This is a genomic window from Chryseobacterium sp. KBW03, assembly GCF_003852415.1.
Classification (GTDB): domain Bacteria; phylum Bacteroidota; class Bacteroidia; order Flavobacteriales; family Weeksellaceae; genus Chryseobacterium; species Chryseobacterium viscerum.
Map to the genome: position 1 here is coordinate 349 of NZ_QAJO01000001.1, position 57671 is coordinate 58019.

The 57671-nt window shown below is 35.8% G+C and carries 44 protein-coding genes and 1 pseudogene (1 of these 45 running past the window's edge); 11 read left to right on the plus strand and 34 right to left on the minus strand.

Going from position 1 to position 57671, the window contains the following annotated elements:
• Positions 1 to 93: 93 nt before the first annotated feature.
• Entirely contained in the window at positions 94 to 747 is a 654-nt protein-coding gene (locus DBR39_RS00005; RefSeq protein ID WP_124530302.1) for a CoA transferase subunit B, read from the minus strand.
• Between the two features lie 122 nt (positions 748 to 869).
• Between DBR39_RS00005 and DBR39_RS00010 the strand changes: the two genes are divergently transcribed.
• A complete protein-coding gene (locus DBR39_RS00010) occupies positions 870 to 2672 on the plus strand; it encodes an ABC transporter ATP-binding protein (protein ID WP_124530303.1) in 1803 nt (600 codons plus the stop codon).
• Positions 2673 to 2718: 46 nt separating this feature from the next.
• Here DBR39_RS00010 and DBR39_RS00015 read toward each other — a convergent pair whose 3' ends face one another.
• On the minus strand, positions 2719 to 3420 hold the full coding sequence (locus DBR39_RS00015; RefSeq protein ID WP_109738099.1) for a CoA transferase subunit A: 702 nt from the start codon (positions 3418 to 3420) through the stop codon (positions 2719 to 2721).
• Positions 3421 to 3814: 394 nt separating this feature from the next.
• Here DBR39_RS00015 and DBR39_RS00020 point away from each other — a divergent pair, with 394 nt between their 5' ends.
• Entirely contained in the window at positions 3815 to 5347 is a 1533-nt protein-coding gene (locus tag DBR39_RS00020; protein ID WP_124530304.1) for a membrane-binding protein, read from the plus strand.
• A 138-nt stretch (positions 5348 to 5485) separates the two neighbouring features.
• Here the strand turns inward: DBR39_RS00020 and DBR39_RS00025 are convergent, their stop codons facing one another.
• On the minus strand, positions 5486 to 8224 hold the full coding sequence (locus DBR39_RS00025; protein WP_124530305.1) for a fibronectin type III domain-containing protein: 2739 nt from the start codon (positions 8222 to 8224) through the stop codon (positions 5486 to 5488).
• Between the two features lie 295 nt (positions 8225 to 8519).
• On the opposite strand from DBR39_RS00025, the gene rplS reads away from it, so the two are divergent.
• On the plus strand, positions 8520 to 8876 hold the full coding sequence (gene rplS, locus DBR39_RS00030) for a 50S ribosomal protein L19 (RefSeq protein WP_068942389.1): 357 nt from the start codon (positions 8520 to 8522) through the stop codon (positions 8874 to 8876).
• 72 nt (positions 8877 to 8948) lie between these two features.
• On the opposite strand, the gene DBR39_RS00035 is transcribed toward rplS, so the two are convergent.
• Together DBR39_RS00035 and DBR39_RS00040 are read right to left on the minus strand one after the other, a co-directional pair.
• The gene (locus tag DBR39_RS00035) at positions 8949 to 9392 is read right to left on the minus strand and encodes an SRPBCC family protein (RefSeq protein ID WP_124530306.1); all 444 of its coding nucleotides are present in this window, start codon (positions 9390 to 9392) and stop codon (positions 8949 to 8951) included.
• A 329-nt stretch (positions 9393 to 9721) separates the two neighbouring features.
• Entirely contained in the window at positions 9722 to 10504 is a 783-nt protein-coding gene (locus DBR39_RS00040) for an AraC family transcriptional regulator (RefSeq protein WP_124530307.1), read from the minus strand.
• A 76-nt stretch (positions 10505 to 10580) separates the two neighbouring features.
• Here DBR39_RS00040 and DBR39_RS00045 point away from each other — a divergent pair, with 76 nt between their 5' ends.
• Positions 10581 to 11723 carry an MFS transporter gene (locus tag DBR39_RS00045; RefSeq protein WP_124530308.1) on the plus strand — a complete coding sequence of 381 codons (1143 nt, stop codon included), beginning with the start codon at positions 10581 to 10583 and terminating at the stop codon, positions 11721 to 11723.
• A 122-nt stretch (positions 11724 to 11845) separates the two neighbouring features.
• Here the strand turns inward: DBR39_RS00045 and DBR39_RS00050 are convergent, their stop codons facing one another.
• The 4 genes from DBR39_RS00050 to rpsA all read right to left on the minus strand — a co-directional run bounded on the left by DBR39_RS00050 (position 11846) and on the right by rpsA (position 19023).
• Positions 11846 to 12838, minus strand: a complete 993-nt coding sequence (locus DBR39_RS00050; protein ID WP_185147102.1) for an alpha/beta fold hydrolase — start codon at positions 12836 to 12838, stop codon at positions 11846 to 11848.
• Positions 12839 to 12921: 83 nt separating this feature from the next.
• The gene (locus tag DBR39_RS00055; RefSeq protein WP_124530309.1) at positions 12922 to 13908 is read right to left on the minus strand and encodes an EamA family transporter; all 987 of its coding nucleotides are present in this window, start codon (positions 13906 to 13908) and stop codon (positions 12922 to 12924) included.
• A 124-nt stretch (positions 13909 to 14032) separates the two neighbouring features.
• On the minus strand, positions 14033 to 16657 hold the full coding sequence (locus tag DBR39_RS00060) for a T9SS-dependent M36 family metallopeptidase (protein ID WP_228447727.1): 2625 nt from the start codon (positions 16655 to 16657) through the stop codon (positions 14033 to 14035).
• Positions 16658 to 17235: 578 nt separating this feature from the next.
• Positions 17236 to 19023, minus strand: coding sequence for a 30S ribosomal protein S1 (gene rpsA / locus DBR39_RS00065; protein ID WP_109738095.1), 1788 nt, complete (start codon positions 19021 to 19023; stop codon positions 17236 to 17238).
• 403 nt (positions 19024 to 19426) lie between these two features.
• On the opposite strand from rpsA, the gene DBR39_RS00070 reads away from it, so the two are divergent.
• Complete coding sequence (locus DBR39_RS00070; RefSeq protein WP_124530311.1) at positions 19427 to 20692, plus strand: carcinine hydrolase/isopenicillin-N N-acyltransferase family protein; 1266 nt, start codon at positions 19427 to 19429, stop codon at positions 20690 to 20692.
• A 40-nt stretch (positions 20693 to 20732) separates the two neighbouring features.
• Positions 20733 to 22040, plus strand: coding sequence for a DEAD/DEAH box helicase (locus DBR39_RS00075; protein WP_124530312.1), 1308 nt, complete (start codon positions 20733 to 20735; stop codon positions 22038 to 22040).
• A 177-nt stretch (positions 22041 to 22217) separates the two neighbouring features.
• Here the strand turns inward: DBR39_RS00075 and DBR39_RS00080 are convergent, their stop codons facing one another.
• Positions 22218 to 23111 carry an SMP-30/gluconolactonase/LRE family protein gene (locus DBR39_RS00080; protein ID WP_124530313.1) on the minus strand — a complete coding sequence of 298 codons (894 nt, stop codon included), beginning with the start codon at positions 23109 to 23111 and terminating at the stop codon, positions 22218 to 22220.
• Positions 23112 to 23368: 257 nt separating this feature from the next.
• Between DBR39_RS00080 and ccoG the strand changes: the two genes are divergently transcribed.
• Positions 23369 to 24811: a cytochrome c oxidase accessory protein CcoG gene (gene ccoG, locus DBR39_RS00085; RefSeq protein ID WP_124530314.1), complete on the plus strand. Its 1443-nt coding sequence runs from the start codon at positions 23369 to 23371 to the stop codon at positions 24809 to 24811.
• 193 nt (positions 24812 to 25004) lie between these two features.
• Here the strand turns inward: ccoG and DBR39_RS00090 are convergent, their stop codons facing one another.
• Both DBR39_RS00090 and DBR39_RS00095 read right to left on the minus strand, forming a co-directional pair.
• Entirely contained in the window at positions 25005 to 25886 is an 882-nt protein-coding gene (locus DBR39_RS00090) for an AraC family transcriptional regulator (protein WP_124530315.1), read from the minus strand.
• A 95-nt stretch (positions 25887 to 25981) separates the two neighbouring features.
• A complete protein-coding gene (locus tag DBR39_RS00095) occupies positions 25982 to 28663 on the minus strand; it encodes a reprolysin-like metallopeptidase (RefSeq protein ID WP_124530316.1) in 2682 nt (893 codons plus the stop codon).
• Between the two features lie 182 nt (positions 28664 to 28845).
• Between DBR39_RS00095 and DBR39_RS00100 the strand changes: the two genes are divergently transcribed.
• Together DBR39_RS00100 and DBR39_RS00105 are read left to right on the plus strand one after the other, a co-directional pair.
• Positions 28846 to 29190, plus strand: a complete 345-nt coding sequence (locus DBR39_RS00100; protein ID WP_105703076.1) for a MerR family transcriptional regulator — start codon at positions 28846 to 28848, stop codon at positions 29188 to 29190.
• 397 nt (positions 29191 to 29587) lie between these two features.
• Positions 29588 to 29998 carry a hypothetical protein gene (locus DBR39_RS00105; RefSeq protein ID WP_124530317.1) on the plus strand — a complete coding sequence of 137 codons (411 nt, stop codon included), beginning with the start codon at positions 29588 to 29590 and terminating at the stop codon, positions 29996 to 29998.
• Positions 29999 to 31143: 1145 nt separating this feature from the next.
• Here DBR39_RS00105 and DBR39_RS24425 read toward each other — a convergent pair.
• The 14 genes and pseudogenes from DBR39_RS24425 to DBR39_RS00180 all read right to left on the minus strand — a co-directional run.
• Positions 31144 to 31673 (minus strand): annotated as a pseudogene (locus DBR39_RS24425) (RHS repeat-associated core domain-containing protein); the annotation flags it as partial.
• 320 nt (positions 31674 to 31993) lie between these two features.
• On the minus strand, positions 31994 to 32398 hold the full coding sequence (locus tag DBR39_RS00120) for a hypothetical protein (protein ID WP_124530319.1): 405 nt from the start codon (positions 32396 to 32398) through the stop codon (positions 31994 to 31996).
• Complete coding sequence (locus DBR39_RS00125) at positions 32398 to 33444, minus strand: RHS repeat-associated core domain-containing protein (RefSeq protein ID WP_124530320.1); 1047 nt, start codon at positions 33442 to 33444, stop codon at positions 32398 to 32400. The genes DBR39_RS00120 and DBR39_RS00125 overlap by 1 nt, the downstream gene beginning before the upstream one ends.
• 109 nt (positions 33445 to 33553) lie before the next feature.
• Positions 33554 to 33928 carry a hypothetical protein gene (locus DBR39_RS00130; protein ID WP_124530321.1) on the minus strand — a complete coding sequence of 125 codons (375 nt, stop codon included), beginning with the start codon at positions 33926 to 33928 and terminating at the stop codon, positions 33554 to 33556.
• Positions 33925 to 34911: an RHS repeat domain-containing protein gene (locus DBR39_RS24540; protein ID WP_124530322.1), complete on the minus strand. Its 987-nt coding sequence runs from the start codon at positions 34909 to 34911 to the stop codon at positions 33925 to 33927. The genes DBR39_RS00130 and DBR39_RS24540 overlap by 4 nt, the downstream gene beginning before the upstream one ends.
• An 80-nt stretch (positions 34912 to 34991) precedes the next feature.
• On the minus strand, positions 34992 to 35468 hold the full coding sequence (locus DBR39_RS00140) for a hypothetical protein (RefSeq protein WP_124530323.1): 477 nt from the start codon (positions 35466 to 35468) through the stop codon (positions 34992 to 34994).
• On the minus strand, positions 35446 to 36024 hold the full coding sequence (locus DBR39_RS00145) for a glycoside hydrolase family protein (RefSeq protein ID WP_124530324.1): 579 nt from the start codon (positions 36022 to 36024) through the stop codon (positions 35446 to 35448). Before DBR39_RS00145 ends, DBR39_RS00140 begins: the two co-directional genes overlap by 23 nt.
• Positions 36021 to 36506 carry an RHS repeat domain-containing protein gene (locus tag DBR39_RS00150; protein WP_124530325.1) on the minus strand — a complete coding sequence of 162 codons (486 nt, stop codon included), beginning with the start codon at positions 36504 to 36506 and terminating at the stop codon, positions 36021 to 36023. Before DBR39_RS00150 ends, DBR39_RS00145 begins: the two co-directional genes overlap by 4 nt.
• Positions 36507 to 36533: 27 nt before the next feature.
• Positions 36534 to 37094 carry a hypothetical protein gene (locus DBR39_RS00155; protein WP_124530326.1) on the minus strand — a complete coding sequence of 187 codons (561 nt, stop codon included), beginning with the start codon at positions 37092 to 37094 and terminating at the stop codon, positions 36534 to 36536.
• A gap of 15 nt (positions 37095 to 37109) precedes the next feature.
• Positions 37110 to 38090 (minus strand): RHS repeat domain-containing protein, encoded by a 981-nt coding sequence (locus DBR39_RS00160; protein WP_228447729.1) that lies wholly within the window; start codon positions 38088 to 38090, stop codon positions 37110 to 37112.
• 68 nt (positions 38091 to 38158) lie between these two features.
• Positions 38159 to 38416 (minus strand): hypothetical protein, encoded by a 258-nt coding sequence (locus DBR39_RS00165; RefSeq protein ID WP_124530328.1) that lies wholly within the window; start codon positions 38414 to 38416, stop codon positions 38159 to 38161.
• Positions 38417 to 38420: 4 nt separating this feature from the next.
• Positions 38421 to 42116, minus strand: coding sequence for a DUF6443 domain-containing protein (locus DBR39_RS00170; RefSeq protein WP_228447730.1), 3696 nt, complete (start codon positions 42114 to 42116; stop codon positions 38421 to 38423).
• Positions 42117 to 42120: 4 nt separating this feature from the next.
• On the minus strand, positions 42121 to 45654 hold the full coding sequence (locus tag DBR39_RS00175; protein ID WP_124530329.1) for a hypothetical protein: 3534 nt from the start codon (positions 45652 to 45654) through the stop codon (positions 42121 to 42123).
• Between the two features lie 6 nt (positions 45655 to 45660).
• Complete coding sequence (locus DBR39_RS00180) at positions 45661 to 47268, minus strand: T9SS type A sorting domain-containing protein (RefSeq protein WP_124530330.1); 1608 nt, start codon at positions 47266 to 47268, stop codon at positions 45661 to 45663.
• A gap of 361 nt (positions 47269 to 47629) precedes the next feature.
• On the opposite strand from DBR39_RS00180, the gene DBR39_RS00185 reads away from it, so the two are divergent.
• Positions 47630 to 48892, plus strand: coding sequence for a helix-hairpin-helix domain-containing protein (locus DBR39_RS00185; protein ID WP_185147103.1), 1263 nt, complete (start codon positions 47630 to 47632; stop codon positions 48890 to 48892).
• A 138-nt stretch (positions 48893 to 49030) separates the two neighbouring features.
• On the opposite strand, the gene DBR39_RS00190 is transcribed toward DBR39_RS00185, so the two are convergent.
• The 7 genes from DBR39_RS00190 to DBR39_RS00220 all read right to left on the minus strand — a co-directional run bounded on the left by DBR39_RS00190 (position 49031) and on the right by DBR39_RS00220 (position 54636).
• A complete protein-coding gene (locus DBR39_RS00190; protein ID WP_124530332.1) occupies positions 49031 to 50254 on the minus strand; it encodes a YncE family protein in 1224 nt (407 codons plus the stop codon).
• A 165-nt stretch (positions 50255 to 50419) separates the two neighbouring features.
• Complete coding sequence (rluF, locus tag DBR39_RS00195; RefSeq protein WP_124530333.1) at positions 50420 to 51142, minus strand: 23S rRNA pseudouridine(2604) synthase RluF; 723 nt, start codon at positions 51140 to 51142, stop codon at positions 50420 to 50422.
• On the minus strand, positions 51142 to 51636 hold the full coding sequence (locus DBR39_RS00200; RefSeq protein ID WP_124530334.1) for a hypothetical protein: 495 nt from the start codon (positions 51634 to 51636) through the stop codon (positions 51142 to 51144). Before DBR39_RS00200 ends, rluF begins: the two co-directional genes overlap by 1 nt.
• Positions 51637 to 51716: 80 nt before the next feature.
• Positions 51717 to 52415, minus strand: a complete 699-nt coding sequence (gene truB, locus DBR39_RS00205) for a tRNA pseudouridine(55) synthase TruB (RefSeq protein WP_124530335.1) — start codon at positions 52413 to 52415, stop codon at positions 51717 to 51719.
• A gap of 26 nt (positions 52416 to 52441) precedes the next feature.
• A complete protein-coding gene (locus DBR39_RS00210) occupies positions 52442 to 53260 on the minus strand; it encodes an undecaprenyl-diphosphate phosphatase (protein ID WP_124530336.1) in 819 nt (272 codons plus the stop codon).
• A 177-nt stretch (positions 53261 to 53437) separates the two neighbouring features.
• The gene (locus DBR39_RS00215) at positions 53438 to 53734 is read right to left on the minus strand and encodes a DUF3098 domain-containing protein (RefSeq protein ID WP_109738872.1); all 297 of its coding nucleotides are present in this window, start codon (positions 53732 to 53734) and stop codon (positions 53438 to 53440) included.
• A gap of 2 nt (positions 53735 to 53736) precedes the next feature.
• A complete protein-coding gene (locus DBR39_RS00220) occupies positions 53737 to 54636 on the minus strand; it encodes a cell division protein FtsX (RefSeq protein WP_109738871.1) in 900 nt (299 codons plus the stop codon).
• A gap of 91 nt (positions 54637 to 54727) precedes the next feature.
• On the opposite strand from DBR39_RS00220, the gene rsmA reads away from it, so the two are divergent.
• Positions 54728 to 55498 carry a 16S rRNA (adenine(1518)-N(6)/adenine(1519)-N(6))-dimethyltransferase RsmA gene (gene rsmA, locus DBR39_RS00225; RefSeq protein WP_103234746.1) on the plus strand — a complete coding sequence of 257 codons (771 nt, stop codon included), beginning with the start codon at positions 54728 to 54730 and terminating at the stop codon, positions 55496 to 55498.
• Between the two features lie 120 nt (positions 55499 to 55618).
• Here rsmA and DBR39_RS00230 read toward each other — a convergent pair whose 3' ends face one another.
• A protein-coding gene (locus DBR39_RS00230) for a choice-of-anchor L domain-containing protein (protein ID WP_124530337.1) crosses the window boundary here: on the minus strand, positions 55619 to 57671 show its 3' portion. It continues 305 nt past the right edge of the window; the window shows 2053 of its 2358 coding nt (coding positions 306–2358); its start codon lies off the right edge, out of view; the stop codon is at positions 55619 to 55621.

The following is a 57671-nucleotide window of genomic DNA, read 5'->3' on the forward strand; positions in this document are numbered from 1 at the left end:
ACAATAGAATTTTCTTAACGCTCCGATTTCCTATGTCATATAAAATATTCGGCCTCACTTTGTGAGGCCGAATATTTATTTATTATAGTCTGATTAGAATTGCATTTCAGGAATGTCTCCTTCAATGATCAGATCTGCTTCTGTAGCTTTGATAATGTCTTCTACTGAAACTCCCGGTGCTCTTTCAACCAGTTTAAATCCAGCCGGAGTTACATCCAGAACGGCAAGTTCAGTAACCACTTTTTTCACACAGTTTACTCCTGTTAGAGGAAGTGTACATTTTTTTAGGATTTTGCTTTCTCCTGCTTTGTTTACGTGCATCATCGCAACAATAATATTTTCAGCAGAAGCTACCAGATCCATAGCACCTCCCATTCCTTTCACCATTTTCCCTGGAATTTTCCAGTTGGCAATATCCCCGTTTTCTGAAACTTCCATCGCTCCAAGGATAGTAAGGTCTACTTTCTGACCGCGGATCATCCCGAAACTGAATGCAGAATCGAAGAATGAACCTCCTTCCAGAATAGTAATAGTTTGTTTTCCGGCATTGATGACATCGGCATCTTCTTCTCCTTCAAAAGGGAAAGGTCCCATCCCCAAAACTCCATTCTCACTCTGGAATTCTACGGAAATACCTTCCGGAACATAGTTGGCAACCAAAGTAGGAATTCCAATTCCCAGGTTTACATAATAACGATCTTTCAGTTCTTTTGAAATTCTTTTGGCAATTTGTTCTTTTGTAAGCATAATAAAAACTTAGACTGCAATTTAATTATTTTCACTTGAATACAAAAGGGCTTTGTTGTATTCAACAATTAACACTGTTAGTTAAAATAATATCTGTAATTTTGCTCCATTATTTTAATCGAATGAAAATACTTTTTAAATATCTTAAACCTTATCAGTGGCTGATTCTCATTTCATTATTTTTGGCTACTATTAATCAGGTTTTTTCTTTATTTGCTCCTGCTATTACAGGGAATATTCTTGACCAGCTGGTTACTCATCCTAATTTTTTTGATAAAGAAAAATTACTTCCCAGAAATCTGAATGAATATTTATATGGAAGCACAATATACCATGGCGCTTTTTATTTTCTGGGTTTGCTGATCGGGACTGCAATGATAAGTAGAATTGCCAAGGCTTTTCAGGATTACGTAGTCAGTGTGATTACACAGAAGTTTGGAGCTAAAATATTTACAGATGGTTTAAAGCATTCTATGGCCCTTCCTTATCAGGAATTTGAGGATCAGAGAAGTGGTGAAACTTTATCTATTTTAACAAAAGTAAGAGAAGATACTGTAAAATTCATCACCAATTTCATCAATATTTTCTTTGGAATTTTAGTCAGCATTATTTTCGTTTCAGTGTATGCTATCCGTTTACATTGGTCCATCATGCCGGTTTATATATGTGGAATTTTTCTGATTGCTTTTGTCACCAATCTATTGAGCAAGAGAATAAAAGGGATCCAGAAAAGTATTGTTACCGAAACCACTGCTTTAGCCGGAAGTACTACAGAAAGCTTAAGAAATATTGAAATTGTTAAGAGTTTAGGATTAACCAACCAGGAAGTAATCCGTTTAAATAACAACACTTATAAGATCCTTGGTCTCGAGCTGAGAAAGGTGAAAAGCATCCGTTCTTTAAGTTTTATCCAGGGAACGATGGTCAATTTTCTTCAGCAGATGATTACCCTGACTTTATTGTATTTAATTTTTAAAAACATTGTAACTCCGGGGCAGTATCTGTCTCTTATGTTTTATGGTTTCTTTATTTTCGGGCCGATGCAGGAAATCGGGAACATCATTATTTCTTACCGTGAAGCTGAGGCTTCTCTTCAGAATTTTGACCGTTTGATGAAAAAGGAGGTAGAAGAAAAACCTCTTCATCCTAAGCAAATTGGTGCCATTGAAGAACTGGAATTCAAACACGTTTCTTTCAAACATCAGTCTGCCCAATATAAAGCTTTAAATAATATCTCTTTTGACCTGAAAAACGGTGAAACGATTGCTTTTGTAGGGCCAAGCGGTTCTGGGAAAAGTACATTGGTAAAATTGCTGGTTGGGCTGTACAGACCTCAGGAAGGAAATATTTTCTACAATGGCATCAACGGAAAAGAATTCGATTTTGATGAATTGAGAAACCAGATTGGTTTTGTAACCCAGGACACCCAATTATTTGCAGGGACTATTAAAGAAAATCTTCTTTTTGTAAATCCTGCAGCTACTGAACAGGAAATTGCCATTGCTTTGCAGAAGTCAAGCTGTACTGGTTTGCTTGAAAGAGCAGAAAAAGGCATTGAAACGGTTATCGGTGAAGGTGGTCTGAAGCTGAGTGGTGGTGAAAAACAAAGAATTGCCATTGCACGAGCTCTTTTAAGAAAACCTCACCTTTTGATCTTTGACGAAGCTACTTCTGCGCTGGATAGCATTACTGAAGAGGAAATTACGACCACTATAAAGGACATTTCAAAAGAAAAGGAACAGATCACCGTGCTTATTGCTCACCGTTTAAGTACGATTATGCATGCAGATAAAATATATGTTCTTGAACGCGGACAAGTAGTTGAAACAGGTTCCCACAGCAATCTGATTGCAGAAAAAGGATTATACTACGCCATGTGGAGACAACAAATCGGAGAAAGAAAGACACTTACTCCTCAATCATAAAAAAAGCGCTGAATGTATTTTCAGCGCTTTTTTTTATTATGTGAGCTTATTCTTTAGTTCTCACTGTTCTCTGCTCTATTCTTTTTTCAAATTTTTCTCCCTGGAAAATTCTTTGAATCATGATTCCCGGAATATGGATTTCGTTCGGGTCTAATTGTCCCGGTTCTACCAATTCTTCTACTTCAGCAATCGTAATCTTTGCAGCGCCTGCCATCGGATGGTTGAAATTTCTCGCAGATCCTTTAAAAATAAGATTTCCGGCGTGATCTCCTTTCCATGCTTTTACAATAGAATAATCTGCTTCGTAAGCGTGTTCCAGAATATGAGGCTTTCCTTTGAATTCTTTTATTTCTTTTCCTTCTGCTACTTCAGTTCCGTAGCCTGCAGGGGTATAAAAAGCAGGAATTCCTGCCTGAGCAGCTCTGCATTTTTCCGCTAAAGTTCCCTGTGGAGTAAGTTCTACGTCTAGTTCACCTGAAAGCATCTGTCTTTCAAACTCGGCATTTTCTCCTACATAAGAAGAGATCATTTTCTTGATCTGTCTTTTATGAAGCAGCAATCCTAATCCGAAATCATCTACTCCTGCATTGTTTGAAATACAAGTCAGATCTTTCACATCACTTTCTACCAAAGCATTAATTGAGTTTTCAGGGATTCCGCAAAGTCCAAATCCGCCAAGCATCAGTGTCATTCCATCATTAATTCCTTCGATGGCCTCCTTTGCATTTTTTACTCTTTTATCTATCATGAAATATTAGATTTTTCTGTTGGCTAAATTTAATAAATTTTCTTGTATATCCGATGGCCGGAAAAGATTCTGTATTTCCCACTTTTTAAAATAGCATTTATAGCCTTTAAAAACACATTACAATCAAAATTTCGCCACAAGAAACGAACAAGCCTATTCATTTTTTATCGTATTTCTCGCCAAATTGATTTATATTTGAACCTTTAAACCAGGAAATATAGGATATTTTATTGTTTCCGGATATAATTTATTTTTTAACACAATTTTCAATGTAAAAATTATTTCACAACAGACAATTACTGTCTCTTCTATTTCTTTTGACCTTCTGCAGGTTTACAATTCAACACCGATCATCATATTAATTATATATAAAAACCAAAGCTTAAATAAAATCATGAAAAAATTATTTGCCTCAGCATTACTTGCATTGATACTCAGCATCAACGTGTATGCACAGGAAAAAACTTATTTCGATGAAAACTGGGAAAAAACGACCCAGGATAAAATGGAATACTACCGTGAAACGACTCCTAAGGGAAAACTTACCCTTATCAAAGATTTCTACAAGGACGGAAAGCTCCAAATGGAAGGTCTTGCTTCTGACACCACTCCCAACAGTGAAGTTTTTGACGGAAAAGTAACCTGGTATACTCCTGAAGGGAAAATCATGAGTACAACGACATTTTCTAATGGTAAGCAGACAGGAGTTTCTCAGTCTTATGATGAAAAAGGAAGACTTACAGAGGATGTGGTTTATAAGTCTGATGGTACTTACGATGGAAAAGCATTCGTTTATAAAGATCCTGAAAATGAATATTTTTACAACAGTATTACCACTTATGAGAAATCTTTACCTGTAAAGACTATTGTTTATGATGAAGATGTTAAAGGAATAAGGTATGAGACCTATTCCAGCAAAGACGGCAGCAATGAAACCAAATATTACGGAGAAAAGGGGAAACTCATTGGTACAGCTTCTTCAGGTTCCGGGGAAAGCCTACTGGTAGACTATTATCCAAATCCGATGAGGATTTCTAAAATCGAAAAATATAAAAGTGACGGAAGTGTAAAGGAAGGTGTTGTTTATGGTAAAAACGGAAAACTTCTGCAGGAGCAGAAAAACAATAAAAAAGACGGCTATAAAACTACTTATGATGAATCCGGCAAAAAAATAGGCCACCTGGTGTATCAGTATGATAAAGAAAGTGATACTTTCAAGCCGGTGGAGGGCGAAGATTATCAGCTCAGCTATGATTATACCAAGACGTCTGGTATTGATGTATACCAAAACGGATCTATTATATTGAGTAAAGCTTTTGACGAAGAAGGGAAGTTATTGTCTGAGAAAACTTTAAAAGAGTATGTCACTCAGGAGATTAAATACTATTCTCCGGATGGAAAACTAAAATCTACGTTGACCTATAAAGATGAAATGCCTTATAATGGTACTGCTTATGAAGGTTTTAATGAAACGCTGTATAAAGACGGTATCATTGTGAGTACAAAAAGCTTCTCTGAGGATCATAAGCTGAATTATGAAAAAAAGATGAACGCTAAACAAACCGCCTATGATGCAACGATTTATGATAATAAAGGAGTTATTTTGTACACCTTTAATCAGCCTCTGAACGAAGAGGGAAATTATGATTACAGCTTCACAGCACAAGTGGTACAATACGTAAAGGGTAAGCCTGCCAGCAAATCTTCAGTAAAAGGAGGTATTCTTCAAAGCGGAAAGATTAAGCTAAGAACAGGAAATGGATCAAAGGAACTTGAACGTAATGGAAAATGGGTCCTGTTAAAAGTGTATAATACGGAAGGAAAGCTTGTTCAGGAAACCAAAACTCTTGCTGATGCACAAGGAGAATATGTTTCTGCTGAAAACCAGACGATACTCAATGAGGAAGATTTATACTATTTTGACTAATCACTATCTATATATTAAAAGACGGTTTCAATTTTTGGAACCGTTTTTTAGTTAACACAAGATCCGTAAAAAATTAAATGAAAAAGAGGCTGTCAGAAATGACAGCCTCTAAAATTATAATTGTGTGTAGTTTACTTTTTACTGAATGATCAATTTTAAAGTAAATAGTTTTCTTCCGTGTACTTTTACAAAATAAACACCTGCCGGAAGGTTCTCATTCACCAGAGAGAAACGCTGGTTATTGATATTTTTCGATACATATAATAACTCTCCTGAAGCTGAGACTAATTCAATTTTTTCAATCGGGTAATCACTTTTGATAAAGGTAGGCTGTCCCGGTTTCGTTGGGTTTGGATACAACACTACATTTTTCTCTGTGCTCCTTGTTTCTTCAGTTCCCAACGTTGGTGAAGCCACCTGGAACTGTACTCTGTTGGAAACTTCTGTATAAGAGTCATTGGTAAACATTACCATATAATAGTTTCCTGGAGTTGCAGGTACCGCCGTTCCTTGTATTGTTTTTGTTCCCTGAGTTACTCCATCAAAATAGGTATAAGAAACAAAATTATCATCCGGTGTCTGAACATTCTGTGGGTAAATTCCCAGCCAGTCTTTGATGATTCCCGGAGAATCTGTCCATGAAGCAGTGATATTTTCTCCTAAGGTATATACCGGTTTGTTGATCCATAAATCGGTAACGATATCTCCTACTTTAAAGAATACCTTCTCTCCGATTCCGTTATATCCGTCTTCCAGTAAATACTGAGCATAATAATATCCTTTCGGAAGTCCTGTGAAATTAAGGGTTCCTGATGCTGTAGTCACATAACTCCATTTAATAGAAGCTGTAGTCCCGGCAGTTTGTCCCATTTTATAAATTCCGATCCAGTCTTTCTGTAAATTTGGTCCCTCTGTAAAATTGATGACAACCGTTCCTCCCACAGGATAAGTATCAGCGGTAGCCTGCAGCTGAACTTTCGGTCCTACATAGAAATTTTTCCTTGGCGTGATTTCTGTATACCCACCGTTAGCAAAAAATCCTGCAAAATATTGACCTTTACTAGCCAATCCATTAGTGAAAGTAGCTGTACCAGCAGTCTGCCCATTGGTATAGATAAATCCTTGTGAAGTCGTTGAAGCCGGAGTTTGTCCTTTCTTATAGATCCCTACCCAATCCTGCTGATTTCCGGGACCTCCAGTATAAGTAGCGATGATCGCTTCATTCTGAGCATATTCTGCTTTGTTTAAAGTAAATGTAGGATTTGAAACCACACTTCCTGTAACTTCAAACTGCTTCACATCACTCCAGTCGCTCCACTCAAGGTTTCTGTCTCTGTAACGCGTTTTCACGTAATAGATACCGTTTGGAATAGAATTCGTAGCCAAAGTTGCTTTTGTAATATCTACCCCATCATTCAGGTTTTTGGTCTTATCCGGTGTTCCGTTTCCGTCTTTCCCGAACCAGTTTTCAAAATCACGGTAGAATTCTTTTTCAATCACAGAAAAATTGGAAGTCTTACTGATCATAAATTGTGTTGTATTCAAAAGCTCTCCATTTGAAGATGAAAAGGCACTTCCATCCAATGTCAGAGGTAAAGTAACCGGACCTGAGAAATTGTTTGTAATAGAAGGTTTCGCTGGTTTAGGCTGGTTTTTATACCTGTGGAAAGAATCTACCAGCACATTATTTTTCTTGTTGTATACTCCTCCGATAGAATAACATTCAATATCCACTTTTCCTGTCGGAATATCTACTTCTACAATCTGATAGGTCCAGTCTGTCAATGTTTTCTGAACATCATCAAAATCCTTCTCATTAGACATTCCCCAATACTGATCCCAAGCTGTTCCTCCGGAGATGATCTGATAGTTGGGTGAATCTTTAAGCTGACCTCTGTGGTACAGGTGATGGTGAGCACCTACATGCATTAAATATTTGTCAGAAGTTACCAGAAGTGGTACTGCATTTTCTCTCACCCAGGTAGAAATATCTCCTACATACTGCTCCGCCTGATAAGGTCTGTGGCTCAAAGAAATAATCCAGTCTACAGTAGCATCATTATTAGCCGCTGTTAAGACCTGCTGAAGCCAGGTCTGCTGTGCAGATCCCGTATGTTCTGAACTTAAACTTACGAATAATACATTACCAGCCTGCTGAGCATAATAATTTTCATTTCCTGAGCTTATTCCTTTATAGCTAATTTCATCAATATAAAAGTGAGCATAGTAAGAATTCATCCCCATCGTTCCATAGGTTTCATGATTTCCTACAGTGGTCTGAATAGGCAGATAAGGTGATAGCTTAATATTCTTTTTAAAGTGAACATTTTCATAATGATCCAATGTTCCCACATCTACCTGATCTCCCACCATAAAAGTAAGAGCAATATTATCAGACGGATCTGAAGTGGCACCGAATTTTTCCTTTAATTTCTTATAGGCATTCAAGGTAAGAGTGTCATATCTCGGTTCTGCTTTGATCTGGTTGTCTCCCATGATCAGGAAGCGGATCTTCCCATTGGCAGTTACAGGTTGTCCCGGTAAAGGAAGTGTTCTGAAATTATAAACGGCAGACTCACTGGTTCCCGTTTTTATCTTATAATAATACTTTGTATTCGGCTGCAGATTGGTAACCTTTGCCGTATGATAATAGTAATTGTTATTGTACCCCGTATCTGAGAAGATATTGGTGGTTCCCGTTACCGTTACACTTAGATTCGTTGGAGAATCTCCATAGATCACAGTTGTTTCATTGTTGGAAGCAGTTTTCCAATTGACGATCATAGAGTTCGGAGTCGGGTTTTGTAAATAGGGAAACAAAGCCTGCCCGAAAGCCATCTGGACCGCGAAACAAAAAAAGAAGAAATAATGTTTCATAATCGTTTTCGTTTTAAAATAACATATAGAATTTCGAATTGTAAATCAGTCATTTAAAAATCTTTACTCAGATTTTTTACTTCGGGCAAAAGTAGACTTCCCATGTAAACTCAGCCTGATGGTATTTTAAAGAAACCGTTAACTTTTTAACAAAACCAGAATGAAAAAATTATAGTTTTTAGTACATTAAATGTTTGGCATATTCAAAAACTATTTTGTACATTTGCAACCTGTTATTCAACCTCTGACGAAAAACGTGTAAGTTGCTTAGCCTTAACATTTTATTTTATTAATAATGGATTTATTAAAGTACGTACAAGACAAGTACATTGCGAAAAAAGAATTCCCTGAATTCAAAGCAGGTGATACAATTACTGTGTATTACGAAATTAAAGAAGGACAAAAGACAAGAACTCAGTTCTTCAAAGGAACAGTTATCCAATTAAGAGGTACTGGTTCTACAAAAACTTTCACGATCAGAAAAATGAGTGGTGATGTAGGTGTAGAAAGAGTATTCCCTATTAACTTACCTGCACTTCAAAAAATTGAAGTTGATAGAAGAGGTAGAGTTAGAAGAGCTAGAATTTACTACTTCAGAGACCTTAGAGGTAAAAAAGCAAGAATCAAAGACGCTGCTTACAAGAAGAAATAATTCAGACAACAATACATACAAAAAGAGGCTGTTTACTTATAAACAGTCTCTTTTTTTGTTAAAAACATTTCCTTAGTTTTTGTATGGTGCTCCGGTTCCGGTTTCCAAAAAGAGTTTCAGACTTCCGGTAAACTGGTTCCAGCCACCAGAACAAATCGTATAACATTCCACAGTTGGATTCAAACCTACATGGGTAAGCTGCAGCAAACTGCTGTTTTCCTTTTGTTCCATTTCCCAGACTACAGTTGTTCCAATCCATTCTTTCTGATTTTTTAATTCAGGAATAGCAATCAGTGAATCTTCAACAGACCAGATCACCCTTGAATGGGGTATTGCTTCTTTTATTCGTATTGTCTTGTGAATATGGTCTCCAAATCTTACTGTAAATATATCTCCCGTCTTTGCTGATTCACCAATAAACAGCTCGGACCACCAAAGAGGAATCTGATGAGCAATTGCTTCATAAGTATTCTCTGCCGTAGCCTTGAGTTCAATTGTAGTATTATAATTGTCCATATCTTTTATTTTTTATAAAACTATTCTATTGACTTATACAATTTTATGAAAATAATTATTCAATGGACTTTGCATAGGACAAGAAATATTTATGAATTTTTAAACTATTAAGAGCTTTTTAGCAGGTAAGATGAGTTAAGAAAAATCTTATATTTTTAGAATAGAAGTTATCCTGACTTTCTTTTACTATATCATACACCATTAACCGTTAACCATTAACCATGTCAAGGTTTAAAACCTTGACATGGTTAACAACTTAAAGAAATCTTTAATCTTTCTTTTGGTTTAAACACATTCTCTTCCCAACCTCTTTTTTACCTACTTAACGGTTACTCGTTTTTCATCAGGTACTGCAAAGGTGTAGAACCTGTATGTTTCTTGAAAAATTCAATAAAAGCACTGTCTGAAGAGAAGTCTAGGATATGAGACACCTCTCCTATTGAATTGCCTTCTACCAAAAGCTCAATCGATCGCTGTAACCGCCATTGCTGCCTCCATTCCTGATAGGGCAATCCTGTTTCCTTTTTAAAAATCCTGCTAATTGTTTTCTCCACCGCTCCCGTGCGCTCTGCAAGATCTTTCAGCATAGGAGGCATAGAATAGCGTTGCGTCCATTCTTCAGCTATTTTTTTTAGGCGTCTGTCATGAGGCATTTTTAGCTCCAGATTTTCTTCCGGCGCCTTGTTCATTTCGTCCCAGAATACCTTTAAAAGATGAGTCTGATCAATTTTGAGATCCGACCATTCCCAAAAACAAATTCTTTCGATAATTTCTTTTAATAAAGGATTTACATGTAAAACATTAAGACCGGAACCTATATATTTTTCGGCATAACTTGTATCAAAATAGATAGATCTATAGGCGACAATATTTCGGAAATTTACCCGGTGAATTTCATGGGCAGGAATCCAAAGCATTCTAAATGGAGGGAGAACCAGCTGCCGGTCAGAAGTGGTGACCGTCATACAGCCCGACGGTGCATACAACAACTGAGCCTTCGTTTTATGAAAATGAAAGCCGGAATCATGCATCACCATATCAGAGGCTATTCCGATTACTTTCCCCGGAACGGAATCTGCATCAAACTCTTCATTTTGTCCTAATATGGCCATGTCCTATTTATGATGTTTTTTGTTTTTATATCATTATAAATATACATTGATTTTTTGGAAACTTTGCAGAAAAAAAATGAAGAAGACAAATCCTATCTGGCTGCTGACTCTGCTCGTAATGCTTCCGCAGTTTGTAGAAACCATTTACAGCCCTGTCTTGCCAATGGTTCAGGAACAATTCGGAGTGAAGGAAGAATCGGCCACGTTGACAATCAGTTTATATTTTATAGCATTTGCTGTGGGGGTCGCATTTTGGGGAGTACAATGTGACAGGATCGGAAGAAAGAAATCACTGGAATACGGGCTTATCACTTACGGAATCGGAACTATGGCAGCCATTTTTGCACCTAATTTTATGATTCTTCTTAGTGCCAGGATTATTTCTGCATTCGGAATTTCGGTGGGTTCTATTGTAACGCAGACGATTCTAAGGGATACTTATGATAAAGACAATATCAGCAAAGTATTTTCATGGATCGGAATTGGTTTATCGATCAGCCCGGTGGTCGGAATGATTACCGGTTCGGTACTGGCTGCTTCTATAGGACACCAGGGAGTATTTATAACATTATGTCTGCTGGCACTCTTATTTTTTATTCTCTCCAGGAATAAAGTTTCCGAGACTAACTATTCAAAGAAAATAATCAACATAGGTACTTTGGCAAGCCTCTTAAAACGGATGCTTCGTGACTCTTCGATCATCAGATGCTGTCTGCTGATTATGAGTTTTAATGTACTGTTGTTTTCGTACTATTCGCTTGCTCCGTTTATCTTTAAAGAAAATCAGTATTCCTACTACGTTTTAGGATACAGCAGTATTATTCTGGCGGGTGGTACATTTGCGGGAGCACAACTTAACAGGTTTTTATTATTAAAGAATATACCATCTGAATATTTGGTTAAAACTGGGGTATTGCTAGCCTTTTTTGCCTCCATTTTTGTATGGATGCTGACAAGCTCAGGAATCTATTTTTTAATTCCTTATTTCTTCATTGTTATGGCATTCAGCATTGCGATCCCGAATATTCTGAGTACGGCGCTCGTCAATTATAAAAACGAAACCGGTAGCGCCGGGGCTTTATTGGGGTTAATTTACTATGTTATGATAGGTTTAGGGCTGATAAGCATTGGTTTTATACAAAACCTGGGAATTTCATGTGTCTTATTTTCGGGAATTGGAGTTTGTCCACTATTATTATTTGAGGGTAAAAAGAATTAATTTTGAAACATTAAGTTTAGTGAAGATGATAAGAATAATTAAGCTTCATCAAAGATGAAAAAATTAAGCAGAATCATTTATGAAAACTTAATGTTTCAAATATTTTATAGTTTAAAATTAATTTATTGTATAAAATTATACAGGGCTTCAATGAATTTTGGGTATACTTCTATATGCGGGAGATGCCCTACATTTTCAATCTCTACAAGCTTTGAACCGGCAATTTCATGCTGGGTTTTCTTTCCCAATTCCTGATACTGTCCCATTTTCGGCTGCAGCTCTTTAGGTGCCCTATCCTTTCCTATTGCAGTTCTGTCTCTTGTTCCAATGATCAGCAGTGTAGGAACTTTGATGTTTTTAAATTCATAACAAACCGGCTGGTTGTAGATCATATCCGTGGTAAGGGCTGCATCCCAGGCTACCTGAGGATAATCTTTATGGAGTGTCCATCCTGCTATCAGGTCAAGCCAGGGCTGATATTCCTGTTTCCATTTGTTGTCATAATAGAATTTCAGCTGATAATTTTTATAGGTTTCCGCTGTATTTTTAAGTTCGGACTGATACGCCTGATCGATGGTCTGATACGAAGCAAAAGTTTTATAGTCTTCAAGTCCGATCGGGTTTTCAAGAATCAATTTTTGTACTTTCTCCGGATACAGCAATGTAAATCTAGTGGCTACCATTCCTCCCATCGAGTGTCCCAGGACTATAGCTTTATCAATCTTCAGTTCATCCAAAACGGCTTTTGTATTTTCTGCCAGCTGTGAAAAAGAAAACTGGTAGGCATGAGGCTTGGAAGATTTTCCGAATCCGATCTGATCAGGAATCACCACTCTGAATCCTTTTGCAGACAAGTCTTTTGCAGTTCTCTCCCAATACGCTCCATTGAAATTTTTCCCATGAAGAAGCATTATTGTTTTTCCATTGGATTTTTGTGGCTGTACATCCATATAGGCCATTTTCAAATCTTCGCCCTGAGATTGTAAAGTAAGGAAATGAACTTCGTAAGGATATTGATAATCAGACAGCATTGCATCCAGAGGTTTTACCTGTGAGAACATAAAACCGGACACCGTCAATGTAAAAGCGGCCATTATATTTCTGAAACGTTTCATGAAACTTTTATTTTAAGGATTAAAATTAAAAAAACCGCTCCAAAAGGAACGGTTTTAAACTGTTATTTTTATTTAAATATTTTTTAAGACAATTCTGCCATCGAAACTTCTTTTTCTTTTTTTGAAGGTAAATTCATCAAAACAATAGCAAAAAGAATCAGTACAATTCCTGCCCATTGGATGAAAAATACCTTCTCTCCCAATAAAACAAAAGCCATCGTTACGGAAACCGGAAGCTCCAGCGATGAAACGATACTTCCCAATCCTAATCCAGCATTCGGGAACCCAATATTAAATAAAACCGGAGGAATGATGGTTCCAAAAAGAGCCAGTATAAATCCGTAAGTCAGGAATATTGAATAGTTAAATGGATGAATATGTTCTGTATTTTCCGTAAAATTTAAGTATAATGATTTTAAACCATCAAAATACATCGGTCCTATCTGGGCAAAGAATAAAAATGCAAAAACTATTACAGATCCACCCGCCAGCATAATGATACTCTTCCTGAAAACCGGAAGATGGGTAGCCAGTGTATTGGAGGTAAACATCGTTAAGGTATACGAAGCCGCCGCCATCAGCCCCCAAAAGACTCCATGCCAGTCCAGTTCTATCTCCATATTGATAAGATTAGTTGCCAGAACAGTTCCCAGCAGTACAATAACCACAGAGACTACTTTTCTTGCATTGGGCAGTTTTTTTGTGAGAATACTTTCTACCACCACACTGAACCATACGGACTGCATCAACAGGACAATGGCAATTGAAACATTGATATATTGTACAGCGATATAATAAAATAAGCTGGTTCCTCCCAAAGAAGTTCCTGCAAGCAGCAGCATTCTCACTTCTTTAGAACTTGGTCTCGATAATTTCTGCTTTGAGGTTAGGGTCTGAATAAAATTAAGGATCAAAAGTCCTATCAAACCTAATACGAATTGTGAGGTCGTCACTTCAGAAGTTGTGAAGCCATCATGATAAGCCATTTTCACAAAAGTGGCTAACATACCGTATATACTAGCTCCAATCCCTACAAATAAAACACCTTTTAGTATATTTTTCTTCTTCATAATTTTTTTAACAGCCTGCAAAGGTACAATATATAAATTAAATCAGTCGGAAGCGTTATGGTGATAGATAAATATAATCGCCACAAGCAAGCTTGTGGCGATTATAAAATTGATTATAAGTAAATTATTTTTTAACCATTACTTTTGAAGCCGTTTCGAAACCAAGTCCTTTTATTTTAACCATATAAGTTCCGTTTACCAGGTTGCTTGTAGAAATTGCTTTCTGAGCATCCGGTGAAATTTTATTTTCAGAAGAAACCAGCTTACCAGACATATCATAAAGCTCTACACTTACTTTTCCAAGGGTATTGCTCGGGAATTTGATATAAAACTCATCTTTAGCCGGGTTTGGATAGATAGAGATATTTTTGTTTTTATCAGAATTCACTTCATTGGTAGCCAGCACACATTCTTCCGGTACATTAAAGTCCTGAACCTGATCATTAATGTTATTCTTAACTCCTGCTGATGCATTCAATCCTAAACCTCTTCTTGCAAAAACACCCCAGATCATACATTTATCCTGTCCCCCAGTAGTAGCTAACTCAGCCGCTAATATTGCATTTCTTCCATCAATAAAACTAGGATTACATCCCTGAAGTTTCAGAGCATCTGTTACCAGTTGTAATACTTTTCTGCTTCCGTTCGGAGTCGTAGATAATACATCTGAAGAATATCCGTATTTTTCAACATATTTCCAGTGAAGATCCCATAACATGGTTGCCCAAACAAAACCAATGGAGTGTACATCCGGAACCACTGCTGTCCCGTTATTATATTCCATTCCGTTGGTATTTCCGTATGTATATCCATTTATAGTAAGATCTGTTGTATATCTTTTAGGTCTGATACCAGCTCCTGTGATCGCCTGACCTAATGCATAAGTACCTGTACCTCTCGCAACAGTAGCGTTATCCCCAGCTTTATTCGTAAGCATTAAAGCGAAGAAATCAGACCATCCCTCACCCATTTGCTCTTTACTTACATTGGCATTCAGACATGCACCGGATCCTGAACCTGTCATTCTGTTTGATATTCCGTGGCCATATTCATGGATTACAATTCCGTTATCAAAACTTCCGTCCGGTGTCATGTTTCCTTTCAGAGTAACATTTACGTTTGTACTTGCAGCAAGCTGAGTTTTTATGTATTCTCCTTCAGAATTAATAATAAGCACTGAAGGAATAGTAATTGTAGCATCTGAACCCGCCATATTCCCTAAAGTAGAGCCATTCGCTGCATTGTTATAAACTATAGCTGCTTTAGCTCCTGCATCCTGAAGATTTTTTACTTTAACAGCAAAACCACATGTTCCTCTTTCAACCAAACCAATTTTATCTGTCAACGAACCTGCCGGTAAAGCAGTACATCCATCTAAAACTGGAGATAATGCTATATCTCCGGTTATCCCATTCATTGGCACCGGCATACCAAATTGCGCAGTTCCAGCGGTTGGTGTACGGGAAACAGCAGCGGTTGGTGCATTATAGAAAAATATTCTCCCTATAGATGACCAAAGGTACATCTGCATTCTAGGGTTATTACCATCTGATGGCGAAGAGAAGTTTGCATTATTCAGTCCACTCCCATCCTGTGCTTCTGCATATACAGAGTCATCATTTACACCACCGTTTCCAAAGTTATTCTGCTGGAAGTTTTTTGCAGATTCTGTAAATCCAAACTGATAGAAAACATCATGAATTCTGTTGTTCAGATAAAATAAATTGGTGATGGCTGCATTTCTGTTGTTTACAGGAGCTTCATTGATATTAAAAGGAAAATTAAAATTTCTTGTTGCTCCTCCTTCCGCCGGAGTTCCTGTAAGATAGTCAGGAGCCGTTAAAGCTGTTCCTGCCACGTCTTCATAAGCGAAAACATTGTTTCCTCGGGTAACGGTATAATGATTAGTCCCATCAGAATGCCATCCTTCAGGAGAGGCATTCAGAAGCCAAGGATTGGTAAGAATTGATCTTGAACCAAAAGTAGGCGCTTCGATTGGCAGCGGAAATACATTATAGGTTGCATTATCCGGTACAAGCAAAGGAATATTGTTTTGTACTATATTATTTTGAGGTCCAACTAATGTATTTTCAAAATGGTCAGCATGGCTATAATCAGCGTCTGAACTATAGGCATCATGATTGAAGTTACAGGATAGTGTCAGATTATTTTTTACCAGAATATTTCCGTTATTGGCATCTACTAAAATATTCCAGTAATTTGGAGATTTTGGCTCCATTAAGGTATATTCATAGGCCAAACGCAGATTCCCATTATCATCATTGGTATATACCAGTCTTTGATTGGCGGATGTAGCTTTTTTCTGAGTTTTTTCAAGATATTCAAGAATTGTAAAATTTGCAATATCAGAATTTTTCAGATCTTCAGCTATCTTTTGAAGAGCGAAAGTCTTGTTGATTGCAGCTGTACCTGATGTAGATGCAGTATAATCTTTTACAAAATTATCTGTATAGTAAACAATTTTATTGTCCTTAATCAATGCTGTTCCTACAGAGCTGTATATGGGTAGGCCATTATATGTCTGTAAAAATTTAACAACATTACCATTCAATGAGTTTGACGGATCTACATTATCAATGATGATATTATTAAGATCAGATTTTTTATACTCCCTTGTTTTGTTTTGAGAAATATAATCTTTAATCAGTTTTTCATTATCCTGGCCAAACAATATTGTTGGAAACGCAGAAAATACCGCAAATAAAATAGGTAGAGCTTTATTTTTCATATCCATTATTAAAGTCGCTAATCTACAAATAATTCACAAATATTTACTATTTTTTTTAATCAAAATTTAATAATAATTAAATACAAATAGAAAACAAAACTTAAAATTATTTTACATATTTCTCAATACAGAGAAACTCATAATGGATTTATGTTTATCACATTATATTTAAGGCACTTTTAGCTATTTTTTATTTAAATATTTCACCAAACGAATCATTTATTATTAAATATTTTTAGTGAATATAAACCTCATTTTTTTCCGCTTTTACCTGCCCTATTATCATTTAGGTGACTATATACAATTTTATACCATTGTCATTGACTACGTCGAATTTTGGATTTCTGATGAAGGAAGAATCTCATATATGGCTTAGCTTCTTCATTTCACTTCCTGAACTACGTTCGCAGACCTTCAGTCTGTATTCAAAATGACAGAGTCATAATAATTAAGATATCAGGATTAGTGTAAAATCGTATATAATTAACATTATTTATTTATAAAATTGTATGCTCACATCTAGGCACAAAAAAAAGCCGCTCAAACGAGCGGCTCCTTATTTATGAATGGTTCAAAGATTATTTACCTTCTTCCATTTTTCTTTTCAACTCTGCTAATGCATCGATGTCTCCAAGTGTAGATCTTTCTTCGTTGTTAGAAGAACTTACGTTTCTAGAAGAAGCTTCTTTTACGTTTTTCTTTTCTTCGTCTCTGAAAGTACCTGTGTGAGATACTACTACTCTCTTGAATTCTTTGTTGAATTCGATTACTTTGAATTGAGCATCTTCACCTTTTTTGATTTTAGATCCATCTTCTTTCTCTAATAATCTTGAAGGACAGAATGCTTCTACTTCAGCATCTTCGAATTGAACAGAAGCTCCTTTATCGTGAACTTCTACTGCTTTACCAGCGTGGATAGTTCCTTCAGCATATTTAGTTTCGAATTTATCCCATGGGTTTTCAGTCAATTGCTTGTGACCTAGAGATAATCTTCTAGCTTGGATATCTAATTCAAGAACTACAACATTTAATTTATCACCTACTGCACAGAACTCAGATGGGTGCTTGATTTTCTTAGTCCAAGAAAGATCAGAGATGTAGATTAATCCGTCGATACCTTCTTCTAACTCTACGAATACACCAAAGTTAGTGAAGTTTCTTACAGTTCCTACATGCTGAGATCCTACAGGATACTTAGTTTCGATGTTTTCCCATGGATCTTTAGACAATTGCTTGATACCAAGAGAAATTTTTCTTTCTTCTCTATCTAAAGTTAATACTTCAGCTTCTACTTCATCACCTACTTTCACAAAGTCACCAGCAGATCTTAAGTGAGTAGACCAAGACATTTCAGAAACGTGGATTAATCCTTCTACACCTGGAGCGATCTCAACGAATGCACCATAGTCAGCAAGAACTACTACTTTTCCTTTTACTTTATCTCCAACTTTCATGTCAGCAGAAAGAGCATCCCAAGGATGAGCTTCTAATTGCTTCATACCTAACTGGATTCTTGTTTTCTCATCATCAAAATCAAGGATTACAACTTTTACAGTTTGTCCGTCCTCAAGGATTTCAGATGGGTGGTTCACTCTAGACCAAGAAAGGTCTGTAATGTGGATCAATCCATCAACACCTCCTAAGTCAATGAATACACCGTAAGAAGTAATATTCTTAACAGTACCTTCAAGAACCTGACCTTTTTCAAGTTGAGCGATGATTTCTTTTTTCTGACCTTCGATATCTGCTTCGATCAATGCTTTGTGAGATACAACTACGTTTTTGAACTCAGGGTTGATTTTCACAACTTTGAACTCCATAGTTTTTCCTACGAACTGATCGTAATCTTTAATTGGCTTAACGTCAATTTGAGAACCAGGTAAGAATGCTTCGATTCCGTGAACGTCAACGATCATACCACCTTTAGTTCTAGATTTAACAAAACCGTTAACGATTTCTCCAGTTTCGTGAAGTTCGTTTACTTTATCCCAAGCTTTAAGCGTTCTAGCTTTTCTGTGAGATAATTGTAACTGACCAGTTTTGTCTTCTCTTTTGTCAACCATTACTTCTACCTCATCACCTACTTTTAGGCCTTGGTTGTAACGGAATTCGTTAAGAGAAATAACACCTTCAGATTTGAAGTTGATGTCTACGATAGCTTCTTTGTCAGTTAATCTTACTACTCTACCAACTAAAACGTCATTGTCGTTTAGGCTGTTAAGAGATCCGTTATAGATTTCTTCTAAGTCACTTTTTTCTTTTCTCGCATCTGCATCAAGACCTGATTCGAATGAATCCCAATCAAATTGTTCTGGTGCTACGTTTTGGTTTAAAATAACCTCTGCTGAATTTGTCTCTTTTGACATTTTCTAATAAAAATTTGTATTCCTTCTTTTTTAACGGTTTGAATAAATGCGGATTAAAAAATACGGAAGTAATTAATTGTAAGTAATTTACCCATCAAACCTTTTCGCCACAAAAGTGGGTGCAAAGATATGAATTTTATTTAAAACAAACAATAGGTTTTCTTTCACAAATACATCCATTAAATAACTGATTGTCAATATATATTTACTAGAAGAAGCAGGAACCGGGAATCAAGGGCTAAGATACTGAACAACCGGCATCAGGTTTTGGGCTTTAATTTAGAGATCTATGCCCCACTTATTTAAATGATCCATCTTTTAACGGAATATAAATTCATCAGCATATGATTTAACAAAAATACCTTTCGCCAATCAAAAGATCAATATCTATGAAAACTTTATTATGCAAAAATATTTCCTTTTAATTTTAATCAGCTTGTCAGGGTGTATAGCTACCATGAAAGCCTGTACCATATTCTCATGCTCCAGAGGAGGTGAAGTATTTGCAGCAGCCAATGAGGATGACACGACACCTTTCACCAGAATCTGGTATAATCCTAGTACCAAAGACCGCTATGCCTCCGTCTGTTTCGGAGCTCCGGATATGCAGATAGCAGCAGCAATGAATGAGCATGGGTTATTCTTTGATTATACAGCAGCCAACTATGACCTTAGCAAATTGAATCTTACCAATCCTTATCCGGGAGATATTATGTGGGAAGTGCTTGGAAAATGTAAAACCGTAAAAGAAGCGATGGTTATATTAAAAAAGTATGATTATGTCTCATCTTCTAAAGTTTTAATAGCAGATAAAGAAGGTAATTCTATTATGGTAAATCCGAAAGGAATTGTTGAAAAAACAGGCGAATTTCAAGTGAATGCAAACTGCAATATGATCAACGGAAAACTATCCTGCTTAAGACCGGAAATGGCAACTGAAATGCTTTCTGCTTCAAAAGAAAATAATGTAGGGTTTTTAAAGAAAATTCTGGATAAAACGCATCAGGAAGGAGAACTAAACACATTATATTCTGCCATCTATGATCTGAAAAAAGGAATTATTTACGTTTATCTTTTTCACGATTACAATACAGTTTATACCATTGATCTGAAATCCGAACTCAAGAAAGGATACAGAATAGAAAATCTTGCCGATCATTTTCCCGTTTCATTTGCTTATGAGAATTTCTCAAAGAACCATTCTTTATATCTTAAAGAATCTATTTTCCAGGAAATGAAAGATAAAGGTATAGATACAACCATCGATCACTATATCGCAGAAAGTGAGAAACTATCACCAAAAAATGAAAAATTGAATGCTGCTTTGCTGGAAGCAGCTCTACAGCTCATCAAATATTCATGGAATGAACATGATAATGGCAGTGAATGGGGCTATTGGTTCAGTAAACCTCAGGGATATGATATAAAAAAGTATAAAGACAACAGATTGGCCTCTGCTGAAAAACTGCTGAGCTATTTATCTGCTCACGAAAATAAAGATCTTAAGCTGCGGAATTTCATGTACGAAATATCAGGTTATATAAATCTTGTGCAGGGAAATACTAAAACAGGGAAAGAATTTTATGCCAAATCAATCAGCAATCCAGAGGAAGCATATCCAGTGACTTTGACAAGAGGAAATGAAATAATGAAGCGACTAAACAAATAGATTATTTCATTTAACCATTCCTTTATTCTAAATTTGCACCATGGAATTAGAATCAATTTATCAAAAACTGCAGATTCAAGACATGAATCAGATGCAGAAATCTACTTATAAAGCGTCTGAAAACAATACAGACATTGTTTTACTCTCTCCTACAGGATCTGGAAAGACCCTTGCTTTTCTATTCCCCGTTCTTCGGGATCTGAAAAAAAATGTTCAGGGAGTTCAGGCTTTGATATTGGTTCCAGCCAGAGAGCTTGCTTTACAGATTGAGCAGGTTTTCAAAGCTATGGGAACAGATTTTAAAGTTTCTGTTTGCTATGGCGGGCATGATAAAAAAATAGAGGTTAATAATTTAATAGAAGCCCCCGCTGTATTGATCGGAACCCCGGGAAGAGTGGCCTATCATGTAAGGAATGACAATTTTGATCCGAAAACGATAAAAACATTAGTTCTTGATGAATTTGATAAGGCCCTGGAACTAGGCTTTCATGATGATATGGAATTTATTATCAACTCATTGAAAGGTACTTCCCAAAGACTTCTAACCTCAGCAACTGAGATGGACGAAATTCCTGCGTTCACAGGTTTAAAAAATGAAAAAGTAATTAGTTTCCTTAAAGAAAACGAAGTAAAACCGGATATTCAATTACGAAAGGTAATGACTATTTCTGAGGAGAAACTGGATACTCTTTTCAATCTGATTTGTAAAATCGGAAATAAGAGAACCCTGATCTTCTGTAATCACCGTGAAGCTGTAGACCGTATCTCTGAACTTCTTCATCAGATGGGAATTGACAGGGAAACCTTCCATGGCGGTATGGAACAGGATGAAAGAGAACGCGCACTGCTTAAATTCAGAAATGATTCTGCAAGAATTCTTATCACAACAGATCTGGCAGCCCGCGGACTTGATATTCCTGAGATAGAATCTATTGTTCATTACCAACTGCCTCCTAAAGAAGATGCCTTTATCCACAGAAACGGACGTACCGCAAGAATGAACGCCAAAGGTTTTGTATATCTGATCATGACAGAGGATGAAAATTTCCCGTTCATTAAAAATAATACGCCTGAAGAAAGTGTTGCCGGATTCACTAAAGTTCCGCAAAAAACACCTTTCCAGACGGTTTATATCAGTGCAGGAAAAAAAGATAAAGTCAATAAAGTGGATATTGTAGGCTATTTACTCAAAAAAGGACAGCTGCAAAAAGAAGATGTCGGGATTATCGAAGTAAAAGATACTACATCCTATGTTGCTGTTTCAAGAAATAAAGTAAATACTCTTTTAAAAACACTTCAGAACGAAAAACTAAAAGGGAAAAAAGTAAAAATGGAGGTTGCTTATTAAGCTAAAACCACATTCCCAACTTTATACCCTACAAAAGCCACAACAATTTCACAGATGTAGTGAAACATCGGAGAATTTCCTTCCTTTAACGGGGGTGGCTTCAATACCATAACAAAAAATAGCTCTGAAGTTTTTATGAACTTCAGAGCTATTTTAATATAAAGAAATATTGATATCTTATTTGATCCCTCTTACCCTGGTAGGGAAAGTATATACAGATTTTGAAGCGGTAATGAAGAGTATATCATTGTTTTTTCCTCCAAAGGTTACATTGGAAGTCCATTTTTCAGGAATAGAAATATGGTAGATCTTCTTCCCCAAACGGTTAAAAACATGTACTCCATCTCCTGTTAGATAAAGATTTCCATGCTTATCCAGCTCCATCCCATCTGAACCCATTTCACAGAAAAGTTTTTTCTCAGACAGTTTTCCGTCACTTAATATATCATACACATACGTTTTCCCGGCATCAATATCTGAAAGGTATAACTTCTTCAGTTTTTCACTTCCTACAATCCCATTAGGTTGGGTAAAGGTATCCAGCTTGGTCACTTTTCCTTCTTTATTTCTGTAGTAAAGACTTTTATGGGAAAGCTCCTGTTTAAAACCAATCCAATAATCTCTTTCATATAAAGGATCTGTAAAATACATTCCTCCGGCAGCATCATTCCAGAGATCATTCGGCCCATTCAGTCTTTTTCCTTCAAAACCTTTGAGCAGAACTTCTACTTTTTTATCTTTTGAGATCTTCCAGATTTCTCCCTGATCATCCGAACAGGTAATTAAATAACCGTCTTTGTCAAAGTGTGTTCCGTTTGCTCTTCCCGTCTTATCTAAAAATTCTATGATCTGATTGGTTTTCCAGCTCCAATAATAGATTTTATCGTTGGGCTGATCGGTAAAATAGACATTCCCTTCTTGATCTGCTGATGGCCCTTCTGTGAAACTGAACTTGTCAGAAACCATTTCCGGTTGTACTCCTTCATAAAACATTTTACTATAATTTACTGATTGACAGTTTACCAATGCGAAAACCAAACCAATCATGCTTATTTTAAATATATTCTTCATGCTTCCCTTTTAAAGCTGCAATTTACAATATGACCAACAGCTTTCAAAATATTTTCTCATTTTGATACAATAAAAATCATCAATACAAAATGTCTTAATTGTCCTATTTTGGAAGTAGATCATATTAGTAGTAAAAGGATATAATCCGGAGCTTTGCAGTAACAAGATCGATCACTTTTTTTCACGAAAAAATCATTCTGAAAATACAGAGAGATCTGGATGAAAATAGCACAAAAATACTTTTATAGCATACAACAATGAGCATAGAGTCCAACAACATCAAGTCCTTGGAAATTGAAAATGAAGATTTCAGAAATTCAGTGGGAACCATGGATGAAACCGGAAAGAGAAAGTGGATTTTCCCAAGAAAGCCTAAAGGAAAGTACACCAATTACAGGAATTATACCAGTTATGTTCTCCTTGCTTTATTTTTCGGATTGCCATTTGTAACCATCAACAATAATCCTTTTCTTCTCATTAATGTCATCGACGGAAAATTCTTTATCGTTGGGCAGCCATTTTACCTGCAGGATTTTTTCATCCTTGCCTTAGGAGCAGTAACATCTGTCATTTTCGTAATGCTGTTTACCGTGGTTTTCGGAAGGATATTCTGTGGCTGGCTGTGCCCTCAGACCCTTTTTATGGAAATGATTTTCCGCAAAATAGAATACTGGATCGAAGGAGACCGAAATAAGCAGATGAAGCTCGACAGACAGGAATGGGATGCCGAGAAAATCCGAAAGAGGCTGACAAAATGGTCCGTTTTCCTTTTGATTTCATTGATTGTCTCTCATTTTATGTTCATGTATATTGTAGGATATAAAGAGGTTTTCCGTATTATGAGTGAGGGCCCTGAAAGAAACTCGTTGAAGTTTACCGCTATGATATTTTTTACAATGACCTTCTATTTTGTTTTTGCATGGCTTCGTGAGCAGGTTTGTACTTTGGTATGCCCTTATGGAAGGCTTCAGGGAGTATTGATTGACAAACAGACGATCAATGTATATTATGATTTTAAAAGAGGGGAAGGCCGTGCAAAATGGAGAAATAATGAAGATAGAAAAGCGGCAGGAAAAGGAGACTGTATCGACTGTAATCAATGTGTGGTAGTATGCCCTACAGGAATTGACATCAGACACGGACAGCAACTGGAGTGCGTGAACTGTACAGCATGTATCGACGCATGTGATGAGGTAATGGAAAAAGTTGGCTTACCTAAAGGGCTGGTTCGTTATGCTACAGAATCAGAAATTGAAAACGGTGAAACGTTCAAATTTACTCCAAGAATGAAAGCGACCACCATTATTCTGGCATTACTGATAGGTTTCCTTGGATTTTTAATGTATGATCGTGGTTCTATGGAAGCCAAATTCATCAAACCTGCAGGCTCTACGTTTTTCGTTAAAAATGGCAAAATCACCAATACTTTTATCTACACCCTTCTGAATAAATCGAATGAAAAGAAGACCCTGAACATCAAAGTAATCACTCCAACAAATGCTGAAATCACTTATTTCGGTTCTGAAAAAATCATCTTGAAAGGCGATCAGATCCTGAAAGGAAACATTAATATTTCTTTCCCTGAAGAAGACATTAAGTTCTCCAAACAAAATATGGTTATCGGTGTTTTCGATGAGAAAGGAAAGCTGGTAGATTCGTTTGAGACTACTTTTGAAGGACCTTTTAAATTGGCTCTTTAGGTTGCAGATGACAGGTGATAGGTTGCGGGTTATAGATATTAGGTTGCAGGGATTAGGGAAAGTAGTTGATATTTCCATCATTCCCCTCCTCCGGAGGGGTGGCGAAAATTCAAAGAATTTTTGACGGGGTGGTTGCGGGTTGTTTACAGCAATATCATTTCTCCTCTACTATTATACTCAAACTTTAAACTCATTACGCCTTATATTTCCTCATAAACTGAGTGGGAGTCATTCCGGAGCTTTTCCGGAAGACTCTTACAAAGTAAGAATATTCTTCATATCCCAGCCTGAAAGCAATTTCAACCAGGCTTTCATCCAGGTACATCAACATTCTTTTGGCTTCCAATACAACTCTTTCCGTAATAACATCGGTAGCTGTTTTTTGAACAACAGTCTGTACGATTCTGTTCAGATGCTTAGATGAAATCCCCAATAGAGAAGAATAATAGGCAATGGATTTGTGAGAGGTAAAATCTTGTTCAATCAGATTTTCAAAATCCTGATAATGTTTAAAATAAGAAAGTCCGGCAGCAGAAGCCAAAGGATCAAAATCTCTGGAAAACAATCTCGTAGCATTGATAAAAATCTGTGACATGAGTGACAGGATAAGACCTTCTTTCATCAAATTTTTAGCCTGATGTTCTTTCCCAAGTTCCTGAAATAATTTAATATTTTTCTTCAACTCCAAAGTATCCAGCTGAAGTTTTCTGGGAAAAGATACCGATCCAAAAAAGGGAAAATTCTTGAGCTTCTGATTCACATAATGCATTTCATAAAACTCTTGGGAACAAAAGAAAATATACCCTTCTATATCTTCCGAAAGCTCCCAGCTATGAATCTGCCCAGGTGACAGAAAAAAGAGACTTCCTTCGGAAACTTCATATTTCTGAAAGTCGATCTCATGCACACCTATTCCTTTGGTAAAAAGAACGGTTGCGTAGAAATCATGTCTGTGAGGCTTTTCTATGTGACGATGTCCCACCACCAAATGATTCTTCATCGTGTTAAAATAAAAATCTGAAGTATTTTTACCTGCCTGGAAAAGATTGATATGAAGAACTGAGATTGGATTCATCACTTATATTTATATGCATCGTAAGGATTCACAAATTTAGACAAAAAAAGGACCGGTAGAGACCGATCCTTATTATCTGTTACAACTAAGCTGTTTTATTTTATGATGAGCTTGCTGTTGTAGACTCCTTTTGAAGAATTGATGCTGATCACATATACTCCTTTAGGTACATTTACATTAAACTCTTTTGTATTATTCCCCTCGCTCTTATAATTTGAAGAATAGATTAATCTTCCACTCGAATCAAACATATTTACTTTAACATCTCCTTTTATATTTTGAGATTTAATAAAGAAATTACCATCACTTGGATTAGGATAGATTTTAATATCATCTGCCAATGGAGAATTTGACTCTTTGATTCCTAATGACTGTGTCTGACGGGTACATACCTGAAGCGTCCATCCATTGATCGTTCCTGTATCTCCTGTATAGTTATCGGAAGCGAATAATTTCCACTGCCCCTGTGCAGGATGTCCTACAAAAATCCCCAATGATTCGTTAGATTTTACCTCCCCTTGAATTGGAGTAGCACAGGCAACAGCGCTTCCGGTATCACTGAATGTTGCCGTTATATTATCCTGAGAACCGCATTGTCTGTGCCATATCAAGGCAGAGGTTCCCAAGGGTCCTTCTATTCCCAGTGAAACATCACTTACATAGGTATGAGTAACGGAAGGAGTCACTTTAATCTTTGTAATAATTCCAGTATTATTAACAGTCATAGGTGCTGAAACCATAGGCGATGCAATAGCAGCATTTCCTCCAGGACCATCCGTAATAGGAACTGCCGGACCTCCATAAGTATAGGTAGTACAGTTTTCTCCTTCTACTGAATAATCAATCACAAAGCTAGGGCTTACCGCATAATAGATATTCCCTACAGCTTCTACCAAAATATAGGCATTCGTAGCAGTAGATCCTGCCGGAATTGTAACCTGCTCACTTCCATCGTTAGCCGTGTTGGCAGCAATCGTAGTAAAAGTCTGCCCTCCATCTGTAGACAGCTTAATATTTACATTAGCCGTGCTTACAGGAGCTTGAGTCGTATTGGCTACATCCCAAGTTACATTGACTGCTGATCCTGAAGAGGCAGACTGTCCAAATGCAGGAGCAGTCACTTTAAACGGCCCGGAAGCATTATTTACCGTGATCATCATTGCATCTTTGCTGGTTTGAGGTGCAGCAATACTGTTATTTCTCACAGTCAGTGCGAAATTAAGATTTCTTCCTACCCCTGAAACCGTTTCCCATTTTGTAGTAAGAACACCTGCCAATACTTTATTGAAGTCCGGGAAATATCTTACCGGAGTGTTTACAGGGCTTATAGATCTGAAGGTAGGACCCGTTGGCTTATTCAGATAAGGAATAGAATTGTTTCCTGTCTGAGCTGAACCTGAATCCATTTGCTCCCATGTATAGGTATAAGGTGCTGTGTTGGCATCTGTGGAAGTTCCTTTAAGTACAAATGCAGTAGATTTTGGAATCACATAATCTGCTCCGGCATCGATGGATGGAGCAGGATTTGCAAAAGGAGTATTTGTACCACAGGCCACACTGTTTATGTTGCTTTTAATCTCCTGTACACTAAATCCATGAAAATAATCATTGGAATTAAACTGTACGTCATAGTTACTTGTAATTCCGGTATAGGCCATAATGGTAGAACCACTGCCCGGCTCCACCAGTGATGCCAGATTACCTGATGCAGTACTATAGCTGAATGTATGGTTAGCCCCTAACTGATGTCCCATTTCGTGAGCCACATAATCGATGTCAAAATTATCTCCTTCCGGATAATTACTTGCGGTCCATCCCATTGCTTTTGTGGCATCATCACAGATATCCCCTGGCGCATATCCGTTTCCGTCTTCACGGTCAAAAATATGTCCCATATCATAATTGGCAGCCCCGATAAGATTGGTAATAGCTGTCTGTCCTGCCTGGTTTTGTTCTCCAGATGCAGTATAAGGATAACCAGGTGCGGCCGAATTAACATAAATTACGGCATCATTATTCGCTACCAGGTTAAAATGAAGGGAAAGGTCTTTTTCAAAAACACCGTTCAGACGTGTTAATGTTGTATTCATTGCTGCTAAAACAACAGCTTTCTTTTGTGCATCTGTGGCTCCAGAAGGCGTTCCTGCTGCGGTAAGATGATACTGCGCATATTCATTTGTACAGGTAATAGCAAGTCTGAAAACATTAAAACCCGCCGTTTTTTTATTGACAGCATTGTTTTTTTTTCCGGAGTTTTTTGTTTCTGATTTATTGGGTGTAGCACACTCAAAAGGTTCTTTTTCCTGTCCTCTTCTCGATTTGGAATCAAAAACGGCATATACAGCTCTGTCTTCCGTGTATGGTTCGATAAACTCTGAGATTCCCGATCTGGTTATCATGGAAGAAAAACCAACTGGAGAAAGACTGAACCTTACATATACAGAAGGATCTTCTAACCCTGTTCCTACGTAAGATTTGATATCCGGAAATTTCGCCTGTAATTCAGGAGCCATGTTTGAGTATTCCCAAACCTGAAATTTTTCCAGCTTTCCATTGGCAGCGGGAAGGGAAATAACCACTCCTTTTTCGCTTGAAAAACGAACTGGTGCATTTTTCAATGTCTGCTTAAGCTGATCTGCATTTAATGCATACAACCCGGAAAATTCTAATTTTTCCTGTGATTTTTTAACGTTCTGAGACCTGACCTCAGTTCTTGTCCACTGTGAAAACCCTAAAAAAGGGATCATCAGTGAGAAAATAAAGAAATAATGTTTCATATCATTCTAATTTGGGTTTGTTCGTCTAAGATATTAAAAAATTAGATTTATTTTAATTTTTTATCACACATTCATGAATAAAATGCTTTCGTCTGTCGAAATGAAAGTCATACCGCACTTTTTACAATATATTTGGGTAAAACTTTAAAAAATTTTTATCTTTGAGGTTTAGGAGTTGTAAAATGAAAATAAATTTACCTGATAAACTGTATTATTCTATAGGAGAAGTGGCTAAAGCATTCGATGTAAACACTTCATTAATACGTTACTGGGAACAGGAATTCCCTATTATCAAGCCTAAAAAGAACAGAAAAGGTAACCGATATTTCACTCCTGAAGACATCAAAAACCTTCAGATGATCTACCATCTGGTAAAGGAAAAAGGATACACGCTGGACGGAGCCCGCATTGCTTTGACCACCAACAGTAAAATTTCCGAAACGATTACCCTCATCGACCGCCTGGAATTTGTAAAAGCTGAATTGATCAAGCTGAAAGAATCTTTGGGAGAAAGAGATGATGAATAAGCTTTTGAAAATATAAAGAACTCCGCTGCAATTAATTGCAGCGGAGTTTTTATTTATAGCCTCCAACATTTTAAATTACGGATAATCTTTCTGAATTAAAAATCTACTTTATATCCTTACGAAAACTCAATCAAGTCTATCTATTAGAAAATACGACCCCAGCTACTTTCACAACATTCTCTCCCCCCTTAGGTAAGGGGGTATACCCGGTTACTTAACCGGCTGGAGGGGTGTTAATGGTTCTCGGAGCCATAAATTCAAAGCCAGGAGACTCTACGCAGCGGGGGTTTTGTTTTATTTGTGGACATGAATAGCAGGCATGCCAACGGGGAAGATCTTACTTACGTAATTTTTTGTTTTTATGCCTATTTCTAATATATATATTAACTTTATACCCATGAAAAAATATATTATAATATTAGTATTTAGTTTATTTCTAATAAATTGTAGTTCTAAAGAAAATAGAGAAGAGGCTAAAAAAATAACACAAACATTTTATACTCTTTTAAAAGAAAATAATAGAGTTGAAATTTTTAAATTATATGGTAATGAACTTTTTAAAGTTGCTTCAAAAAAACAAGTAAATCAGATGTTTGACGCTTCTTTTGCACAATTTGGCAATATTAAAAAGGACTCATTAATATATGAACAGACCAATATTATAAAAGGAACTCATTCAAAAAATGAATATATATTAATTTATAATGTAAATCGAGAAATCAAAAATACCCAAGAGAAATTCACACTACACCAACAAGGTGATTCTATCAAAATCGTAGGGTATTTTATAAGCCCTATAAATAATTAACAAACCTTCTATAATAGAAGGTTTGTTAATACACTACTTTGTATTATAGCTTTTATAAAACTTATATTTATCTTCTTTGTTTTTCCTATAAACTTTAAATTTAGCTGTATTAGCCTTTTTGGAGATAGAATCACCAATCATCAAGGTATCATTTTTAGTATCAGTTGTTGTAATGCAATAATCGTTACTATAATAAAATTGTAATGATTTGTTCTCGTAATTATAAACTTTGACAATTTTTGACTCTACATTATTTTTATAAAAATAATTGTTATTTAGGAATACAATTTTGTACAAGTAAAAATATGTAAATGCTATCAACCCTAGCAAAATAGGAATGAAGCGATAATAGATCTTTCCTTTCATAATTATTTAAATTGGAAAATTGGCTTTACAATAGGTGTATATTGATAATTCACTTGGCCATTTACTCCAGTAACAGGACTACCTTCTATCCCTACTCCAATCTGTGCAGAATAATTTATAAACCCACCTCCTTTTATTGGATTGTTAGGATCAATAGGAGCATATGATACTCCAGCCGAACCATCTACTATAGCTCCTAATCCTGCCGATACACCAAAAGAATGCCCTTGTAACATACTAGAAGTAATATTTCTAGAATCTCCTGTATACCTTCCTCCTCCAAATGTAATTCCCGCGCTTGATTCTATACCAGTACCTACGGACCCACCAACTGAAGGGGTAAAATATAGACCCGGTTCACCTCTCGTTAGAAAAGTAAAGTTAACAGGTGTTGTTCCTACTCCCAAGAAAGCAGCTACATTGGAAGATAAACCAACATTATAGGAATCATTAACCAAGTTCCTTGCAAAATTGCTATGCCAAATTCCTGGACTGGCAGAGCCAGATGCATTCACAATTGCCTCCCATTGATTTCTAGATGTTATTGTTCTTCCAGCAACTGTAGTTGTGGAATATCCATTTGTAATTGTTTCACCCTTTCTTGTGATACTTCCATCACTATTAAGTATATTAATAACTGTAATATTATCATATTCTTTCTCAACTATAGGTATTTGTGCACCCTTTTTTTTGGTAATATTCGTTTGTCCTACTCTTGTTGCATTACCATCATGCCAAGCTATATCACCTGTTTTATCATCTTCATACCAATCTTCTAGCCTCCCATCCGTATCAATAAATCTTAAAGGATTATTATATGCATACCTATATGGAGACCATGCTCTATTTACCTCTGCTAACGGATCCTCAACTCCCCATCTACCTAAGTCCGGCATATAAAATCTCGCCCCATAATCATACATCCCACTTTCCTGAAGTTCCTTACCATTGTACTTGTATTTATATGCAGAATTTCCTAACAAAGCATTATACCCCTCATGTTTCAATCCAAAAGGATAATAATTACTCTCTTCAATGATCTCTGCTCCCGCTCCATTTTTAGCATAACTTAATCTTGTATTTCCAAGGTGGTCAGTATAATTATACACATACTTTCCGGTCTCAACATTAAAATACCCTTCTGCTGTTGGAAAGAATTTTAATACTGAATCAGTATACTGGAAGCCATCCAAATAATCGGTTGTTTCTGTTCCGAAAACCTTTCTTACTTTTATTCCGTCTGCTCTGTAAATATAATCTGTTACTTTCGAATTTTAGGTGAATTTAGATAATTATATTGAATGGAGGAATATAGTTATCAGAACTTATTTATACAATAAAAGCCACTACAATAACAGTGGCTTTTATTGTATTTATGGACACGAGCGAGACGCTCGCGCCAGCAGGGGAAAGGATTTTGGAAGTTTCAAAGTTTGAAGCAGAAGACCGTAATCATATCTTTTCTGTAATCGATGCTTTTATTGCTAAAAGAAAAATTCAAAGCATTTTATAGTTTCGTTTCCCAATGGGAAACGAAACTACTTTATAACACAAACCCCCACCGCTTTGCGGTGGGGGTTTTATTTTCAATGGAACGAGCTACAAGCTCGCACCAGCGGGAGATCAGTTTTATCCTGAGTAATTAAATTTGAAAGGTTCATGAGAGCTATTCTCTATAATAATTAGATTTTTATTGTCAAAATAATCTAATATTTTAATCATATTATCCGTCAAAAATTCTATTGAATTTTCAGAAAAACCAATACTATTAATTACAAGATTTCTCTCCCCATCAACCAATATTTTCAGCAAAATCAAGTGTAATTTTCCTAAAAGGTCATCAATTCTAACGTTAGTATTTGTTAAATGGAAGAAAAAATCAACCAGAGAGTCTTTTTCTTTAATATTTATTTTTTCAAAAAAAGGAATTATTTTAATCGAATATGAGTAATCAAAGTTTATAAAAATATACTCTTCTTTATTTTTTAAATCCTGTAATTCTTGAAAGTTTATTTTTGATAATTTACTGTTCATTATTTTGTAGGTAATTTATAGATTTTAATTCCATAGTTGCTCGGGTTTGCACGATGAAAATTACCTTTGGTAATAATTTCTTCTACATATTTAAAATTACCCGTTTTTAATCCATATTGTAAAGCAGCATTCATTCTATGATTACCATCTGTCAAAATATATTTCCCTTCATGAATGTAACCAGCTCCACCTGTCGACTTATAAGTTCCGCTTATCATTTGCTCATAATAATTAGACACAATATTTGGATTAATTGATTTTTGAGCGCTTTTAATTCCATTAGCTTCTGCAGATGCCGAAATTTCTAAAGCAAGTGAAGAAGCTTTTTCTCCTGAAGAAAACAAAGATTTAAGAGATTTTAGAGCTTCCCAAGCTCCTTTAGGATTCTTAAGTATACTATAAAGTCCTTCTGCTCCTAAAATTGCCCCCGCAGTACCTTCTCCTCCTTTCTCTATCCCGTACATTGTAGCAATACTACTTGCTTCTTTAGCATCACTTTGAGAGATTACTCCTTGATTTCTTGCTTCATTTACACCTTCTGCATAATCTTCATTATATCCTGAGAGCGGACCAGCTCCTGCAAATGTAGGAACTTTCTTACCCTTTTCGTCAATTATTACTAAATCCGTAGACTTTTTGATGTTTTTGTAAGTACCATCTTTCTGTTTTTGATACCAATCTGTATTTTCCCTTCCATCAGGGTCAACAAACATTATAGGGTTATTATATGCGTAGGCATAAGTAGACCAACGACGAGAAGTTTCCGCCAACGGGTCAATCACACCCCATCTTCCTAAATCCGCCATATACATCCTCGCCCCGTAATCATACATCCCACTTTCCTGTAGTTCCTTTCTATTATACTTATAATTCTTATAACTAGCATTTCCAAAAAATGCATTTCCAGTTTTCAGATGGTTCATCCCAAATGGGTAATAATCATTAGCATCTGTGATTTCAAGAGCGCCTGCGCTGTTTCTAGCGAAACTTATCCTTGCATTTCCAAGGTGATCCTTATACTGGTAAATATAATAGTTTTTGATGATGAAAGAGCAAAAACCACTGCTGACGCAGTGGTTTTAATGTTTATCAGCTCAAAGTCAGAAGACTTTGCGCAGCTGGGAGGCAATACTCGTATGTCAGCATAAAAAGCATTTAGGTTTTTCTATAAAATAATCCGTCTATATTTTTTGAAAAGTATAGCTTACATTTATCCCCTTTATTCCAAATAATTTTATTATCTACTCCCCAACTATCTACATTATCTAAACCATCTAAAATTTCATACGATGATTTGCCTAAATCTAAAAAATATTTCTTTTTAATCTTTAATTTTTTCCCATTTTGATGAGACACTAATTTACCACTTGTCAAAAGAAAACAATTTAATGAATCAGTTTTATTAGAAGTAAATTTTAAAATATAAAAATTATTTGTCGAATCAATATCTAAAAGTTCATATTTACCTTTTATTTTTTGCGCAAATAAAACATTCGTAATTAATAAAGACATTATTATGGTTAATCTCATTTTCTTTTAACATTTTTATTAGTTGACATGAATTCTTCTCTTCCATCTTTTGTTACATATAGATCAATTGTTCCCCTCCCTGTTTTAGAATTGTATTCTTTTTCAATAACTTTTACACCAAATTTATCAACATGTCTTGGATCAATTGATTGCATTTTATGATGTGCAGCTTTATAACCAGGATTAGATTTACCCATTTCAGCTTCTCCAGATCCTGGAGAATCTACAGCACCTACATACGCTTCTAATGTAGCATGCAACATTCCAACGCCCCCTTCTACTTGTGTTACCTTATCTATTGCAGCAAGCGCCTCAGTATTTACTATTTGTTTCCCTATAACAGATCCATCTTCAAGCACTGTACTTCCCAGAAACTTATCTCCAACAATAGCCTTTCCATTATATTCAGTTGCATCTGTAGCATTTATTACCGCAATATGTTGAGAATCTTTATTCATCGCATATAACAACTTTTGGTCTGCTTCCGTCAATTGAGCCCCTTCTTTTGCTGTTCCAGTTACCTTACCATTAGCGTCCATTTGCAAGTTTAAATTTTTACTGGAATTTTTAAGCTGCTCAAAAGCCTTATTTGCATTAGCACCTGTAATAATAATATCCTCATTTTGCCTTCCATCTGGATCTACAAACCTCAATGGATTATTAAAAGCATAGTTATAAGGACTATGTCTCGTCATCTTTTCCGCCAGCGGATCTACTACTCCCCATCTTCCAATATCCGGCATATAGAATCTTGCGCCATAATCATACATTCCACTTTCCTGTAGTTCCTTTCCATTATACTTGTAATTCTTATAAGTTCCCGATCCAAAAAATGCATTTCCTGTCTTCAGGTGGTTCATCCCAAATGGGTAATAATCATTAGCATCTGTGATTTCAAGAGCGCCTGCGCTGTTTCTAGCGAAACTTATCCTTGCATTTCCAAGATGATCCTTATATTGGTAAATATAATAGTTTTTGATGATGAAAGAGCAAAACCACTGCTAACGCAGTGGTTTTTGTTTTTATTTATGGACACGAGCAAGACACTCACGCCAGCGGAGATTTATCGGATATTTTTCTCTAAATTATAGTTTACTCCTTTTAAAAAAGTTAAATGATCTTTAATGTTATTTAAATAGTATAAGTTAGTATAAATATTTTTTTCACCATCCATTCCATCAGAAAAACCATTATATGAATAATATATCATATTAGTTTGAGCATCTAGATTTTTATAAAAAAATAAGCTGTCGTCTTTTATTATTTTTACAAACTGATTTCTATCATCTATATCTGTAATTTTAGATAAATTACTTTCTATTTTCTTACTCATAAACTTCAAACTATCCTGATATTCATTTAACTCTTTTTCATAATTAATTTTATCATAGTCAGAATATTCTTTTTTTGAAAAAATCTGTTCAAACTGGTCTTGTGACTTAGCTAACTTTATGTTCTTCTTTATAGTATTATTCTCTTTACAAGACAATAACACTACCATAAAAAGCATAAAAAAATTACTTTTTCTTTTTATCTTCATTTTCTTTCTGTATTAATTTTTCTGTTCCTGTTTTTGTTAAAGCATTAGAATTTACAAATAATTCTTTTTCAAAACGCCTTCTAACCTGGAGCCCTGCATTATTCTTATTAAGATCCATAATAGCCTCTCCAGCTGCAACTACACCTTTTTCCTTATAAGTTTTCATTATTTTCAATGCATCATCTGGACCTTTGTTAAATGATAGGTCTACCATCGATGCAAATTGATCTGCATTTAAATCAATACTAAGATTACTCATGTAATTATTGACATAACCCTCATGTTCAGCTATCCTTTCAACAAATAATTCTGTTGCTCGATTCAATGTTATGCCATTCTCAAATTCTTTTTCTGAACTAGTATTATTTATTAACCCCTTATGAATTAAATGCCCAAATCCAATAGTTGCATTTCCTGGTTTAGCTCCATCTTGATCATACATAGAAAGTGACAATCCTTCATATGTGGTTATCAAAGCTGCGCCTTTTGAATTTACCATATAACTTCCAGTAACATTCCTTTTATCAATTCCTGCTGAAGCAAACATTCTTCTCATGTTGTATAATTTACAGATTCATACTTAGGATATGTCTTCTTAGGGTTTCCAGGACCTGCTTGATCAGGTTCCATTCCATCTGGATCTATAAACCTAATCGGATTATTAAAAGCATAGTTATAAGGACTATGTCTCGTCATCTTTTCCGCCAACGGATCTACTACTCCCCATCTTCCCAAATCCGGCATGTAGAACCTAGCTCCATAATCATACATTCCCGTTTCCTGCAATTCCTTACCGTTGTACTTATAATTCTTATAACTAGCATTTCCAAAAAATGCATTTCCGGTCTTCAGATGGTTCATCCCAAACGGGTAATAATCATTAGCATCTGTGATTTCAAGAGCGCCTGCGCTGTTTCTTGCGAAACTTATCCTTGCATTTCCAAGATGATCCTTATACTGATAGATACAATGGTTCTTTAGATAAGGGAAGCAAGAGGCTATCTCTTTTGAGGTAGCCTCTTTATTGTGTATGGACACGAGCGAGACACTCGTGCCAGCGGGGGCTTATTTTGATTCATATTTTTCAATGCTATAATATCCACCTCCATAATCATTCATTGTAATTATATATCCATTTGAAAACATTTCGTAAAGAACCGTTTTTAAACTTGACATACTAGGTAATTCTTTAGGAATCAATATAAAAGAGTTTTGTTCTGACTTTAAATATTTTTTTTTTATATTTTCAATATTCATATTTGATATCTTTTTATCAATATTGTAAACATTAAAAAAATAACCTTTATTCTTATACATATCTATATCCTCTATTTTTAATGGCTTATTCTGAGTAAATAAGTCTGTTAAAAAAGCATTAAAGTTATTTTTATAAGTTTCAACATAATGGTCTTGATAAATTTTATATAAAAAAGTTATATTGGTCTCTATAAATTTATCATCATCGATTTTGAAATATAAATAATAATTAAAGTAAGGAGAAGGCAATCCATTTTCTATAGAAGAGAGTCTCTCTATAAATTCTTGATTTGCTTTATCATTTTTGCACGAATAAAATATTAATCCGAAAGAAAAAATTAATATCAGGTATTTTATTTTGTATCTCATAATTATATATTATTATTATTTTTTCTTCTTATCATCTTCTGGCACATTATAATTTGGTGGATTAGGATTAACAGGTATCCCTCCATATGTTGTTCTCGCAGGTAATCCTTCTATTTTTCGTGCTATATTTTCAGTTTTCACAGCCCTTTGTTCCGATGGGTTATCTGCATCACTAATATTGGTTGCATCGGATTGGTTATTAGTATCTTTATCATACTGATGTTGCATTTCGTGAGCCACTGTACTTAAATTAGAATTTGGAACACCTTCCATTTTCTTAAATCTATCTTTTTCTTCTTGGCTTGAAAGATTAAATATAGTTTGAGAACCGCCGTCTGAAGTTCCATGTACACCTGAACCTTGATTTGGAGTTTGCGGGTCAAAAATATAATGCTTATTCTCACTGTTTTCAAGATGATGTAACATTCCTTTTAGAACTTTGCTATCTGAATGCTCAATTTTTCTATAAGCTCTTGCCAGCCTAAATAAATTTTGACTTACTTTATCCTTTCCACCATCATATTTCTCTCCTTTTTTATCTCCATTTATATAATAGAAGTTCCCTTTGCTATATTTCAGGTGTACTTGTGTGTTCTCATTTATTACTTGTACAAATATTATTTCATTTCCATCTGGATCAATAAAAACTATAGGATTATTTGCGGCATAATTATAAGGAGATGTAAAACTATATTTTTCTGCCTTATTATCAATTACACCCCATCTTCCCAGATCCGGCATATAAAATCTAGCTCCATAATCATACATCCCACTTTCCTGAAGTTCCTTACCATTGTACTTGTAATTCTTATAACTAGCATTTCCAAAAAATGCATTTCCAGTTTTCAGATGGTTCATCCCAAATGGGTAATAATCATTAGCATCTGTGATTTCAAGAGCGCCTGCGCTGTTTCTTGCAAAACTTATCTTTGCATTTCCAAGATGATCCTTATACTGATAGATACAATAGTTCTTTAGATAAAGGAAGTAAACCACTATTTACATAGTGGTTTTTATTGTAGATGGACACAAATGGGCTTTTGTATTTCTCTTAAAAAAATAATTTAAGAAAAAGATCTGGCTTTTATAAACTCAACTACTTCTTGTTTTGAATTATAAATTATAAATTCAATTTTCTGATGTACTGCAGAAATATTCTCAACAAATTTTTTTGCTTTTTGAATATTTTCAAAAATAGAATATACATTCTGAGTTTCTATATTATTTTGGTAAATATTAAAATTTAAGTCTAAAATAATCCCTGTTTCTCCATTTGCCATTAAGACTGCAAACTCATGCTCTTTTAAAATTGGAAACTTCATATTTTTATCTTTCTAAATTAACTTTTTTTACATTAGCACCTTTAACAGGTCCTTTCACTAAAGTCTCAGATTCACTAACTATAGTTCCTGGAGACTGTACTAGATTAACAGATTTTAAATTTGGACTTTTAACCAGTTGACTATTAGGTATTTCAGCAGTTAAAACAACACCTTCTCCGCTTGTTCTGTATGCAAAATTTTCAGCTACAGATATATTTGAAGACCAAGAAGTATAAGGACTTTCCGTCGTAAGAGTATTATGTTCTAGCGGGGTAGCATTACCACCTCGGGGCTTTGCTATTCCCTGTAATGCATTCTCATATCCTGGACTTGTGCTATTCACACCTCTATAAAGCGTCGTAGATTCTACACTTGCAGACGTCGTCACTTTACTTATTAAATTTCCAGCACCTTTTAATCCTGCAGCAACAGTTAAATCAATTGCTTTTTGTGTTAAATCGCTTCCTGCTTCTTTTCCTGCTGCATGAACACCTTTTGTTGCAGCTGTATATCCAACACTGGCTGCAGATAACACTGGTGAAAAAGTTTTGGCTGTACTTTTTAGCATATTAGTTTGAGCTCCTATAGGATCTTTTGCCATTGCCACACTCATTGCTTTCATACTATTTATTGGATGTCTGACAAAATTAGCAGTTCCCTGAACTGTTGCTTTTGCCCCTTGATATAGTCCAGAGTAATATGCTTTTGTAAGACTCCACAAATTGCAACATCCTTGTGCTTCTCTACCATCAGGATCAACAAACATTATAGGATTGTCTAATGCATATGTATATGGAGAAAATCGTCTCGATTTTTCAGCAAGTTCATCTACAACACCCCATCTTCCAATATCCGGCATATAAAATCTCGCTCCATAATCATACATTCCACCTTCCTGAAGCTCCTTACCATTATATTTATAATTCTTATAACTTCCTGATCCATAAAATGCATTTCCAGTTTTTAGATGGTTCATTCCAAATGGGTAATAATCATTGGCATCTGTGATTTCAAGAGCGCCTGCGCTGTTTCTTGCAAAACTGATCCTTGCATTTCCTAAATGATCCTCATATTGGTAAATATACTGATCTTTTCCGTAATCATAAAATCCTTCTCCTGTAGGAAAAAACATAAGATGGGGAGTCTTTACAGTAGTTATTCCCAAAGGAGCTCCCTGTGCTGTAGCAATCCCGCTTTCTGCGCTGTAAGCCTGCTGCTCATAGGCATATTTTGCCTTTTCAGTGGTGATAAGAAATCCGTCAAGACCTCCGATACCACCTCCATTGTTATCAGATTCACTGTGATAGTATTGAAATCCATCCAGATAATCTGTAATTCCGGTTATTGTATAGCAGCTTGCAAAGCCACATTCAAATTTTGGCAGCTTTTTCTGAACTTTCGCTCCATCCGCTCTGTACAGATAATGATGCATCCCGTCAAAACCCATAGTCCCATATTCTATCTTATCAGGAAGGTTCAGATGGTTGTAAGTAATCTTGCTAATATTTTTATCAGGCATCTGCCCCATATTTCCATTAAGGTCATATAGAATGGTTCCTCCTCCTCCTTCGTATCCTGAAGGATTATTTTTATGATCTTTAATCACAGAAACCTGATTGGTCAGGTTATTTGATCCGTAAATATATTCCAGCTCATCAATAACTGTAGCAGTTGTAGTACTTCCTTCTATGGCCGCAGTACGGTAAAGGTTTCTTATATTCCCATTCAGGTCATAGGCTAAAGATTCCGTATGTTCTTTGCTGTAAGGGTTTACAGGATTTTGATAATACCCTGCGGTAAGTCTGTTCAAAGCATCATAGGCATAACCGTATCTCTTAGGTTCCGTGGGAGGATTGGCTCCTATAGATTCTATAGCTCTCCAGTCTACTTCTGCTATATTTCCGTTATATTTTGGCTTTACATTTTTCCCGGAGAATAATGCAGGATCAGGGTTCTCCAATCCTGTCATCTGATTGTATTTGATTTTGTAAGAAAACAGTTTTCCTCCCAAATCAGGAACTGACATCTGATCTTTATTAATATGGGTCAGCCAGCCTCTGATATTATAGCTATAATCAATACTTTGCAGATTATTTCCTACTTTTTTATTCGTAAGCTGGGAGATCTCGTTATAGCTGTTTTCGGCAAGAATCTGTTCCGGTTTATCATCTACCTGATGTTTATGAACCAGTAATCTGTTCTGATTATCATAGTCAAAACGTTCTGTGATCGTAATTCCAGACTCGGTTGCCAATCTCTTGTGAATAGTAACCGTTTTCTTGGGTAATCCTGCAAAATCAAGTTCAGACTGCGCTCTGGTATATCCTCCCAAATGATTTATAGAATGACTTCCAATGGCTCTTCCTTTGGTGTCATAATAGCTATAACTTTTTGTCCAGTTATCATCTTCAATATTTTTCACCAGACTCATCAGAGGAAGTCCTCTGGTACTTCTTCCATCTGCAGAGGATGTATCAGTCAAGACTGTCATATCCGTTGTATTAGCAGGAAGTGCGGGATTAAAGCTGTATCCCGGATACGTATCATAATAGTTGACCGATAATAGAGTCACCAAAGAAGAAGATTCCGGATAGGAGAAATCTGCATTTCCATAATACACATCCATTCCCTGGCTGGAAAGACCTACAGTAACAGTTCTGTTAACGTTATTGAATCCAAAAGTTTCCACTTTAGCCTGTTCCTGTGCCCATGTTCCTCCGGTACTGATTCCTGTATACGCTACTCTTCCTAGCTCGTCATATTTGGTGAACAGCCATTGTCCTTTTCCATTTAATACAGCATCCTGAGTAGCTACCAGCTTATCCTGTTTGTCATACACCATAAACTCCCATCCTTTACCGGGAAGCTTTTTTCCTACCAGTCTATTTCTTCCGTCATAACGGTATTGATAAGCTAATGCATCATGCTCCGGCATTCCCCAACTGGCTAATTGAGATAAAAGCGGCGGAATTACAAAAACCAACTGATCAAATTTATTATAAACGTAATATGTATCTGCGTTTTCTGTAGCACTGATCACTTTTCTGACCAATACAACCTGTCCTCTGCTGTTTTTAAACTCAATGGTTTTATTTTCATCTTCATCCGCTACCGTATTTTTATACAACTGAAAGTCTCCATACATACCATCATTACTGATTGTTGATGTCGTGATGCCATTGGCTAGTGTAGTAGGAGCTGCAAACTTTCTTACTTTATCTTCTGCAGCATTCACATCATAGGCAAATTTTACAGGTTTTGCATTCCATTCATTCCCCACTTGTTTCTGTTCCAGTACTCTGTCCAAAGGAGAGTTTTCCATTATTTTTTCTGAATAGATCTTTTCTGAACCATAAGGTGAATTCATTACATTACTAAAAGGATCAGAAACAAGATTTCCATTCAAAGTACTCCCCTGAGGAATGGGAAGATATTCTTTTATCTGTCGCCCGAATTGATCATATACAACAGGAACCACTACATCTTTTCCTAACGGTGATGCTTGTATGTTGACTATTTGTTTGGGCCTTCCCAATCCGTCCAGGTACTGAACCGTTTCTGAGGATTTTGTTACTGAAGTTCCGTTATAATCAAGGTATGTTTTGGTCTGAACATAATTTTCTGTATTCTGAATCGTGGAAAGCTGGGACTTGACAGTTCCCGTTATAAGGATTCCTATAGGGATTATTAATTTTTTCATCGGTTTAGTGTTTATAATTATATTTCATTTCCTTCACCTTTTGCTGCTCCATATTTTTTACCTGCTGAGGTCTGTTGGCAGCATCGTAAATATAATTTTCTCTTATTCCTGATGGAGGTGTTATACTCGTTACTCCAATTAAAGGGTCGTGGGTGTAGGTGGTAATCTGAGGTCTTCTTCTCGGAAGCGCCTCAATGGCTTTCCTGAAAGTCACCAAATCACTAATTAAAGTAGATTCATTAGCCGGATTAACTGCATCAGCATTGGAAGAATTAACGACAGCTGTAATAACGGCATCCGGAATTTCACTTAAGGTAATCCCTACAATTTTAGCAATAGGAAGGGTTTTATTATAGCCCCAGATAATAACCGTTGAAACTCCGTCTCTTGCAGTATACTGTTGTACATTTCCCATTTCATCGTATTTATCGTAAGCCACTTCTTTAGAAACAGTATTTGATAAATCAGTAGAATTGATCTGATAAGGCAATGCCAGCCCTGAAGTTTTTGTATCTGCATCAGCCTGACTTACCGGATATAGAGATTCCACTTTAGAAATTGTTTCTCCATTCTTTTGGATTTCTGTTTGTAGTGGTACACTTACCATATTTTTATTCATAAGAAACAGATTCCCTATCTCAAATGGATATTTATAAGAGGTCTCGTCTATCGTATTGTCTGATGAAGTCGATTTACTCTTTGCAATATAATCTCCGGAATTGTACGTATAATCTTCAATCGTGGTCAGTTTTTTATTATTAGGAAAATACTGGGTTTTCTTAGACTGTATCAGATTGGTTTTACCCACAATTTCCTTAGAAAAATAGTACTGAACAAAAGACATTGGATTGACACCGAATCCTATTGAAGAAGTATATTCACATAAGAAAGAGTACATACTACTGCACTTATTCATGGTAAACTTGTATGACTCATAATTATCAATATGAAAAGTATTGAACCTGTTGAAAATAAAATTATTTTTAATCAGAAAATTAATACCTGTGATCTCAGTGGTGGAATGATCATCATAGGTATTTTCTTCTTGTAAAAGCATATTGTTATTGGAATCATACACTTTTTTATTCAGAAGATTGCCTCTGCGATAGTCCGTATTTTGAGTATAGGCCGCAGGAGGAGACATTGAAAAATGGGAAAACAGAGGATTGGGTGAGTCAATAGGACTTGAAAATTTATGGACTGTTTTTCCTTTAAAAACAGATGAATCATAATTGGCTATGTAATCAATATCCTTAACGGTAATAAATTGATAGCCCACATCCGCACCCTTTGTTTTCTCTGATGAAAGAACGTTTTTTGTGGATGTCGTGTTGTAGGTCATATCTAAACCATGCTGTTTCATGACTGTGGAAGTAGGAGAAATGCATAAATACATATTATTATATGCTTCTTCATATTGGAATACAGGAATCGGGAAAACCAGTGCTCCACTGCTCTTGGAAGGATCTGTAATATCATTATACTCATAGAGTTTCTTCTTTTGCAGCCCTTTTTCATTATAAAATTCAATATCTCTGATTCTGACTCCTCCTCCGGACAGATAATGAAGTGAATTATTTGCCTTTCGGTAATACCCGGAAAACCTTGCTGTAAAATTGGTTGGAATTGGATTATGTGGCATATTCCCGGATACAGTACTCAATGTCACATAGTATTTCCCTGCAGGGAAACTTCTTTTTTGCCACGGATTATAATTAGGATCTATGTCAATAAGCGGACCTAATGCCTGAACCATTGCATTTTCCATCTGCCCTGTAGTTTCATTGAGTTTGTAAAAATTCAATGCCCACGGTTCGCTCATATAATTACCGGCTTCAGAATTGAATAAGATTTCCTGCGGTTCAGTAATTGTAAAAAAATACGCAGGACTCTGTCCAAAATTATTGATCGTTACATACGAAGACATGGTATCCCAGTTCCCAAGATTGGATGAAAAATCGGTTATTGGTTCAATCGGATTAGCCGTTGGGTCCTGGCTTTGTGTAATAGAACTCGGTTTATAGTTGAACCTGTTCAATTCATAATTATAACGGATTTCACCTCCGGTTGGAAGTTTCATTTTGGTAAGGACATCTTTTTCTATACATCCAGGAGAAGGTTCAAACATTGTGTTAGGAGCAAGCAAATCTAAAATTGGAGTTTGCTGTACACATCGGTAATGTCCCCACAAGTCACCTCTTACATCTTCTGGTGCATATTGTAGTTGTTTAGAATTCCCTCCATATGTGAAAGTGTAAGCATGGTCTTCCTGTACATCTTTATCAAGAATGGATACTTTTTTCAGCATCATTTTTGAATCGTATGCATAGTCAAAATTATACTGCTTGGTAAGCCTGCTGCCAAAGAAATCTTTTATCGTGATTGTACTGAGTTTCTTGTTATTATTCGGCATTGTGAGATTGCTGTCCATCCTGTTTCCTGTATATTCAAAATAGATTTTGGCTCTGTCTTTTACCTCAATATTATCCAAAAACCGGCTATAGGTATGGTTTAAACTCGTTGAAGTTTCATAATCAGCAGGAAAAGTATTGACAATATCATCATAACAATCTGCATATTGAAGACTTCCATCAAATGGATGAAGCGGACCTCTTCTTTTAGCAATAAAAGTGGATACAGATTGCTCAATACCATTCGAATAATTGAACTTTACTAATAACTTATTATCTTCATACACTTCGCTAAGGTGAAATCCGGTATTCAAATCCTGATATTCAAGATTATCATTGGTATTAACATTGGATGTATTGGTCGTATTGATCAGATAGGAACGTGAAGATTTCTCAACAACATTAAATACATACTTTAGTCCTTTATCATCAGTAATTTCAAACTTTAAGGGTGCATTTTTACTGTCAAAAGTAAAATCTATTTTAAAATTATTTTTATCCAGTTTTACTAACTTCAGAAATCCCGTTGTCTCATCTCTTTTAATAAAAAACCGTCCGGTATATCCCATAAAGTTATACTGGTATAGATCATAGCTATTATCAAAACGGTTGAACAGAACGGATTCAAAAATTTGTCTAAAAGCCTTCTGATCATTCAAGCCGCTTCCACTCCCATTCTGAAGATAGTTTTTTACAATATTATAATTGTTTGTAAAAGTCTCCAGGTTATTAAAATATATCCCATATTTCCCGGTAACCTGATCTGATTCATCTGGCAGATCCCTGATGGTACGGGAAATCATTCCCCCTGCGAAAAGGCTCCATCCTAAACCATATTCTGAGGCTACGTCATCCACTTTTGCACTTAAAGGATGATAATTAAGTGATATATTAAGGTTTAATTTGGAACTGTTTGTGGAGAAATTTTCAATAGGAATATTAACATCCGGAATCCCTGTGTAAAGGCTCACAGGAACTTCCTCAAATTTCATTAAAGAGCTTACACCAGGACTTTGAGGTAAGCTTCGGTTGAGTTCTTCTACATAGTTTTTCCCTTGTCCTTTTGCAAAAAACAAAACTCCACATATAGGAAAAAGGTAAATTAATTTAGTTACTACTCTTTTCATTTGTGCTTATTTCTTGATTAATTTGGCATTCGCCGTTTTATTGTTATCAGTTTTTATCGTGATCAAGTAAGCTCCTTGTACCAAAGCCTGAGTATTAATCTTAGTCACTCTGTTCTTGGTTTTTATACTTTGAAGCTGTCTTCCGCTCATATCATATAAGAGAATATCAGCATCTTTAAAATCAAAACCGATTTCTACGTAAGCATAATCTGAAACTGGGTTGGGATAGATTTTGATATCATATTTTTCGATCAACTGGTCAACCTGCTTGTCTCCCAATTTCACAATCTTCCAGTTTTCTTTTCCTAATTCTTCTGCACTGGTTCCGGCTAAAACAATTGAACCATCTCTGTTCAATTTTAAATCGGAAAGTCTTTCCTCTTTCTTTCTGGATTCTCCGGTGATATGCTTTCTCCACTGTTCATTGCCATTCTGATCTAAGTACAGCATCCAGAAGGTTTCGTCATCTGTTTGTATTCTTCCTTCTGCCTGAGTATAGCCTCCTAATAAGATTCCTTTGGAAGATTTATCATCTGCAGAATGAAGGACACTCATACTCATTAAAATATCACGGTTCTTGAAATTGTAGGATTTCTGCCATTGTTCTTCCCCTCTTTCATTTAAGGAAATGAGCCAAAGGTCTGTTCCTTCTTCAATGCCTACGGTTTTGTTCCCTGATCTTTCTGATCTGGATTCGCCACCAATGATGAAACCATTTGAAGTTAAAGCCAGAGTTCTGATATGATCATCTCCTTTTCCTCCAAAGTTCTTTTCCCATTCTACTTTTCCGTTCTTGTCTAATTTGACAATCCAGTAGTCGCCTTCACCAAAGTTGTCGCTTTGTTTTGAGGTTGCAGATAGCAGGTTGCGGGTTGCAGGTTTTTCAGACGGAGTATTACTATTGATCGTTGATTGCTGATGCGTTGTTTTAACGGATCCGCTTCTTGAATACATTCCCAGTAAGGCGCCACCATCCTTCGTTGGAATCATTTTCTCTACTTCGTCTAAGCCTTTTCCACCTAAAATTAATTGCGATAATTCTTTTCCATCTTTATCAATTCTGGTAATTAAGATATCTTTGGAACCGTAACCTTTTGAGGAATTCTGTACATTTCCGGCCACAAAGAACCCTAAATCAGTCGTTTGAATCACGGCTCTTGCTTCTTCATCGGAAGAACTTCCCAAGGTTTTCTGCCATAGTTCATCTCCAAATTCGTTGATTCTAATCAGCCAGATATCTGAGCCTCCTTTTGAATCCTCTTTTTTATCCAGTCCTTTTCCTGAATAGGTGGTTCCGGCTAAAAGAAATCCGCCATCCTGTGTGGTAACTGTGGCTGATAAATAATCATGATTGGATCCAGAGAAATATTTTTCCCAGACTTCATTTCCTTGCTGGTTGAGTTTGACCAAATGGAAATCGTAGCCATTATTCTGTTTTTGGCTCTTGGCCTGAATACTGCTTCCCGTTATCAAATACTGCTGATCGATGGTTGTGGTGACCTGGCTTAGAAAATCCTGAGTAGAGGATTTGATGTCTTTCTGCCATACCACTTCCTGAGCAGAGATGCCCAAAGCCGTGCATAAAGTGAATGCACTGATATAGAATTTCTTCATTCCCGTGTTGTTGTTTTCTGAGTTAGTAATTAGTTTATTGAAACTTCGCGAATTTAACGGTTTTTAAGACACAAAAATCAACTTTTTTAGGTTTAACATAAATCTTACTATTTATTATTAAATTATTATCATACAAATCTCAATTCGTCTTATTCTGATGTAAAATTATCTATGTGCAGCGACAGAACTTGTCGTATAAAAAAATCTCACCAGAACTTCAGTCTCTATTATGAAATTATATTACAAAAAAGCAACATTACCATCAACTTTTAAACAATAATAAACAATCTCTATATTATCTTCAATCATTTCATTGTCAGCTATTGACATGTTTTATTTTTATTAATAAGTTTACTTTATAATGAGAAAAAACGATTACCAGAAACTGGCATTTATGGTCACATTACTGACTATTTTATTCGCCTATCAGAAATATACCAGCAAGGAAAAAGAACCCTTTCCTGAAGTTACATTCATATCTGATTCTTCCCTGTCTTCCCATCTATCAGATTTCGATCCCAACTTATTGGACAAAGAGCAATGGCATAAGCTTGGATTTTCAGAAAAGCAAGTCGCTACTATTCTTAAGTATAAAAGTATCGTAGGTGGAAAATTCACTTCAAAAGAACAGCTGAAAAAATGTTATGCAATTTCTGAGGAAAAATTTAGTGAATTGGAAACTTTTATATTACTTCCTGAAGCTGCAGAGAAAGGAAATTCAAAGAAATTTAATACTGCAGAAAAAAAAGAAATTACTATTACGGGAAAATTCAATCCTGATCAGTTTTCTGCCAGCGACTGGCTTAAAATGGGCTTCAGTGAAAGACAGGTAGAAGCCATTTTAAAATATAAAAATTATCTGGGGGGGAGTTTTATCAGCAAAGAAAAGTTTAAAGAATGTTTTATCATTTCACCGGAAAATTACGGTAAACTAGAACCCTATATTTTATTACCGGCAAAAACTCCCGAAAACTTCAGGAATTTCTCAAAGAATAATTCGGTTAAAACCAAAATTCAATACCATTCTTTTGATCCTAATCAGCTGGATTTAGAAGGTTGGAAAACACTTGGATTTTCAGAAAAACAAGCCTCTACCATCATCAATTACCGTGACAGGAATTTGCGGGGTAGCTTTAAAAATATGGAAGATCTGCAGAAATGTTTTGTGATTTCTCCAGAGAAATTTCAGGAGCTGAAACCTTATATCAAACTTCAGGAAACACAGCAGGAAAAAACAGATTTTTCTAAAACCGATCTGAATATGATTAGTTTCAGACAACTTATAGAATTTGGCTTAGATGAAAGAAGTGCCGGTTCCATCATTGGATTCCGGAAGAAACTGGGAGGTTTTGTCAATAAGCAACAGATTTTAAGCACCTATAATATTGACCAGGATCTTGTTCAAAAATTGATCTCAATAGCACCACCATTGAATACTTCAGATGTTCCAAGATATTCATTAGTAGAAGCTCCTGAGGAATGGCTTAAAAATCATCCTTATTTCAAATACTCTGCAGATAAAATCATATTTTACCGGATCAGTAATCCTGATGATAAAAAAATATGGAAACTGTTAAAATTGAAACCTGAGTATGAGGAGAGAATGAGATTATATGTAAAATAATATAATCCCTTACAAAAACTGAATTTTGAACATTCACCCTACTCTGCTTAGGATTTTAAAGAAACAATCTATCCCTGATAAAAACTATTCCAAAATATTATATTGGAATAGGTATCATCTGAAGCAGGATTCTAAATTTTAGTGGTGCATATAATTGCTTGGACCGTTGGTTCCTTCAATGGATTCCGGTAAGATTCCATATCGATCCCGTAAATTCACTGTACCTAATGTTTTTCCTGTATTGATATCAATTACACTGATGGTTCCTGAGTTGATATTAGGAATATCCAATAAATTATTTTGTACTGCTACGACATCTTTTCCTGATTTGGTTTTAAAGAAGGCCATATGATGTGCTCCTTTATCTGCGTTAAAAGTCTTCAAAAGTTTGAGTTGGGGAAGATTGCTTAAATCAAAGACAAGCACTTTTCCGGGATCTGCAAAACTCACATATAGTTTATTTGAATCGTCAATATACATTTCGAGTGCCCACCCCAATCCTTGTGTGCTTCCTTCGAAAATCTTACTGAAAGCATCATATTTTTTGGTTGTTGTATTGTATGGGGCAATCCAGATATCCCCTCCAAGCATTGTGGTAGCAAGCGCATATTGTGGAAATTTTCCACGCAATAATAAAACTTCAACAGGGCTGGACATATCTGTAGGAGAATCTGCTACCTGATAAGTCTCTTTGAGTTCATAAGTATTGAGATCTAATAAAGTACAAGTATTACCTACGCCGGTAGTAAGATCCGGATGAATGGTAGAGGTTACCATCATTAATCCTTTTTCCTCATTAATTGAAATACCGTGTGGATACATTATAAATTGACTGGGATTAGCTTGAATTGGTGCTTTAATAGTTTTAATAAGCTGATTATTATTAGCATTAAAAACACCTATGCTGCCATCTTTTGAACCTCCTGCCCCACCCATAAAGGTCATAAAATATCTTCCGTCATTGGTAAAAAACAAATTCTCTCCCACCGTATTCTCACCGGTATCAATAGGGATTGCATTTATTAGTTTTGGCTGTCCATCTTCGTCTTCTTCCGTCTTTATCTCGTAAAGATAACTGCCTCCCAAAGCAGTTGTAAACATTTTTTTAGCATTCTGATTATAATAAATATGATGTGGCAATACGCCAATACCCAGTTCAAGCCTGCTGCTGATATATCCAAAATTTGGGGCTTCAGGATCGAGTTCAATAACGGCAATTCCGTCTGGTAATCCTTTCAGACTTCTGTAATCAATGTAAAACGAAGAATCATGTGGATGATCCGAATTATGATTATCATCATGACAACTGGTGAATATCACCAAAGCAACAAATAAAATAGCGGTATGGAATTTTAATTTCATGATTTTCAGGTTATAGTTATTATTACTATAAATATAATATATTTTAAGTATGAAATAAAATATATTACACTAAAGTGTGAAAAATTAACAAATAACTATAAATTCATTTTCAGTTGTTTATACTGAAGTTTATGAATAGAAAACCATTAAAATATCTGTTATGCGTTAGTCTATTGTTTTGCTGGAATCAGAAAGCAAAGTGTTCAATGTATTCATTTCATCTTCTGTCATATCTCTCCATTTTCCGATTGGGAGATCAAGTTTGATGTTCATGATACGGATTCGTTTCAGTTTTTTTACTTCATATCCAAGGTATTCACACATTCTTCGGATCTGTCTGTTGAGTCCCTGGGTAAGAACAATTCTGAAGTTCATATCATCAATCTTCTCTACTTCACATTTTTTGGTCACCGTATCCAGGATAGGAACTCCATTCCTCATCTTTTCAATGAATCTTGGATTGATTGGCTTATCTACACGAACAATATACTCTTTCTCGTGATTATTACGGGCTCTTAAAATTTTATTAACGATATCCCCATCATTGGTCAAAAGAATAAGTCCTTCACTTGGCTTATCCAGTCTTCCGATAGGAAAAATTCTTTTCGGATGATTGATATAGTCTACGATATTATTTTTCTCGCGTTTTGTATCTGTGGTACAAACGATTCCTACAGGCTTATTAAAAACTATATATATAGGCTTTTCCTGAGATTCTCTGATAGGTTTCCCGTCTACTTCTACAAGATCTTCGTCAGATACTTTTGTTCCCAACTCAGGAATTTCACCATTTATTTTAATTCTACCTTCTTCCAAAAGTTTATCTGCCGCTCTTCTTGAACAGTATCCTACTTCTGATAAATATTTATTGATACGCGTTTTTTCCATTAGTCTTTTCCGTAGCCGGTATAATTTTTATTGCTGAAAACGGTAATTCCATAGCTTAATCCTATAAAAAAACCATCAGCTCCATCTTTTAGCTTGTGTGATTCAAAAACAATTCCTCCTTCCTGGCTTAACCTTTTTGAATAAGAAACCTGCATTCCAAGTCTTCCACCCCAAAATTCTGTATCTGAAATAGCAGAATGATTAAGTTGTTTTCCGTAATTGATATCTATATAAAAAGGCCGTTCCCCGGGAGAAAAAATAATCTTCGGCTGAATAACCCAATAAATCAAATGATAATTATCCTGTATAAAGCTATATTTGAATCCTGTTCCCAGTGCAAAGTTAGGAAGAAAATTATAACCTCCTATAGCTGTGATACCATAAGTCAGATTTCCTAATGATGATCTGTTCTCAATATACTGCGAATTGTTAGTCTGATTCTTCTTGTTAATATTAAAACCCACATTAAGGGAAGGGTTTAAATAAAAGTCCATTTTTGATTTTCCTGTATCTACCTCTTGAGAAAATGTCTTAAAGAAAATACATACAAATAAAAAAAAGGATAATTTTATTTTCATAGACCTTCGAATCTGTAGTCGTTATTTAAAAACTGGTCTGTAGCATCTTCAATAGCATACTCTCCGATTTTTGTACGTCTTAGCTGTGTCAGGTAAGCACCTACTCCCAATTCCTGTCCGATATCATGTGCCAGACTTCTGATATACGTTCCTTTTGAACAGCCAACTAAGAAGCTTATCAAAGGAAAATCTATTTTAACATCCTGAATATAATGAATAGTTGTTTTTCTGGACTTCATCTCAACTTCTTCACCAGCTCTTGCCAGATTGTAAGCTCTTTCACCATCAATCTTAATGGCTGAATAAATGGGTGGTTTCTGTTCGATTTCTCCAACAAATTTCTCCAAGACTTCTTTTACCTGTTCTTCAGAAATATGAGCGATTTCCTGATGAAGAATCTCAGGCTTTTCAGTATCATAAGATTCGGTTTGTACGCCAATCTTGATCTCTGTCCAGTATTCTTTGGGAGCATCCTGAATTTCAGGAATTTTCTTCGTGAATTTTCCACAGCAGACAATGAGAAGCCCCGTTGCTCTGGGATCTAAAGTCCCGGCATGTCCTATTTTGAATTTTTTAGGAAGGTCAAACTCCCTCTTAAGCTTATATTTCATTTTATTGACAGCCTGGAAGGAAGTCCAGTCCAAAGGCTTGTCCAATAAAAAAACGTATCCTGATTTCAGTTCTTCAGCAGTCATGAATGGGTATAATGATGAGTAATTTCTTATTTAAAGAAATAAAAATAAATCAACAGAGCAATTCCAACAAAAATACGGTACCAGCCCCAAGGTTTAAATCCATATTTATTAAGTACTCCAATAAATGCCTTAATAGCGATAAGTGCTACGATAAATGCTACAACATTTCCAATCACGAAGATCATGATGTGATCCTGTGAAGCCATAATCATTTCATATCCCTTCTGCGGATTGGGTGTTTCCTTTCCCCAGGTTTTAACAAAAACTGAATATACAGTTACTGCCAGCATCGTAGGTACAGCAAGGAAGAAAGAGAATTCTGCAGCTGCTTTTCTGGTAAGCCCCTGTGTCATCCCTCCAATGATAGAGGCAGCACTACGGCTCGTTCCCGGCATCATCGCAAGACATTGCCAGAAACCAATGGTAACAGCTTTTCTTATGGTAATTCCTTTTTCGTCATCAATTTTAGGATTTTTAAACCAATCGTCTGCAAATAGCAAGACAACACCTCCTAAAACCAATACTGAAGAAATAGCAATCTGATTCCCAAGAATCGCTTCAATTTTATCATCGAATAAATATCCTAATACCAATGCCGGAACTACAGCAAAAGCTAGTTTAAAATAGAACTGAATATTATTTAAGTCAAAAAACTTCTTCCAGTATGCTACTACCACAGATAAAATGGCTCCAAACTGAATAGATACCTGAAACATTTTTAAAAATTCTGTTTCTTCCAGCCCCATAAGGTTAGCCGTAAATCCCATGTGTGCGGTAGAAGATATCGGAAGATATTCTGTAAGCCCCTCTACAATGGCAATAATAATTGCTTTGATTAAATCCATATTCCTTTAAAAAATTAAAAGATTAAAAGATTTAAGAATTAAAAGACTGGCTGTTGCCGAAATAAATATTAATCATTTGATAGATGAAATTGTATCACTGCGTACACATTTTCAGATTAATATTTAACTGAATCTTTTAATTCTTAAATTTTTTAATCTTAAATAAAATTATTTTATTTATTTTCTTTTTAAGATAGCATACACTTCTATTACAAATCCAATAACAACAAATAGAGGTGCTATTCTGATTCTTCTGATAGAAAAGATACCGTCATTCCATGAGTTTGGGTCAAATTTCCCATCTACCGTATTGGCATCCGGTCCCATCATCAGTAGAAATCCTACTACAATGAATGCCAGTCCTATCAGCATCCATTTGAAATTCTGCTGCCCAAAATAGAAAGTGCTTTCCTGTGGGACTTCTGCTTCATGTCCAAAGTCTGAAGCGGAAAATTTATTTGTTTTTTTGCTCATTTTTAAGAGTAGTATAAATCGTCAACGTTTGATTTTAAGAATCTCCATGTAGCGAAAATCGTACTTAAGACAGAAATAAAAACTCCTACTCCAAGTACTAAGATTACTAACCAGAAGTACTGGTTGTTATCCTGTACGAAAGCAGAACCAATCTGGCTTGTGAAATAATACCAAACACCTCCTAAGGCAAGAAGACCGATTAAAGAACCAATAGCTCCTAAAATAACGGCTTCTATAATGAAAGGTTTAAGGATAAATCTTCTTTTCGCTCCTACCAGCTGCATTGTTTTAATAATAAATCTCTTCGAGAATATTTTCAGACGGATAGAGTTGTTGATCAATACAACCGCCAATATCAGGAACAGAACTGAAAACCCTAAGATCCATTTTAAAATTCTGCTCAGGTTATTGTAAACATCCACCATTAAAGTGCTGTCATTTTTCACATCAATAATCCCTGGAACAGATTTGATTTCTTTAATTGCTTCATCAATTTTTGCAGGATCTACAAATTCAGGTTTTAAAGCAACTTCAATGGAAGAAGGGAAAATATTTTCTTCAAACAGTGCATCACTGTCAATCCCCATCGTTTTCTTGGCTTCTTTTGCAGCCATGCTTCTTGAGATATAGGTCGCTTTTTTTACAGGAGCTAACGTCTGTACCTTTTTAAAAGTTTCTTCCTCTAGTTTTGCAATTTTCACAGAATCTTTAGCATCATAATTTTCATCAAAGTAGGCGTTCACCACCAATTGTTCTTTGATATAGTCAGAATATTTCTGGGCATTAATTAAAATAAGCCCCATTAACCCTAACAAAAATAACACTAAGGCAATACTTATCACAACTGTAATATTGCTGGACCGAAGCCTTTTCTTATTAAATTCATCTACAGATTTAGCCATTAATATTAAAATTTTTGGCTAAAATAGAAAAAATCTTCCGAAATTTGGGACGAAAAAAAGAAAATCACTGTTAATAAAATCATAAAAAACGTTGAGTGTAAAAGCAAAAAAGCATCTTGGTCAGCACTTCCTGACAGATGAAAATATCGCAAGAAAAATCGTAGAAGGTCTTAGTTTTGAGAACTATAATAACATCATGGAAGTAGGTCCCGGAATGGGGGTTCTTACCAAATATCTTCTTGAAAAAGATCAGAACATCTATCTTGCAGAAATCGATACAGAATCTATCGAATACCTGAAAAACAATTATACAAAGGTTACTGAAGAAACTTTTGTAGGAGATTTTCTGAAGCAGGATTTCAGTTTTATCAAAGATGACCAAATTGCCATCATTGGAAATTTCCCCTATAATATTTCTTCACAGATTTTGTTTAAAATCGTAGATCATTACGAGCTGATCCCTGAAATGGTAGGAATGTTTCAGAAAGAAGTAGCTCAAAGAACGGCTGCCGTACCAAGAACTAAAGATTACGGTATTCTTTCTATTCTGATACAGGCCTATTATGATGTAACCTACATGTTTACAGTACATGAGAATGTCTTCAATCCGCCGCCCAAGGTAAAATCCGGGGTAATCCGTCTTACAAGAAATCCAAAAGATGGTCTTGCAGGCAATGAAGTTCTATTTAAGCAGATTGTAAAAGCAGGTTTCAACCAAAGAAGAAAAAAGCTTTCCAACGCTTTAAAAATATTAAATATTCCTGAGCCATTAAAAGGACATGAATTTTTAGATAAAAGAGCTGAAGAACTTAGCGTAGCAGACTTTATATACTTCGCCAATCTCTGGAAAGACAATAAATAAGACCTAAAAAAGCTCCTGATCAGGAGCTTTTTTATTGGATTAAAGATCTTATTCTTTAAAAAAGCAGAAAGCCTTTCAAAATAAATCTGAAAGGCTTTCTTTTATATTACATTATCAATTTTAATTTCTGTTTTTCAGCATAATCCATCCTGACCAGTTCATCTGAGCTTTTGATTTTGGATACTCAAAATTAAACTTATACCAGTATGTTGCTGTTGGAAGTCTCTTCCCTCCTACGGTTCCGTCCCAGATAGGAGCTTCTTTTGAGAATCTGAACATTTCCACTCCGTATCTGTCATATACAGATCCTGTAAAGTTTTTGAAATCCCCAAGAGCTTTTAGATCCAATACATCATTGATTCCGTCTTCATTCGGAGTAATAATATTATTGATCTGCAGTGTAAAGAACTCAAGAGATCCTACGCAATGTGTCCCTACTCTTCTTACTAAAACCGTGTAGTTGGTATTATCCAAAAGATTGGTAAACACATTTGAAGCCTGCCAGCTGATTCCGTTATCAAGAGAATATTCCAATGTGCTTGGTAAATTGTTCATCGGAGGGTTCTCAGCAGTTATCGTTACTGTTTTTTTGATACTTTCATAGTTTAAAGCCGTAACAAAAGGAGTAGCAGCTCCCATTACTTTAGCTTCGAAGATTTTCTTACAGATCCCATTATCAATTTCCACGGTATAGATTCCCCATTGGTCTACAACAATTTTCTGAGTGGTAGCTCCTGTACTCCAAAGATATTTATAACCTGTGCCTGCTCCTGCATCTAAAGTTACTTTATCACCGATACACATTTCAACATCTTTCAATGGTGAAGTGATTTCCGGAACAACTTCGATTCTAATGGTTGCCGGATTCAGAGATTTACAACCTTTTGGTCCAAGTGCGTATACTGTAAACGTTGTAGTCTGGTACAAAGTAACAGTCTGCATATTGCCTGTTCCCATAAAGTTGCTCCAAAGATAGGTATCTCCTCCTTCAGCAGTAAGGGTTACAGATTCTCCCGGACAGATTTGCATTCTGGAAGCTTTTACTTTAGCTGTTGGTGTTGTTTCTTTCTGTAATTTCAGTTCAACCATTTTGCTACAGAAACCACCATTGGAAACCACAACATAAAGGATTTGTCCATCGTTCCCATTATAGTTTAATGGAGTCTGAATATAATTGTTATTCTGTGCAACCGCGTCAGCCTGGTTTACATAGAATTTGAAGATAGCTCCTGGAGTCGGGCTTATCGCCGGCATAATGGTACTTAAATCAAAAGTAGTAATATCCGGTGTTGTACAAAGCAGCAATGTTGCATCCTGAGCCTGTGGAGTTGTTCCTCCGTGAATCTGGATGGTTGCTTTACCCGGACATGGATTCCCAGGAACACTTACTTCAATAGTATATGTACCCGGTTGTACAGCCGTAATAGTATTAGTAGTGGCATTAGGTACCGGAGCACCATTAAAATACCATTGATATACAAGGTTAGGATCATTTACTGAAGCAGTAATTACCTGAGGTACATTGTCACAAACATTGATATCTGAAGGTAATTTTGTCCCTGAAGGGTCTAAAAGATCTACTCCAATATTGAAAGATCCACCTTCCAGGAATACAGCAGAGTCATAACTATGGTCACTATAATCGGCAATTACCATTTTAAAGTGGTATTGCTGCCCGGCTACTACTGTTGCTGTAGCTGTCAATGGAATTGTTCTTCCATTAAAGTTCGTTTCAACATTACCTGTGTTATAACCGGCAAAATACTGTTCATTTACCGCACCACAACTCCCGCCTATTGCCGGGTGGATATTGGTAATACTTACTGGTCCTGCTCCTCCCGGAAGTACAGCCATATTCACATAAGGTCCCCCTGAAGTAGGTCTAAGCAAGATTGCAAAAGCATCTGCAAACGTACAAGGGAATGAACCTGTATATTCTTCGGATGCAATCAGATAATTAAATTTAATCTGACTTGTAGTAGGAACGAAATCAAATTCCAAAAGGACAGCATCATTCAATCTACTTTCCACCACCCCAATAACTTGTGCAAGATCAGCATCTGATCCTCCACCGTTGACATCACTAAGCCCGCCTTCGAAGGTATTACCTGCTCTTCTCGCATATCCTGTAGAAAGGATAAGCCCATCTTTAAAAGGAAAGTTGGTTGCTGCT

What these genes read in the sequence shown, in the direction of transcription:
- DBR39_RS00220 (WP_109738871.1), bottom strand. Translation starts at nt 54,636, where the DNA reads ATGGCTAAATCTGTAGATGAATTTAATAAGAAAAGGCTTCGGTCCAGC.
- DBR39_RS00105 (WP_124530317.1), top strand. Translation starts at nt 29,588, where the DNA reads ATGAAAAAATATATTATAATATTAGTATTTAGTTTATTTCTAATAAAT.
- DBR39_RS00210 (WP_124530336.1), bottom strand. Translation starts at nt 53,260, where the DNA reads ATGGATTTAATCAAAGCAATTATTATTGCCATTGTAGAGGGGCTTACA.
- DBR39_RS00055 (WP_124530309.1), bottom strand. Translation starts at nt 13,908, where the DNA reads ATGAAGAAGAAAAATATACTAAAAGGTGTTTTATTTGTAGGGATTGGA.
- DBR39_RS00040 (WP_124530307.1), bottom strand. Translation starts at nt 10,504, where the DNA reads ATGGCCATATTAGGACAAAATGAAGAGTTTGATGCAGATTCCGTTCCG.
- DBR39_RS00090 (WP_124530315.1), bottom strand. Translation starts at nt 25,886, where the DNA reads ATGAATCCAATCTCAGTTCTTCATATCAATCTTTTCCAGGCAGGTAAA.
- DBR39_RS00080 (WP_124530313.1), bottom strand. Translation starts at nt 23,111, where the DNA reads ATGAAGAATATATTTAAAATAAGCATGATTGGTTTGGTTTTCGCATTG.
- ccoG (WP_124530314.1), top strand. Translation starts at nt 23,369, where the DNA reads ATGAGCATAGAGTCCAACAACATCAAGTCCTTGGAAATTGAAAATGAA.
- DBR39_RS00170 (WP_228447730.1), bottom strand. Translation starts at nt 42,116, where the DNA reads ATGAAAAAATTAATAATCCCTATAGGAATCCTTATAACGGGAACTGTC.
- DBR39_RS00035 (WP_124530306.1), bottom strand. Translation starts at nt 9,392, where the DNA reads ATGGACAATTATAATACTACAATTGAACTCAAGGCTACGGCAGAGAAT.
- DBR39_RS00145 (WP_124530324.1), bottom strand. Translation starts at nt 36,024, where the DNA reads ATGAGAAGAATGTTTGCTTCAGCAGGAATTGATAAAAGGAATGTTACT.
- DBR39_RS00070 (WP_124530311.1), top strand. Translation starts at nt 19,427, where the DNA reads ATGCAAAAATATTTCCTTTTAATTTTAATCAGCTTGTCAGGGTGTATA.
- DBR39_RS00175 (WP_124530329.1), bottom strand. Translation starts at nt 45,654, where the DNA reads ATGAAAAGAGTAGTAACTAAATTAATTTACCTTTTTCCTATATGTGGA.
- DBR39_RS00050 (WP_185147102.1), bottom strand. Translation starts at nt 12,838, where the DNA reads ATGAAACGTTTCAGAAATATAATGGCCGCTTTTACATTGACGGTGTCC.
- DBR39_RS00155 (WP_124530326.1), bottom strand. Translation starts at nt 37,094, where the DNA reads ATGAGATACAAAATAAAATACCTGATATTAATTTTTTCTTTCGGATTA.
- DBR39_RS00095 (WP_124530316.1), bottom strand. Translation starts at nt 28,663, where the DNA reads ATGAAACATTATTTCTTTATTTTCTCACTGATGATCCCTTTTTTAGGG.
- DBR39_RS00140 (WP_124530323.1), bottom strand. Translation starts at nt 35,468, where the DNA reads ATGAAGATAAAAAGAAAAAGTAATTTTTTTATGCTTTTTATGGTAGTG.
- DBR39_RS00045 (WP_124530308.1), top strand. Translation starts at nt 10,581, where the DNA reads ATGAAGAAGACAAATCCTATCTGGCTGCTGACTCTGCTCGTAATGCTT.
- DBR39_RS00120 (WP_124530319.1), bottom strand. Translation starts at nt 32,398, where the DNA reads ATGAACAGTAAATTATCAAAAATAAACTTTCAAGAATTACAGGATTTA.
- rpsA (WP_109738095.1), bottom strand. Translation starts at nt 19,023, where the DNA reads ATGTCAAAAGAGACAAATTCAGCAGAGGTTATTTTAAACCAAAACGTA.
- DBR39_RS00015 (WP_109738099.1), bottom strand. Translation starts at nt 3,420, where the DNA reads ATGATAGATAAAAGAGTAAAAAATGCAAAGGAGGCCATCGAAGGAATT.
- DBR39_RS00060 (WP_228447727.1), bottom strand. Translation starts at nt 16,657, where the DNA reads ATGAAAAATAAAGCTCTACCTATTTTATTTGCGGTATTTTCTGCGTTT.
- DBR39_RS00020 (WP_124530304.1), top strand. Translation starts at nt 3,815, where the DNA reads ATGAAAAAATTATTTGCCTCAGCATTACTTGCATTGATACTCAGCATC.
- DBR39_RS00190 (WP_124530332.1), bottom strand. Translation starts at nt 50,254, where the DNA reads ATGAAATTAAAATTCCATACCGCTATTTTATTTGTTGCTTTGGTGATA.
- DBR39_RS00010 (WP_124530303.1), top strand. Translation starts at nt 870, where the DNA reads ATGAAAATACTTTTTAAATATCTTAAACCTTATCAGTGGCTGATTCTC.
- rluF (WP_124530333.1), bottom strand. Translation starts at nt 51,142, where the DNA reads ATGGAAAAAACGCGTATCAATAAATATTTATCAGAAGTAGGATACTGT.
- DBR39_RS00180 (WP_124530330.1), bottom strand. Translation starts at nt 47,268, where the DNA reads ATGAAGAAATTCTATATCAGTGCATTCACTTTATGCACGGCTTTGGGC.
- rplS (WP_068942389.1), top strand. Translation starts at nt 8,520, where the DNA reads ATGGATTTATTAAAGTACGTACAAGACAAGTACATTGCGAAAAAAGAA.
- DBR39_RS00100 (WP_105703076.1), top strand. Translation starts at nt 28,846, where the DNA reads ATGAAAATAAATTTACCTGATAAACTGTATTATTCTATAGGAGAAGTG.
- DBR39_RS00185 (WP_185147103.1), top strand. Translation starts at nt 47,630, where the DNA reads ATGAGAAAAAACGATTACCAGAAACTGGCATTTATGGTCACATTACTG.
- DBR39_RS00165 (WP_124530328.1), bottom strand. Translation starts at nt 38,416, where the DNA reads ATGAAGTTTCCAATTTTAAAAGAGCATGAGTTTGCAGTCTTAATGGCA.
- DBR39_RS00130 (WP_124530321.1), bottom strand. Translation starts at nt 33,928, where the DNA reads ATGAGATTAACCATAATAATGTCTTTATTAATTACGAATGTTTTATTT.
- DBR39_RS00200 (WP_124530334.1), bottom strand. Translation starts at nt 51,636, where the DNA reads ATGGACTTTTATTTAAACCCTTCCCTTAATGTGGGTTTTAATATTAAC.
- truB (WP_124530335.1), bottom strand. Translation starts at nt 52,415, where the DNA reads ATGACTGCTGAAGAACTGAAATCAGGATACGTTTTTTTATTGGACAAG.
- DBR39_RS00025 (WP_124530305.1), bottom strand. Translation starts at nt 8,224, where the DNA reads ATGAAACATTATTTCTTCTTTTTTTGTTTCGCGGTCCAGATGGCTTTC.
- DBR39_RS00075 (WP_124530312.1), top strand. Translation starts at nt 20,733, where the DNA reads ATGGAATTAGAATCAATTTATCAAAAACTGCAGATTCAAGACATGAAT.
- DBR39_RS00215 (WP_109738872.1), bottom strand. Translation starts at nt 53,734, where the DNA reads ATGAGCAAAAAAACAAATAAATTTTCCGCTTCAGACTTTGGACATGAA.
- DBR39_RS00005 (WP_124530302.1), bottom strand. Translation starts at nt 747, where the DNA reads ATGCTTACAAAAGAACAAATTGCCAAAAGAATTTCAAAAGAACTGAAA.